Source organism: Flavobacterium branchiicola (assembly GCF_018383905.1).
Classification (GTDB): Bacteria; Bacteroidota; Bacteroidia; order Flavobacteriales; family Flavobacteriaceae; genus Flavobacterium; species Flavobacterium branchiicola.
This window is the reverse complement of sequence record NZ_JAGYWA010000004.1, coordinates 346,029-403,699: the sequence shown is the minus strand read 5'-3', so window position 1 is coordinate 403,699 and position 57,671 is coordinate 346,029. Positions and strand designations below refer to the sequence as shown.

Sequence of the window (57,671 nt, the reverse complement as noted above, 5' to 3'; positions counted from 1 at the left end):
TCCTTCATTGCTATTTCGGTTTTCGGTAAAGCCAAATATTTCATCGTCATTTTTAAACTATCTACCTGAGTAGCGTCTAATGCTGTTTTTGACTGTAATAACGAAATGTAAAAATTCTCTAAATCTTTCTCATTCCACAATTCAAGCATTTTTAATTTGCTTCCTTGACCGATGTTTTCCAGTTTACCAAATTCAAACGGAGTTCCGCAGAAAGGACAACCGTTGTATTTCTCCAATGGAAAAGTATGATCTGGAATTATATGTCCGCATTGTAAAGTCGTTCCATTTTTAGTTTGGAAAACATTTCCGAAAAACGTGATAATATGATCCAAAACAGATTCATTTGTTGGCACATTCCATTCTTTCACCAATGGAGTCCAGTTTTTATCAGTTCCTAAAACTTCTCTCAGCACTTCTAAAACTTCGATTTTATAATTTGGGTTGACATTATTTAAAGCATGCAATAAAGATTCAGAAAATGTATATCCCAATTTTGAAACATTGGCTGCAAAAACCGATGTTATTCCTGATAAATTCTTGTTATCACTCGCAACCATTTCTGATGGAATGAAAATCGCATTCTGACGTAAACTGATTTTTAATAATGCTGCTGTTTTCATTTTTTTTAATTTTTAAAATTTAGATAATGGTGCTTCTGAGTTCTACCTAAAAGAGTGTTTGAAGTAAGAAGCACTTGACCTGAAATTCGAGTGTAATGAATTAACTAAGCTAAAATGGAGCGGGCTACCGCGAAAGAAGTAAGTTAATCTTGACCCTCGTTTTTTATTAATGATGATTTTAAAACTATGTTCGGATTCGAACCGAAAGTATCCGTTGTCTGAAGTAAGTTTTAATTGACCATTAATAGTGAAGCAGATGGGATTCGAACCCACGACCCGGACATTAGAAGTGTACGAAGTAAGTTTGGATTGACCTTTTAAGGATAATTTCAAAACTACCTGCTCTAACCGCTGAGCTACTGCTTCAAATATTGAATAAAAAGGTAATGGTGTAAGTAGTACGTGGAAAGTGTTTCGAAGTAACTTAAACTTGACCTGTTTTTTTCAATTTTTTATTTATATGAACGTTGTTTTTATTTGTTGAACAAAGATTTCTAAACTAGTGCGCAATTATTCTGCGTAGTGAAAATTTTGTTTTATTTTTTAGAAATACTGTTTATTTTATTTCCTGAACAAAGATTTCAAAACTACTACGCAATTATTTTGCGCAGTAAAAAAGAAATTATAAATTTGAGTAAAAAACAAGATGAATCTTCATAAAATCTACACTGATTTACTTCTAAATATTGGTTTTAATGAGACGGAAACTCAGAAACACTGGATCGTTTTAGAAAAAGCATATTCCAAGAAATCAAGACATTATCACAATCTTACTCACTTAAAAGAAATGATTGCCAGTTTTGAAATGTATTTTGATCGTATTCAGAATCCGAACGAAATATTATTTTCTATTTTTTATCATGATATTGTGTATTCGGCTTCAAAAAAAGATAATGAATTGAAAAGTGCTGAGTTTGCTTTGTCGATTCTACCCGAAAATCATACGATAAATAGTCAATTGGTTTTTGATGCCATTTGCGCAACACAGCTTCATGCTCAAAATAAAATTGAAGATATTAATTGGTTGATTGATTTTGATTTGAAAATTCTCGCCAAAAACTGGGACGATTATAAAATCTATTTTGAACAAATACGAAAAGAATATCGCATTTATCCTGATTTTCTTTATAAACCCGGACGCGCTAAAGCGTTGAAACATTTTCTGGAATATGAATTTATTTTCCAAACGAATGAATTCAGAGGTTTATATGAAGATCTGGCAAGACGAAATATTGAGAAAGAGATTTCTTTACTAACGTAATTTCGTTGTTAAACCCGACAGGTTTTTAAAACCTGTCGGGTTTAATCGACAACGTACATATGTAGAGACGCACTGCAGTGCGTCTACGCAACGAATATCCACAATGTCTTAGACGCACTGCAGTGCGCCTCTACAAAAATTGGAACGGAAAATAAATCATTAAATAAAACATAAAAAGATCTTCTTATAACAACATAGACGCGTGAGGGATTGAGGCGGTATCCTTTTATGAAAGTCCCGATAGCTATCGGGACTTTCATAAAAGATATAGCCGAAAGCCCGACCCGGAGGGACACGCCAAAAAAACCACACACAACATGTCACAAAACAAAAACGCCTTAATACGATATAAAGTAATCGACAAATGTCTGCAGAATAAATACAGACAATGGACGCTGGAAGATTTAATAGAATGCTGTTCTGAAGCTTTATCTGAATATGAAGGCCGCGATATTCCCATTAGTAAAAGAACCATTCAAATGGATATTCAATTAATGCGAAGTGAAAAATTGGGTTATAATGCACCAATCGTAGTTTACGACAAAAAATATTATAAATATGAAGACGAAGATTTCACGATAACCGATATTCCGCTGACGGAAACCGATATGAATGTTTTGACCGAAACGGTTTCGATGTTGAAACAGTTTAAGGATTTCTCTTTATTTAATGATGTATCGGATATTCTGCAACGACTGGAAGATAAAATCTATGCCGAGAAGTCGCACACCAAACCGGTTATTTATTTGGATAAAAATGAAAATCTAAAAGGTCTGCATTATTTGGATGAAATCTATCAGGCGATTATTAAAAAGATGGTTCTGATTATTACTTACAAATCTTTTAAATCGCAGGAAGAAACGAAATTTCATTTTCATCCTTTTATATTGAAGGAATTTAATAATCGCTGGTTTTTAATTGGAAAAAAGAAAGCTACGCAACCCATTACCAATTTGGCCCTCGATAGAATTGTTTCTATAGATTACGATTTTAATCTTCCTTATATAGAAGAAGATTTTGACGCAGATTCTTATTATAAGAATGTAATTGGTGTTACGGTAAACTCAGGTTTAAAGCCTAGACGACTTGAGCTTTGGGTAGATGCCACAAATGCACCTTATGTTATTACGAAACCTTTGCATTCGTCGCAACGACTTATTAAAGAAAATGAGGACGGAAGTATTGTAATTAATTTGTTCCTGATTCCTAATTACGAAATGGAAAGACTTTTATTAGGCTTTGGCTCCGGACTTGAAGTTTTAAAACCTGAATATCTTAGAAACAGGATGCAAAAAATCATAAAAGGCGCTTTAGACAAGTACGAATCTGATAATAATACTGCATTAAATCTATAATTTTTTACAAAAAGAAGAATTAAAACTATTTTTAAAACGATAAAACAATTTTTAAAGCATTAAAAATGTTAAAATTTCAAAAAAGAATAGTATATTTCAGTTAAAATTTAATTCTAAACCCCTATAAATCAAAGACATTTTTTAATTAACCAAAAATTTATTCAAAATTAATATGCATGCATAGTATTTTTTGATTATATTTGAAATCGATATAGTTACCTATGAAAGATAAAACGATAGATTATATTTTGAGAGCGACATGGCAGGCTGTTTCAAGAATGTATAACGAAGAAGCTGCAAAATACGATGCTACAATGGCAACGGGATTTGCTCTTTTAAGTATGGACAAGGAAGAAGGAACTCCATCAACCGCTTTAGGGCCACGAATGGGAATGGAAGCCACCAGCCTTACCAGAACATTAAAATCTATGGAAGACAAAGGTTTGATTGTTCGCAAAAAAAATCCAAGTGACGGCCGTGGTGTTTTAATCTACCTGACCGATTTTGGAAAAGAAAAAAGAGATTTATCTAAAAATACTGTCCTGAAGTTTAATGAATCAGTTCGAAAACATGTTTCAGACGAAAAGCTGAATCATTTTATCGAAGTTGCTGAAATCATTAATGAATTGATTCACGACAAAAACATATTTAATCAAACAGAAAATGAATAATCTTTTTTAAGAAAATTCAAATTCTTCTACAAACAAATAGTAACAAATTATGAAACGCACAATTAAAAAAGTTGCTGTAATTGGATCCGGAATTATGGGTTCAGGTATAGCTTGTCATTTTGCCAACATTGGTGTTGAAGTTTTACTGCTTGACATCGTGCCTCGCGAGTTGACAGAAGCTGAAGCTAAAAAAGGATTAACGCTTGAAAGTAAAGCCGTTCGCAACCGTGTGGTAAACGAGCATTTGGCGAATTCATTAAAATCGAAACCCTCTCCTATTTACAGTCAGAAATTTGCAAACAGAATTACGACTGGAAATACGACAGACGATATGGCAAAAATTGCTACTGTTGACTGGATTATTGAGGTTGTAGTTGAACGATTGGATATTAAGAAATTAGTATTTGAACAAATCGAGAAATTCCGTAAACCGGGAACTTTGGTTACTTCAAACACTTCTGGTATTCCAATTCACTTTATGAGCGAAGGAAGAAGCGAAGATTTTCAACAGCACTTCTGCGGAACGCACTTTTTTAACCCTGCGCGTTACTTAAAATTATTTGAAATTATTCCGGGCCCAAAAACTTCAACTGAAGTATTGGATTTCTTAAACGAATACGGTTCTAAATTCTTAGGAAAAACTTCGGTTGTTGCTAAAGATACTCCGGCGTTTATTGGAAACAGAATTGGTATTTACGGAATTCAGAGTTTATTTCATTTAGTTAAAGAAATGGGATTAACGATTGAAGAAGTTGATAAATTGACAGGTCCGGTAATTGGTCGTCCAAAATCGGCTACTTTCCGTACGGTTGACGTTGTTGGTTTAGATACTTTGGTACACGTTGCCAACGGTATTTACGAAAACTGCCCAACTGACGAACAACACGAATTGTTCAAACTTCCAGATTTCATCAACAAAATGATGGAAAATAATTGGTTAGGAAGCAAAACTGGACAAGGTTTTTATAAAAAAGTAGATAAAGATATTCTTTCTTTAGACTTAGATACACTTGAATACCGCGCTGCAAAAAAAGCAAATTTTGCCACTTTAGAATTAACTAAAACGATCGACAAACCTATTAATCGTTTTAAAGTTTTAGTAAAAGGAACTGACAAAGCGGGAGAATTCTACCGTAAGAGTTTCGCAGGAATGTTTGCTTATGTATCAAACAGAATTCCTGAAATCTCAGACGAATTATACAAAATTGACGACGCTATGAAAGCTGGTTTTGGATGGGAAAATGGTCCATTCGAAATCTGGGATGCTATTGGTGTTGCCAAAGGAATCGAAATCATGAAAGCAGAAGGTTTAGAGCCTGCTGCATGGGTGAACGAAATGTTGGCTTCTGGAAGCGACAGTTTTTATACTGTAAAAGAAGGTGCTACTTTCTTCTACAATATTCCAACAAAATCACAAGTAAAAGTTCCTGGACAAGATTCATTTATTATTCTAAACAACATTCGCGAAAGCAAAAAAGTTTGGAGCAACAGTGGAGCCATTATTGAAGATTTAGGAGACGGAATCTTAAATTTAGAATTCCAGTCTAAAATGAATACAATTGGTGGCGATGTTCTACAAGCGATCAATAAAGCAATCGACTTAGCTGAAAAAGAATATCAAGGTCTTGTTATTGGAAATCAAGCTGCGAATTTCTCTGTTGGGGCTAATATCGGAATGATTTTCATGATGGCGGTTGAACAAGAATACGACGAATTGAACATGGCTATTAAATTGTTCCAAGATACAATGATGCGCGTTCGTTATTCTGGAATTCCAGTTGTAGTTGCGCCTCACGGAATGACTTTTGGTGGTGGATGCGAAATGAGTTTACATGCTGATAAAGTTGTAGCTGCTGCAGAAACATACATGGGATTAGTTGAATTTGGTGTTGGTGTACTTCCTGGTGGTGGTGGATCTAAAGAAATGGCTTTGAGAGCTTCAGATTTATTCCGTAAAAATGATGTGGAATTAAATGTTCTTCAAGAGTATTTCTTAACTATCGCTATGGCAAAAGTATCTACTTCTGGTTATGAAGCTTTTGACACTGGACTTCTTCAACATGGAAAAGATATTATCGTTGTAAACAAAGATCGTCAGATCGCTGAAGCTAAAAAACATGCATTGTTAATGGCAGAAGCTGGTTATACACAACCTATCAGAAGAACTGATGTTAAGGTTTTAGGAAAACAAGCTTTAGGAATGTTCTTAGTTGGAACTGACCAAATGGAAGCTGGAAAATATATCTCGGAGCACGACAAGAAAATCGCTAACAAACTGGCTTATGTAATGGCTGGTGGTGATTTATCTGAAGCAACTTTAGTTTCTGAACAATACTTATTAGATATTGAAAGAGAAGCTTTCTTGAGTTTATGTACAGAGCGTAAGACTTTGGAGAGAATTCAATACATGTTGACTAAAGGAAAACCGTTGAGAAACTAGAAAATAGAACAAAGAGAATAGAATATAGATTTTAAGGCTTAGTAAAGTCTATTTTCTATACTCTATCTTCTATACTCTTAAAAAATAGAATAAAGAGAAAAGAATATAGATTTCGAGACAAAGTAATAGTCTATTTTCTATGATCTATTTTCTATAATCTTAAAAAAACAAAACAAATGAAAACAGCATATATAGTAAAAGCTTATCGTACTGCGGTAGGAAAAGCACCAAAAGGGGTTTTTAGATTTAAAAGACCTGATGAATTAGCTGCAGAAACCATTCAGTTTATGATGGATGAACTGCCTGATTTTGACAAAAAACGTATTGACGACGTAATGGTTGGAAATGCAATGCCAGAAGCAGAACAAGGTCTTAACGTTGGTCGTTTGATCTCTTTGATGGGATTAAAAGTAGAAGACGTTCCTGGAGTTACGGTAAACCGTTATTGCGCATCTGGATTAGAAACTATCGGTATGGCTACAGCTAAAATCCAATCAGGGATGGCAGATTGTATCATCGCTGGTGGAGCAGAAAGTATGAGTTATATTCCGATGGGAGGTTACAAACCAACGCCTGATTATAAAGTTGCGGCTGCAGGTCACGAAGATTATTACTGGGGAATGGGTTTAACTGCCGAAGCGGTTGCTAAACAATACAACGTTTCTAGAGAAGATCAGGATGAGTTTGCTTACAATTCTCATATGAAAGCTTTGAAAGCTCAGGCAGAAGGAAAATTTGACAAACAAATTGTTCCAATTACTGTTGAGCAAACTTTCATCAACGAAAATGGTAAAAAAGAAACTAAATCTTATGTTGTAAATAAAGACGAAGGCCCAAGAGCTGGAACTTCTAAAGAAGCTTTAGCTGGTTTAAGACCTGTTTTTGCTGCAGATGGAAGTGTAACGGCTGGTAACTCTTCTCAAATGAGTGACGGTGCTGCTTTCGTTTTAATTATGAGCGAAGAAATGGTAAAAGAATTAAACCTTGAGCCAATTGCACGTTTGGTAAACTTTGCTTCTTCTGGTGTTGAGCCAAGAATCATGGGTATCGGGCCTGTAAAAGCAATTCCGAAAGCACTAAAACAAGCGGGAATGACATTAAACGATATCGAATTAATCGAGCTAAACGAAGCTTTTGCTTCTCAAGCTTTAGCAGTAACTCGCGAATTAAATATCAATCCGGATATTATAAACGTAAACGGTGGAGCAATTTCATTAGGACATCCTCTTGGTTGTACTGGTGCGAAACTTTCAGTTCAGTTATTTGATGAGATGAAACGTCGTGGTAATAAGTACGGAATTGTTTCTATGTGTGTAGGTACTGGGCAAGGAAGTGCTGGGATTTACGAGGTTCTTTAAAAAGAGAATAGAATATAGAATAAAGAGAATAGATGTTTTCTTTGAGAGTAATGAGATATACTTTTTGGAATGATAAAAAGCATAAATAAAAAATAAATAAAAATAGTAATATTCTTACTTTTTACTTTATTTTCTTACCTTGACTCAAAAAAACATGAGACATAATTATAAGAACTTAAAGATTTGGAAGATCGGAATTGCGATTGCTAATGAAATTTCAGACATATTAATAGAATTTCCCAAACATGAACGATACGATTTGAGTTCTCAAATAAGCAGATGTTCGGTTTCGATGCCTAGTAATATTGCTGAAGGATCTTCAAGAACTGATAAGTCTTTCAGTCACTTTTTAGACATTTCTCTTGGCTCTTCATTTGAACTAATTACACAATTATTGATTGCTAAACATAGAAAATATATAAACGAGATACAATTTAACCAATTAGAAATTAAAATAGAAGAATTCCAAAGAATGACAATGGGTTTTCAAAATGGACTAAAGTAAAAGTCTATTTTCTATACTCTATATTCTATTTTCTTTCATAAAAAACAAAAACAAAATGGCAGATACAATCGAAAAAAACGTGACTCGTGGTGGTCAGTTTTTGGTAAAAGAAACAAAATGTGAAGACATCTTTACTCCAGAAGATTTCTCAGAAGAGCAGTTAATGATGCGTGACTCTGTAAAAGAGTTCGTTGACAAAGAATTATGGGCGCATAAAGATCGTTTTGAAAAGAAAGATTACGCTTATACAGAATCTTCTATGCGTAAAGCAGGTGAACTAGGACTTTTAGGAGTTGCAGTTCCTGAAGAATACGGCGGATTAGGAATGGGATTCGTTTCTACAATGTTAGTTTGTGACTACATTTCTGGAGCAACTGGATCTTTCTCTACAGCTTTTGGTGCACATACAGGAATTGGAACTATGCCAATTACACTTTATGGATCTGAAGAACAAAAGAAAAAATACGTTCCGAAATTAGCTTCTGGAGAATGGTTTGGTGCTTACTGTTTAACTGAGCCAGGCGCAGGATCTGATGCTAACTCAGGAAAAACAAAAGCGGTTTTATCTGAAGACGGAAAAACTTACTCTATTACAGGTCAGAAAATGTGGATTTCGAATGCAGGTTTCTGTAGCGTTTTCATCGTTTTTGCTCGTATTGGAGATGATAAAAATATTACTGGTTTCATCGTAGAAAACGATCCTTCAAATGGAATTTCTATGAATGAAGAAGAGCATAAACTAGGAATCCGTGCTTCTTCTACTCGTCAGGTTTTCTTCAACGAAACAAAAGTTCCGGTTGAAAACATGTTATCTGAAAGAGGAAACGGTTTCAAAATTGCAATGAATGCTTTAAATGTTGGTCGTATTAAATTGGCTGCTGCTTGTCTTGATGCTCAAAGAAGAGTTACTTCAGGAGCTGTAAAATATGCTAACGAAAGAATTCAGTTCAATACATCTATTTCATCTTTTGGAGCTATTCGTTCTAAATTGGCTGAAATGGCAACTAATGCATACGCAGGAGAAAGTGCTTCTTACCGTGCTGCAAAAGATATCGAAGACAGAATCGCTGCTCGTGAAGCTGAAGGTACAACGCATCAGGAAGCTGAATTGAAAGGTGTTGAAGAATACGCTATCGAGTGTTCTATCTTGAAAGTAGCAGTTTCTGAAGACGTTCAATCTTGTTCTGATGAAGGAATCCAAATTTTTGGTGGAATGGGATTCTCTGAAGATACTCCGATGGAAAGTGCCTGGAGAGATGCTCGTATCGCTCGTATTTACGAAGGTACAAACGAAATCAACAGAATGCTTTCTGTAGGTATGTTGATCAAAAAAGCAATGAAAGGTCACGTTGATTTACTTGGTCCTGCAATGAAAGTTCAGGAAGAATTAATGGGTATTCCATCTTTTGATACTCCGGATTTCTCTGAATTATTTGCAGAAGAAAAAGGAATCGTTGCTAACCTTAAGAAAGTTTTCTTAATGGTTGCTGGTAGCGCTGTACAAAAATACGGTCCGGATTTAGATTCTCACCAACAATTATTGATGGCTGCGTCTGATATCTTAATCGAAATCTACATGGCAGAAAGTACAATCTTGAGAACTGAAAAATTAGCAAAATCTCAAGGTGAAGATAAAGTACAAGAGCAAATTGCAATGGCAAAATTATACTTGTACAAAGCTGTAGATATCGTAAACTCAAGAGGAAAAGAAGGAATCGCTTCTTTCTCTGAAGGAGATGAGCAACGTATGATGTTAATGGGACTTAAACGTTTCACAAAATACACTAACATGCCAAACGTTGTGGCACTAAGAGAAAAAATCGCAGAAAAATTAGTTGCAGAAAATACATACTGCTTCTAATATCAAAATAGTTTTTAGCTTTTAATTTGTTTAAGCCCGCGCAAGTCCGAAACTGCGCGGGCTTATTTTTTTATACTCTTGTATGAAAGACACAGGACAACAAAACGCAAGTTTTTTGCAATGATTTGCAAATTTTTCGTTAAAATTTACTTTTTGAGATGCAAAGAATAGTTAAGTATCGGTTGTATTACTTTATATTTAACATTCAAAAAACTCAAAAAACTAAAACAATGAAACAAATCAGTCTGATTGCCTTATTTTTATTGTGCTTTTGTACCGCAAATACATTCGCTCAGAAAAATAAAAAAATGGATATTATCGCTTATTATACAGGGGATGATAAATTAATTAACGAATACGAAGTCAATAAATTAAATCAAATCATTTTTAGTTTTTGTCACCTAAAAGACGGAAAATTAACTGTTGATTCAGATAAAGATTCTAATACTATTAAGCATTTGGTTTCGCTTAAAGCGAAAAATCCGCAACTTAAAATCATTTTATCTCTTGGCGGATGGGGCGGTTGCGAACCTTGTTCTGAAGCTTTTTCTACAGTTGAAGGACGTTTAAAATTTGCAAAATCTGTAAAAGAATTAAGTGATTCTTATAAAGTTGACGGTTTAGATCTCGATTGGGAATACCCTTCTATTGAAGGTCTCCCTGGTCATTTATATCAGGCAGCAGACAAACAAAATTTTACTGAACTTCTTAAAATTTTACGCTCAACATTAGGAAAAAAATACGAACTAAGTTTTGCTGCAGGAGGTTTTCAAAAATGTCTGGACGAATCTATAGACTGGAAAGCTGTTGCACCTTATGTAAATCGTATTAATATTATGAGTTATGATTTGGTAAACGGATATTCTAAAGTGACGGGGCATCATACTCCATTGTACAGCACAAATCCGAAAGAAGAATCTACAGATAGAGCGGTTGAGTTTTTATTAAAACTTGGAGTTCCTGCTGAAAAACTGGTTATTGGTGGAGCTTTTTATACCAGAACCTGGAAAAACGTTGAGAATATTAATAATGGTTTATATCAGGCTGGTGAACATATCCCTGGTGTTGATTTTAAAAACTTCGATACAACGTATACAGAAGCTAACGGATGGAAATATTTCTGGGATGATAAAGCAATAGCACCTTATTGGTACAATGCTGCAACAAAAACTTTTGCAACATCAGACGATTTAAAATCTATTAAAGCTAAAGCAGAATATGCTAAAGCTAAAAAACTAGGCGGAATTATGTTCTGGGAACTTACTCTGGATAAAACCCGAGACGGAATGGTGAATGCTATTTATGAAGTTAAGACAGCAAAATAGATTTACATCAAAAATAAAAAAAGGCAGTTATCTAAAAAATAACTGCCTTTTTTTATTTTGAAGAATAATTATTGAACCTTCGTTTTGTCTAATTCTCCAATAAACGGAATCGCTTCTAAAATCTCTCCTTTTATAATGGTTTGAAGATAAACTTCAAGCTGGATAAATTTTGCCGCATTTATTGATCCTACTGCCTTTTTTGCCTGATTATATGTTTTCTCATATAACTTTTCGTAAGCAATATGGTTTTTTAAAGTTGCTTTGGCCAATTCATCGGCTTTTGCATCTGTTAAGGTTGAATAATTTGCAGCATAATCGTTAAGCAGCTGAAACTTAGTTCGTCCTAATGCTTTGCGCTCTGTTTCGTAATTATCATAAACCTTTGTAAAAGCTGTTGCTTGCGCATCAGACAAATTCATGTACTGCGTTACCAACTCACTTTTTGATTTTCCGTAAACACTTTGCAAAACCTCCACATCTTCTTTAAAAGGAGATTGAGCATTAACTGAAAATGAGGCAAACGCCATAATAAGAATAAGACTTAATTTTTTCATAGTTTTGATTTTTAGATTTGTTTCTAGATAATTACACATTCTCAAATATACTGATTTTAAGTATTTTAAATTAAATTCACGGCTTTAAAAAAACGAGTACTGATATACTGCAGACAAAGCATAATAATTCAAACCGTTGTTTGTATAAGCTCCCACGTGATATTGAAATTTTACCGATTGGCCTTTTCCTACAGGAGTCGAAAAAGTCCCTCCTACCCGCCAATTATCAATCTCGCTTGCCTGAGAAACACCGTCTACAATTGTGTTACCACCAAAAAACCAATTGGTATTAAAACCAACCCACATATGATTTTTAAAATAATAACTCGCGTGCGCCTGTAAACTACAAGTCGGTTTTTGTTCCATCTTTTTCCCTAAAAAATCATTATTATCGGTATAGAACCAAACACCGCCGTAGGCTTCTGCATAAACATGAGCAAACTTTTTCGAAATACCAATTTCAGGTTTTATTCCCCAGCGATTGGTACCAATATTAACTTGTTTATCGCCATAATATCTTCCGGTAGGAACCGAAGTTACAAGACTCACCCCTAGAATTGTTTTTTGCTCAAAACTCCTGAAATTCATCTTATCAAGTGCTGGAGATCCCAATAAGTTGATTCCAAAACGGACTTTCATATCGGCAAAACCAGTTCGCGAACCTGTAAGCATTGCACCGTTTACCATTGCGGAACCGTCCATAAAAGAAAAAGGGAGTGAAACCTGAATACGCGCCAATTTGTTGGCTAAGCCAAAAGTTCGAACATAACTTGCTGCCAAATTATGACTTTGAAGTTTAAAGTCAGAAATTGGTAATGACGGATCTGTGAGAACATTTCCATCCATAAAGACATAGCCAATTGCAGCAACATTAAGCTTTTTTGGCACATTTGCATAAACCCTTGGTTCTAAATCCTGACTGTAAGCGAGATTTTTAAATAAAAAAAGAAGCGAAACATAAAGATAAATTTTTGGCAAAACTAGAAATGTCTTTTTTGGCATACATAAATGGATTGGCGATACAATAAAAAAACTACAACTCTTATTTTTTAACTTCTTCTGCTTTTGGCGCTTCAATTTCACCATCGTATGAAATCGGAGCCCTGTTATTACTATTAACCGACAGAGATGCTCCTCCATCAAAAAAAATAGTAAATAATAAATCATATACATCGTCTTTACCTCTTACCGAGGCTTTCAAAATGTAGTTTTTCTTCTTTTTCTCCACCGTTATATTTTCAGGTACGCCTTCAAATTTAATTCCGCCATCACCGCCATAAGCCACATTATAAGCGCGTCCGAAAAAAGGAAGATCACAAGTTGTTTTTTCAGTATTAAACTTCAAGAAATACGTATTGTAATCCAGATGAAGAAGCCGTCCTGCTTGCGGCGTTGCCTTTTGCGCTTCAAACACGAAATTTTTGCCATCAATTAAGGCTTCAATTTCTTTTTGCTTTTGCTGCTGTTGTTCCGCTTTAAGCTCTTTTTTAGTCTTCTCTTGTCCTATTGCCGGAAAATTCAAAAACCAAAATAACACTAATAAAATAGTTAGTTTAGTTGACATAACTTATAAATTTAATAGAGTTAAATAACGTATTTCTATTTTTTGGTAAACCGCATCGTAGCAATATCGCCCGAAATAAAATTTAAGGTTTTTCCATCATCTGTGACATCATATGAAGTTACTCGTTTCAGTGTATTCATAAAAACCTGTTCTCCTTTCCCATCCATGCACATCATTTTGGTAACGGCCATTGGCTGGGTAAAATCTATTTTGTTTCCTGTTACACTCAGTTTTCCATTAAATGAATTACAACCATTATTTCCGGAAACATGATTTTCTTTTACATTAAAATTAATGGCCGGTTTCTTATTTGGATAAAAAGCATCAAAATCAACTGTGGGTTCGGCGATATAATTTAGTTCCCAATTTCCTTCCAGTTTTGACAGTGAATCATCTTTTTTGCATTTGCAGGAAATTAATATACTACTAAAGAAAACAAGTATTAAAAAATTCTTCATCATAATATTAAGTATTAAAAATTAATGAATTAGAAAACTGTATTTGGGAAAATTTTCGTTAAAAACGTATACGAATTTAAACAATATTTTTGTCTTCTCAACTGAAAATCAGATTAAATTGCGAGTAATAGTTTTAGATTTATTTAACTTTTAACACCTCTTATATCGGCTTTTTTATGTTAAATTTACTTAATCTTTAATTTAAAAGCCTCACTTATGAAAAAAGCAATTGTTTCTTTCGCTATAATTACAGCCTTAATTATTGGCTGTAAGACCAATACAAAATCAAATGATGCCAAAACTTTGACCGTAAATTTAGAGCCAAAAAGCAACAGTACTGTTAGCGGAACGGCTACATTTACTGAGAAAAACGGAAAAGTAACATTTGTTGCAAAAGTAGCTGGTCTGCAACCCGGAGTTCATGCCATTCACATTCATGAAAAATCTGATTGTTCTGCAGCAGACGGAAGTTCTGCCGGAGGACACTGGAATCCGACGTTTAAAAAACACGGGAAATGGGGTTCTGCAGAATATCACAAAGGTGATATCGGAAACTTTACTGCTGATGCAAAAGGTAACGGAACTATCACATTAACCACTGATGAATGGTGCGTTGGTTGTGGAGACGAAACCAAAGATGTTCTTGGAAAAGGTCTGATTGTGCATCAGGGTACAGATGATTTTGTTACTCAGCCAACAGGAAACGCAGGCGGAAGAGTAGCTTGTGCAGGAATCATCAAATAAAAAATCATATAATAACCACTATTTTCACAAAATCTAGTGGTTATTTTATTTTAAGTCAATTCTTAACAAGAAAAAAAAGTAGCTTTGTAGCCTCAAATTAAAGTTAATGATTAATGCATCAGCACCAGGCTGGATAGATAAGTTTTTTAGCGAGCAGAAGTATTCAGAAGCAATTCCTTTTGAAACTGCAGATTCGTTCTACTATAAAGTGAGAGAAACCGGGTTCATTTACGGTCATATCATTGCTATTGATTCCCAAATTCCTATTTCGATAAAAGGCTGGTTTAAAACCGAAATTTCTAAAGTTGCCTTATTAAATACCTTATACCATGTTTTTTGTTTAGAAAAAAGAAGTTCTGAACCGAATAACTTTATTTCAGAAGTTCTAAAATTCTATAAAGAAATGAATCCTGAAGGATTTAGTTTGTTTAAAATTTTACTTCCAAAAGACACTCCTTCACTTTCATTAGAAAACATCATTGACCAAAGAGTTCAGACTAATGACAGCATCATTAGTAAAAACTTCTCACATTTAGTGACTAATGCTTTATTATTTATTGATGTTTTAGCATTCAGACAATATTTAGAACATGGTCATATTCCTGAAAAATATTTAAAAAGAATTGAAGAAACGGTACTTGGTATTGTGGGTCTGGCATTAAAAACCAAAACCATAAAATCACAACACGATGATTTATTAATTAAATTGTTTGAAGCTTCCATACGTTATTCTAAATTCTCTAAAGTTACGGTTGAAACTCTGGAAACCTTACAATTGGAGCACTTTAGCAATAAACTGGAGCAATACTATTTGATCGATATGGCCGGAATGGCTTTATGGAGTGATGGCGTTGTAGAAAATGAAGAAGCTTACTTTTTATATTCATTGGGCTCTATGATGCATGTTTCAGATGAATTTGTAAGTCATAGTATTGCAACGACAAATGAATTTATTACTACTCATAAAAAGAAAATCCCGTATTTCAATTATTCCAATCCGGTGAAACATTTTTATGATCAAATGACCCACACGGTTGTAAAATTGATTATAAGAAACAAAAACAGACTGGTAAAAGAAATTGTTCAGAGTAAAGAATTGATGGTTCTTTTGGCTTATTCTACCACAAGAGATCTGGATGCCAAAGAAAAGAAAAAAGTAAAAAAACAGCTTTTGGATATTTGCAAAACAATTCCGTCACTGACTATATTTTTACTTCCGGGCGGCAGTTTATTATTGCCTATTTTAATAAAGTTTATCCCAACAATGTTACCATCTGCTTTTAATGAAAATCTGGATGAAAACGAATAAAAAAAAAACGCCTTTTTTGAAGGCGATTTTTTTTATTTCTATTATAGATCTAACTGATAAACGGTATCTAATTCATCATTCGAACTAATTGTTACATTTAGATCGGTTACAAATCCTGAATTTAATCCGTAAACCCATCCGTGAAGCATTAGGTCCTGTCCGTTTTTCCATGCTCCCTGAACGATTGAAGTTTTAGCTAAATTATAAACTTGTTCTTTAGCATTAATTTCAACAAAAGCATTAAAACGTTCTGTTTCGTCCTCAATTGAATTAAGGTATTTATCATGCAAACGATATTCATCTTTAATATGACGAATCCAGTTATCGATAATTCCAACAGATTGATTACCCATTGCTGCTTTTACACCACCACAACCGTAATGTCCGCAAACAATAATATGCTTTATTTTTAAAACATTTACTGCATAATCCAAAACACTTAGCATATTCATATCAGAATGTACTACCATGTTTGCAATGTTACGGTGAACAAAAACTTCACCTGGTTTTGCACCAACAATTTCGTTTGCAGGAACACGGCTGTCAGAACATCCAATCCATAATAATGGAGGTTGTTGTCCCTTTGCCAGATCAGAAAAATAATTAGGGTCTTTTGCTAATGAAGTCTCCACCCACTTTTTATTGTTCTCTAATAACTGCTCATAAAATTTTCTCATTTTTTTATTTTTTTAATGGAATCTCTATACGTTTAGACATATCAAAAGATTAGTGTAAAGTTACCTAAATTTTGACAGTCTAGACGCAATAGAAATCGTATAATTTATTTAAATTGTTTTAAAACTCTTCTTTTAAAGTTTCTTTTTTCACCAAAGCTCTTTTGGCAACATCATAATAATGCTCGATAGTAACGTGATTATTGTTCTCTGGAGTATTCTCTAAATCGTACGCTTCTTTAAAACCTTTAAGCTTTACTTTGATATTATCATCAATGGCACGCGTTTCTTTAAACTCACGAATTAAATCTAAAACATCATGAGCAATATACTCAGTATCGTGAGCATTGATAATTACTTTTGAGTTTTCAGGAATTTCGCTTAAAGTTTGCTTTATAGCAGCTTTGTTCAAAAATGAAACTTCCTGAGCCAGATCAATGTGAATGATGTCTCCATCTTCATATTCTTCTTTTTTAAAGTTGTAAGCTCGTTTTAGATTTCCTCTTAAAACAAAAATAATACTTATAATGATGCCCAACGCAACACCTTTTAGCAAATCTGTTGCAACAACAAAGACCAAGGTTGCAATAAAAGGAATAAATTGATATTTACCCTTTTCCCAGAAATGCATAAAGGTTGCTGGTTTGGCTAATTTATAACCTACTAAAATTAAAACGGTTGCTAATGTTGCCAATGGAATCTTGTTCAGAATAGCCGGAACAGATAAAACACTGATTAACAAAAGAACACCGTGAATAATTGCTGACATTTTAGATTTTGCACCAGCATTATTATTTGCTGATGATCTTACCACAACAGATGTCATTGGTAAACCTCCTAAAAGTGAACTTATTATATTACCAACACCTTGCGCTCTAAGCTCCACATTGGTATCAGTATAACGTTTTTGTACGTCCATTCTATCTGAAGCTTCAATACATAAAAGCGTTTCGATAGAAGCAACGATAGCAATTGTAACGGCAACAACCCAAACCTGTGGGTTTGTCACTGCCGAGAAATTTGGTGTTACAATAATTGCCTTGAATTCGTCAAAAGATTTTGGAACCGGTAAGGAAACCAAATGCTCTTTTGCAATTGCCAGAGAACTTCCTGTCGAAACAAAAAACTCATTCAACAACACTCCCACAATAACAGCTACAAGAGCTCCCGGCACAAGTTTTAATTTCTTTAAAAAAGAAACTTTATCCCATGAAATCAATATAACTAATGAAACCAATGAAACAACAACGGCACCAAGCTGGATATGATTTAATAAATCAAACAAGAATGAAAAAGAGTTACTGCCATCGTTTTGAATAAATGCCTGATCTCCTTCAAAATCGGCATCATAACCAAAAGCGTGTGGTATTTGTTTCAGAATGATAATAATTCCGATACCTGCAAGCATTCCCTCAATAACATTTGTTGGAAAATAATTTGAGATACTTCCGGCTTTTAAAAACCCTAATGCTAATTGAATTAATCCTGCAATAAATACTGACAGTAAAAACACATCAAAGGCTCCAAAATCGGTAATAGCTGTTAATATAATTGCTGTTAATCCGGCAGCTGGTCCGGAAACACTAATATGCGATTGGCTCAGGTACCCAACTATTATACCGCCTACTACACCCGCTATAATTCCAGAAAATAAAGGCGCTCCAGAAGCCATTGCAATACCTAAACACAATGGAAGAGCCACCAAGAAAACCACTAAACCTGAAGCAAAATCAGATTTAAGGTTGGCAAAAAGATTGATTTTTTTTGTCATAATACAATACTAAAAAAATTATTCATTAAAGATTAACCGCACTTCTTCAAATGCAGTTCAGGTTCAAAATAATCGGAAGTATTATACCAAGTTTGGAGGTGGAGCAAATATGCTCGGAGAAATATTGTCTAGTTTTACAATATTTTCAGACACTATAGTCTTTTTTTCAATATAAACCGGCATTACTACTTCATGTTGAAGTATTGCTGGATAAACAGCAGCCTTAAGTTCTTTATGTGAGTGCTCCTCTTCAGAAAAACTGAAAAATATAGACGTATCACTGTTTTTCTTAATCAACGTTACAATTGTAGGCGTCGATAAGAAAGCAATGAATATGAATAATAATATGCGAGCAACTAATTTCATTGCAACAAAAATAAGTTTTAACAAATAAAATCAAAGCGTGAAGCAAAAATTTTTATAGAAATTTAACATAAATAAAAAAGCAGAATAATCTAAAGAGAATATTCTGCTTTTAATTCATTTATTTACAACACATTAAAGCTCTTCTTCAAGCCATGCATTCATCATCCAAATTGTTTTTTCCTGCTCTGCAATGAAGTCGCTCATCATAGAATTTGTTCCTTCATCATTGATTTCGGCAGATTGATTTAATATTTCTCTCTCAATTTTCAACAAATCTGACAATGAATTCACAATTAAATGCACTGCTTTTTCGTCATTTGAAATATTTTTCCCAACAGCTAATTTGTTGTTTTTAATATAATCTTCAAATGTATGTAATGGAGTTCCTCCTATAGTTAAAACTCTCTCAGCTATCATATCGATTTTTAATTGAGCATCTGTGTATAATTCTTCGAATTTTACATGTAAATCAAAGAAGCGTTTTCCACGGATGTTCCAGTGAATTCCTCTCAAATTTTGATAATAAACTTGAAAATTAGACAATAAAACATTTAACTCTTTTACTAATAACTCTGACTCTTTTACAGGTAATCCTAAAATATTCGTTTTCATAATCTTCTTTTTTTATAACTAAGTTTACTACAAATTTAAGGGAACTTCTTCAAAAAAATTATAAAAAAAAATTATATTTTCTTATTTTTGCATCAAAAATTACTATCAAAATGACTATAACTCAACTACAATATGTATTAGCAGTTGCCGAACATAAGAATTTTACCCTTGCTGCCGAAAAATGCTTTGTGACGCAGCCAACATTAAGCATGCAAATTCAGAAAATTGAAGAAGAGCTTAATATTTTAATTTTCGACCGAAGTAAAAAACCTATTCAGCTTACCGATATTGGTCAAAAAATTGTAAATCAGGCTAAGAATATTGTAAACGAAGCGGATAGAATTAAAGATATCGTAGAACAGCAAAAAGGTTTTATTGGAGGTGAATTTCGTTTGGGTATTATCCCGACCATTATGCCAACGCTTTTACCAATGTTCCTGAATAATTTCATTAAAAAATATCCAAAAGTTAAGCTTTTAATTGAAGAGCTTAATACAGATGAAATTATTGTAAAACTAAAAAATGGTCATCTTGATGCTGCCATTGCTGCAACGCCACTTGAAGATGAAAAAATCAAAGAAATTGTCCTTTATTTCGAACCTTTTGTAGCTTATATTCCGGAGCACCACGCAAGTTTTCAGAAAGAAGAAATTGAAGTGACGGATCTAAACTTAAATGAAATTTTACTTTTACAGGACGGACATTGTTTTAGAGATGGAATTTTAAATTTATGCAAAAACGTTTCTGATATCGATCAAAATAATTTTCAGATTCAAAGTGGAAGCTTTGAAACCTTAATTAAATTAGCCGATGAAGGTCTTGGTACAACACTACTTCCGTATTTGCACACCTTGGATCTAAAGGAATCCGATAAGCTAAAACTGCGTAACTTTAAGGAACCAAAACCCGCTCGCGAGGTAAGTTTAATTTACCCTAAAAGCGAATTAAAAATGCAAATCATTGATGCATTAAGATCTACAATCTCCGGAGTAGTAAAAGGAGCCATTGTTTTTCAAAATGTTCAAATCATTAGTCCACTACAAAAGAAATAAAATAAAAAAAGGAGCCAATTGGCTCCTTTTTTCTATACTTTAATCAGTAGTAGACTTTGTTTTAATTCTGGTTTCTCAATTATAAAATTTAACAACCATTCTTGCAATTGTTCCATTTCATAAGGTAACAGTGTTTTGATAGCTTTTTCTAATTCTTTGCAGAAAAGTATCGGATCGAAACTAACTCTCTCAAGTATTGATTTCGTGTAATCAAACATCATTTTTGACATAATAAAATAAGATTTTCGGGGGTTATCTATATTTTCAAACTCGCACCAAAATTAAACAAATATGCTATATAAAGATTATTTTTAACTTATTTTTTTAAAAAATTTATAAACGAATACGTTTTCTTAGTAAACATATATCAATTTAGAATCTTTCTAAATAGCTAAGTTATAACTTTTTAAAAGCACGAAACATTTCTCGTTTTCCCGGAGGACCTGCTAATTTTTCGACTGTAAACCCAACCGAAATCATACTTCTTTTAACAACTCCGCGCGCTGCATATGTTACCAGAACACCATTAGGCTTTAAACTATTGTACATTTTCTGAAAAATCTCAGTACTCCACAATTCTGGTTGCACGCGATATCCAAAGGCATCAAAGTAAATCAAATCAAAAATTTCAAAATCGTCGATTTCATCAAAAAATTGTTTTCTTTTGGTTAACGAGAAACGGCTGCTAAGTTCGGTTTTCTCATTCCATTCACATTTATGCATTTTTTCAAAAATGTTATCAAATTCCAATGCTTCTAATTCGGCAACATAATTCATCGCCAAAACCTCTTCCGCATTTACCGGATAGGCTTCTACTCCAACATAATCTATTGGTTGTTGTTTTTGCTCTGATTCTAAAAAAGTGATAAAAGCATTTAAACCTGTTCCAAAACCAATTTCAAGAATAGTCACAGGATTATTTTCGAATAGTGATAAACCATTCATTATAAATACATGCTTAGCTTCCTGAATTGCGCCATGTTTGGAGTGATAACTTTCATTCCACTCTTCCAAATGAATTGTGGTTGAACCATCTAGCGTTTTAATTATTTCTCTTTTCACAATTTCGAATTTTACAATGACTTTTTACCTTTTTCCGATTCATTTTCTCAGTCAAATTTACTCAAAACAAATGCGTAAAGCCTTAAAAAACGACACTTTTTTCATAAATTCTTTATAAAACTTCGCCAAAATTTTAGGTTTATTATAAGATAAACAAATCTCAATCAAAAGCAGGAATTAATGCAGTTTTACCAAGTAAATTATATATTTTTCCGTAATTTTGCATTAAACAAAACCTATTCTTCACCAGATCATTGCTTTACAATTTCATCTGAGAGAATACAAATTAGATAAAAACTTTACATAATTATGAGTACAACTCAAACAAGCAAAATTGAAATCAGAAAAGCTGATTCGTCTAAGATAAGCTCTGTAGACTTTGAAAACTTAAGTTTTGGTGCTGTATTTACAGACCATTTATTTGAATGTGATTATAAAAACGGACAATGGCAGACTCCGGTCATTAAGCCTTATGCTCCTATTTTAATGGATCCATCTTCTAAAGTCTTTCATTATGGACAAGCTATTTTTGAAGGAATGAAAGCTTACAAAGATGAAAATAATGATGTTTGGTTGTTTAGACCTGATGAAAACTATGAGCGTTTCAATAAATCTGCGGTTCGTATGGCTATGCCGGAAGTTCCTCAGGATGTTTTCATGGAAGGTTTAAATGAATTATTAAAAATTGACAAAGACTGGATTCAGAGAGGAAACGGAGCGAGTATGTACATTCGTCCTTTTATGATTGCTACAGGCCCTGGGGTTATTGCAAATCCTTCTGATGAATATAAATTTATGATCTTACTTTCTCCTGCAAAATCATATTATGGTGGTGAGGTTAAAGTAATTATTGCTGAACATTATAGTAGAGCTGCAAACGGAGGAATTGGTGCTGCAAAAGCTGCAGGGAACTATGCTGCGCAATTTTACCCAACAAATCTAGCTAACAAAGATGGTTTCCAACAAGTTATCTGGACAGATGATGCAACGCACACAAAACTAGAAGAAGCGGGAACAATGAACGTTTTCTTTAGAATTAACGATACTTTAATGACTGCTCCAACAAGCGAAAGAATTTTAGATGGTATTACCAGAAAAAGTTTGATCGAAATGGCTAAAAAAGAAGGTCTTAATGTAGAGGTTCGTCCGGTATTAGTTTCAGAATTAGTTGAAGCTGCTAAAAACGGATCATTAAAAGAAATCTTTGGAGCTGGAACTGCAGCAGTAATCAGTGTAATTAAAGGATTCTCTTATCAGGATGTTTATTACGAAATGACTCCAATCGAGAATTCTTATGCTTCTCTTTTAAAAGAAAAACTTACTAGTCTTCAAAATAAACTTTCTGAAGATACTTTTGGATGGACTGTTAAGGTTCAATAATTCCAAAACCATATTAAAACGAAAACCCGATAGATTTAAAATTTATCGGGTTTTTTATTTAATATGATTGAACACAATCTTGTCATTTCGACGAAGGAGAAATCACACTAGAAACTCCTCAAGCAAAATCGCCAATCTTTGCCGAATCCCGCGTGTGATTTCTCCTTCGTCGAAATGACAAAAATAACACAAAGCTTTGCGAACTTTATGTTTTCATAAGAACTACAAAAAAACTTAGCGCTCTTTGCGGTAAATATTTTATAAAAGTTTAGAAAAATCTGGTTTAAAATAATTTGGCCCTTTCATTACTTTTCCGTCTTCGCGGTAAATTGGCTGGCCGTCTTCTCCAAGCTTGCTCATATTACTTCGTTGAATTTCATCAAAAACAGCTTCGATTTTATCCTGCAAACCGTGCTCAATAATAGTTCCGCACAAAATGTACATCATATCTCCCAATGCATCAGCAATTTCAACTAAATCATTATTCAGAACTGCTTCGAGATATTCTTCATTTTCTTCTTTCATTAAATTATAACGAAGCATTTTTTTTGTTGCACCCAAATCAGCAATTGGACTTTGGCTGTGACCTATTCTAAAAGCAGTATGAAATTCAGTAACTGCATCAAGTTGTTTCTTCATGATTTTTTATTGATTAAATGAAGTGGCAAATTAGCAACTATTCATATACAATTCTCTAAATTTGTCAAAAATTATTTAAAGTATGTTTAGTCAGGGACAATTAATATTTGCAGTCTGTTTTTTTATCGCCTTTGTAATCGTTATGATATTTGCATATCGAAAAGATTTGGCACTTCATAAAATATTTTACAAAGGAAATTATAAGGTGTTAATTGGTTTTTTACTTTTTATAGTAATTTTATTTCTGATAAAAATCTTTCTTAAACACTAATTCTAATAGATTATTTTTAAGAAGTAAACAATTAATACATTTCACAAACGTTTTAATTTACTTAGAATACAATTAAATACAATACCTTTATTTTTTGGCGTTAATAATAGTGCCAGTGATAAAATTTATAACTTTACGACACCAAATAATCTACTCCAATGAAGATTCTAAAATATTTATTTCTTTTAGCATTATTAAGCCTAGTTGCTCTTACCGTTTTTGTCGCTACCCAAAAGGGAGTTTTTTCTGTAGAAAGAAGTAAGGTAATCAATTCGCCAAAAGCTACTGTATATAATTATGTAAATGATTTTAGAAATTACGAAGATTTTGAATCGTGGGCGCTTGAAGATTCTTCTATTCAAATGACTTATCCAAATAAAACAAGCGGAAACGGAGCTTCTTTTTACTGGACAGGAACTGAAGGTGCAGGAAGTGCTATTACTCTTAAAGCAAAAGAAGGAGAAAGTATTGACCAAAAAATAAAATATGATGGGACAGAAGCTGATGTTAACTGGACTTTTAAAGATACATTGGGCGGAAAAACTAAAGTAACCTGGAAAGCTAAAGGAACCATGAGCTTTTTATTTAAAATTTACACAGCCTTAAATGGAGGTTCTGATAACGTTATTGGAACAGTTTATGAAAAAACACTTGTAAACATTGACAAAAATCTGAATTACGAGATGAAAACATTTACAGTAAAAGTAGATGGAGTTGTCCAAAAAAATGAAACTGCTTATATCAAACAAACGTTTACAAGCGAAATTCAAAAAGTAAACAAAAACGCAAGAATTGTAATTCCGAAACTTATTCAGTTTAGCGAGACAAATGGCTTGAGTATTACCGGAAAGCCATTTATAATTTACCATACTTACGATACTACAAGCGGATTAGCAAAAATTTCAATCTGTTTACCTATCAACAAAGAAATCTCAATAAGCTCAGGAAGTGATATTCTGGCTGGAAAATTAAATGGATTTGATGCTGTTAAAACAACTTTAACAGGCGACTATTCTCATACTAGTGAAGCTATTACAAAAACTAAAGCTTACATCAATAACGAAAAAATTATTCCAGATTTAAACTGGTCGCATCTTGAGGTTTTAGCTGTAAGTAAATTAGATGTAAAAAGTCCGTCGAAATTAGTAACCGAAGTTTATTTCCCAATTAAACCAAAAGTAGTTCCTGCAACTACTGCTCCTGTTGCAACACCAGTTTATGGATCTGAACCGGAAACAGAAACTGAAACCGGAACAGAAGCAGCTGCACCAAAACCTGCAATCACAAAACCCGTGACTGCAAAGTCTGCAACTCCAAAGCCTGCAGCACCAAAACCTGCGGCTCCAACTACTACAAAAGAAGAAGAATCAGAATTTTAATATCGAAAATTAAACCTTTTGTATAAAATTCATTCTAACACTTTTTAAAGCTTGATAAATTAAAAAGTTTGAGAGACGAAAAGGAATTTATACAACAATTATTAAACCCTCAAACGCAAAATACAGCGTTTAAAAAACTCATATCTGATTATCAGAGACCTTTGTATTCCCATATTCGAAACATTGTTTTGAATCATGACGATACAGATGATGTTTTGCAGAACACTTTTGTAAAAGTATTTCAGTATTTAAAAAACTTTAAAGGAGAAAGCAAGCTTTTTTCCTGGATGTATCGAATTGCAACAAATGAAGCTTTGACATTTTTGAGTCAAAAAGCCAAATTAAAAGGGATTTCATCAGAAGAACTTCAGAATAAAACAATCGATAATTTAAAATCTGATGTTTATTTTGATGGAGATGAAATTCAGATCAAACTTCAAAAAGCGATCGTAATGTTACCCGAAAAGCAACAACTCGTTTTTAAAATGAAATATTTTGAAGAATTAAAATACGAAGAAATCGCAGAAATATTAGGCACATCTGTTGGAGCATTAAAAGCATCTTATCATCACGCAGTAAAAAAAATTGAAATTTATGTTACATCAAATTAAACCTTTTGTAACAAAACCTGTCTTATAGATATTATGAAAGCATTTAAATTAGAAAACGAGCCAAAAATCAAATCCGGATTTAATTCTCCGGAGCATTATTTTGATGATTTTTCGGCAAAAGTTTTACAGCAGTTAGATAATGAAAAAGAAGTAAAAGTAATTCCGTTTTATAAACGTAAAAATGTACTTACTATGGCAGCCGCAGCTGTTGTTTTTATCGCCTTAATGATTCCGATAGTAAATAACTACAACGCAACATCAAAAGAACTTGATGAAGCTACCCTGGAAACGTATTTATCGTATCAGTCAAATCTGAACCAATATGATCTGATTCAGAATATGGACACAAAAGACATTCAAAAACTGAGCAAAAATGTTGCTATCGAAGATGAAACTCTGGAAGATATTCTGGCAACAAATCCAAATATTGAACACTTAATTTCTGAATAAAAAATAAAACTTAAAATATGAAAATCAAAAATATACTACCGATACTTCTATTTTTAGTAAGTTTTTCATTTTACGCTCAAAATGGAAAAACAGATGAAAAACGCGAAAAGATTAAAGCTTACAAAGTTTCTTTTTTAACGACGGAACTAGAATTAACTCCAACAGAAGCGGAGAAATTCTGGCCAATTTACAACGCTTATGATGACAAACAATTTGAACTGAAACATCAAAAGATGAAAACTTACATGAAACAGCTTGACGATGATAAGATCAATTCTATTTCAGAAAAAGAAGCGGCTGTTTTACTTGCTCAAATGGAAAGTACAGATAAAGAACTTTATCTTTTGCGTGATAAATACAATTCAAACCTCAAAAAAATACTTTCAGCTAAGAAAATATTGAAGCTAAAAAAATCAGAAGACGATTTTTATCGAAAATTATTAAAACAATACAGAGATAAATCCGGTAAAGATTAATTAAAAATACAACAGCGATAGGAACCCTATATAATAATACTTACTTTATTATTTAGGGTTCTTATTTTTTTTATATAAAAGTAATTCGGATCATTTTATTATATCCTGCGGCAATAGCAGTGTTTTTATTAAGAAATCGAATTGTAAAAAGTTTAGATTCATCAGACAACTGTTTCCATGTTGCACCGCTATCCTGAGAATACTGAATACCAGAGGCTCCAACACAAACCAATTCTTTACCATTACCTCCCGGAACATATTGTATGCAAGAAGCATAACCAAATCCTTGATTTTGCCCTACTAATTCCCATGTTTTACCTCCATCTTTGGTGATAATCTTATTATCTGAATTTAAAGTAGGATAATCATAATCTCCACCAGCTGCAAATCCGTTTTTAGCATCGTAAAAATCGGCTGTGAAAATTCCTGTCATTTCTTTTCCCTGAACAATAGGTGTTTCCACCACTTTCCATGTTTTTGCTTTATCTGGCGAATAAAAAACGCGTGCTTTTTTTCCTCCGGAAACTAACCATGTATCATTTCCTTTTATTACAATATTGGTATTACTAGCAGCAAAAGCAGCTTCTCCTGCGGTATTGGTAGGTAATTTGTCCGATAATAATTTAGTCCAGGTTTCTCCTCCGTCACGAGTAACAATTATAGAAAAAGTATCTTCGGTCGGGTCTCCAATAGCAATTCCTTCTTTATCATTCCAGAATTGCATACTATCGTAAAAAACTTTAGAATGAACCTCTTTGTAAACTAATTTTACTTTTTGATCTTTTTTAGAAACCTGATACAATAAAGCCGGATTTCCTACACTTAATAAAAACACACTTTTGGAAGTCTGTGCAATGCTTCTAAACTCTAAATTTAAAGTATCACGATAAATATGATCTTCAAATTTTTCTCTTTTATTTAAATCAAAATAACCAAAGCGAGAATTATCTGCCCCATACCATACTCTATTATTATCTATTGCAATAGCACGAATACTAATTTTATCCTGAAATAAAACTTCTGTCTGCATAGAAACAAAACCACCATTCACAGCTTCTTCTTCTCTGTTTGTCAAAGATTTAAAAGATACAAATAAGACAAAAGCGCCACAAAACAAAATTATTTTTTTCATTGAATATAGATTTAGGTGATGCTAAAATACAATTATTTATAACAAATAAAATAGGTTTCGTTTTTTTATGATTAATAATTTTAAGGGCGGTTTTTTTTCAAATCCAAAATCAAACTTTTTTAACTAAAAACATAACAATTTAAAAACCAACGTCTTAAATCCAAAATAAAACCAGTATCATTTTTTGGCACAGTAATTGGATATTTGACAATAATAAATTTTTAATATTATTTGCCATGAAAGCGAAACTACTCATACTAGCATTGTTTACGATAGGATTAAGCTCTTGTTCTGTTCAGAGTCAAACAACCGTTTACGCAAAAAATTCAGATATCAGCGACAATTTAGATTTAAGAGCTGTTGCCTCAATGTTTGGTGAATCATCAAATCTTCAGGATTTTGAAAGAAGATTAAATGACCCTAAATACCAAATCTCAAACCTTGACTTAAATGGAGATAATCAAGTTGATTATCTTCGTGTAATCGAATCTGTAGAAGATAGAACACACGTTGTAATTATTCAGGCTGTTTTGGATCGTGACGTTTATCAGGATGTTGCAACACTTGACGTTGAAAGAGATAATTACAACAAAGTAAGTGTGCAAATTGTTGGAAACACCTATTTATATGGAACAAATTACATTTACGAACCGGTTTATAACGTTGTTCCTGTAATTTATTCTTCATTCTGGGTTACCAACTACAGACCTTACTGCTCTACTTATTATTGGAATTATTACCCAACTTATTATGTGGCATGGAATCCGTATCCGATTTACAGATATAGAAATAACATAAATGTGTGTATAAATGTACACAATAGTTACAACTACGTTAACTACAGAAGAAGCTACAGAGCTCCTGTTATGTATGAATCAAGACGTACTTATGGTTACGAAAGAATCAGACCTAATTATGGCTTTGAACAAAGACACGCTAATGTAAGCAACAGGTATGATTTAGATCAAAGAAGAACTGCAACCAGAGATTATAACAGATCTCAAAATACTTACAGCACAAACAGAACTAGTACAAACAGAGTTTCTCCGTCTGATAACAGAAATTACAATACAAGCAGATCTACAACAGACAGAACTTATAGCAATACAAATCGTTCTTCAACTGGAAACAAAGAAAATTACGGTTCTGTAAATACGCCATCAAGAACTGAAAATAATCAAAGAACTCCGTCAACAAATTATGACCGCAACAGTTCAACTGTTTCTACACCAAGAGCAAGTTCAGAAAACAGATCCTATTCCAACAGAATGAGTACACCAAGACCAGAAACATCACAAAGATCGGAGTCTTCCAGAAATTATTCTGAAAACAGAATGAGTACGCCAAGACAAGAAGCGCCACAAAGAGCCGAAACATCAAGAGGTTATTCTAACAACCGATCAAATGCCGGAGGGCAAAGTTCACAACATTCAGAATCTGCCAGAGTAAGTCAGGAAAGCAGAAGCAGTCAGCCACAAAGAGAAAGTGGTTCCGGATCACGAGGTGGCGGAAGACGAGGCTAATAAAACCCTAATACAGAATAAGAAACAAAAGCACAATTTACGGATTGTGCTTTTTTTTATCTTTTTAATGATAATTGTCGCTAATTTGTTTTAAAACAGTAAATTTGCAACCGTCTTTTATTAAAACATACATGAGCGCATCGCATAAAAACTTACATAGTAAGTTGTCTATAGGGGGTTTATTGATCACATTAGGAATTATTTACGGAGATATTGGTACTTCTCCTTTATATGTAATGAAAGCCATTCTTGGTGAACACATTATTAATGCTGACATTGTTTTAGGAGGAATTTCCTGTGTATTCTGGACTCTAACTTTACAAACTACAATAAAATATGTCCTTATAACCTTAAGCGCCGATAATCATGGTGAAGGAGGTATTTTTGCCTTATATGCATTAGTTAAAAAAACGAAGATTCAATGGCTCATTGTCCCCGCCATTATTGGAGGAAGCGCCTTACTAGCCGATGGAATTATAACACCTCCCATTTCGATTTCCTCTGCTGTAGAAGGAATCAGGGCATTTTATCCTACAATGGAAACTGAGACGATTGTTTATATCGTTATCTCCATTTTATTTGTCTTATTTACTATTCAACAGTTTGGAACCAAACTAGTTGGAAAGTTTTTTGCACCAATGATGCTAATTTGGTTTGCCATGTTAGGAACTTTAGGAGCAATTCAGGTATTTCATTATCCTGAAGTAATAAAAGCTATAAATCCATATTATGCTTACCATTTATTATCAATTCATCCAGATGGTTTTTTTGTTCTTGGTTTTGTATTTTTATGTACAACCGGAGCAGAGGCTTTGTACTCAGACATGGGACACTGTGGTAGAAAAAACATCAGAATCAGTTGGATATTTGTAAAAGCAACATTAGTATTAAACTATTTCGGACAGGCTGCTTACTTAACACATCACGAAGGAAGTACGTTACAACAATTAGGGGGAGAAAATGGAAATCCATTTTACTTGATTATGCCTCACTGGTTTCTTCCATTCGGAATTGTCGTAGCAACTTTAGCTGCAGTAATTGCTTCACAAGCTCTCATTAGTGGATCATTTACATTGATTAACGAAGCTATGCGTTTGAATTTCTGGCCTAAAGTAAAAATCAAATATCCTACCGAAGTAAAAGGACAATTATACATTCCTTCTATCAACTGGTTATTGTTTTTTGGTTGTGTTGGAATCGTTCTGCATTTTCAAAAATCAGGAAATATGGAACATGCATATGGTTTAGCTATCATCCTATGTATGATTATGACAACCATTTTGCTGAACTATTACTTAATCATGAAACGTGTAAAACTGTACTTTATGGTACCGTTAATCACTATTTATTTGTTGATTGAATTCAGTTTCTTATTCGCTAACATCACAAAATTTGCAGAAGGTGGTTATGTAACTTTAATAATTGCTACTGTACTTATTTCGATAATGACGATTTGGTATCTGGCTAAGAAAATCAACAAAAACTACACTAAAGTGGTTAAAATTGATGATTACAAAAAAGTATTAATGGAGTTGAGCGAAGACTTAACAATCCCAAAATATGCTACTCACTTAGTTTATATGACTAATGCAAGTCGTGTTGATGAACTGGAAGAAAAAGTTATTTATTCGATTTTACAAAAACGACCAAAAAGAGCTGATATTTACTGGTTTGTACACGTTAACATTCTTACTGAGCCTTATAAAACACAATATAAAGTTACCGAAATTGCTAAAGACGATATTTACAGAATCGATTTTAATTTAGGATTTAGAGAACCTACTAAAATCAATTTAATGTTTAGAGAAGTAATTCGTGATATGGTAAAACGTGGTGAAGTAGATATTACAAGCCGTTACGAATCATTGAATAAAAACAATATTATTGGTGACTTTAAATTTGTATTGTCAGAGAAATTCCTTTCGAATGACAATGATCTAAGATGGCATGAGAATATTATCATGAATTCTTATTTCTTCATCAAAAAACTGAGTTTATCTGAAGAAAGAGCTTTTGGATTAGACAGCAGCTCGGTGAAAATAGAGAAATTCCCAATGGTACTTCATGCTCCGGAGAATATCGGATTAACAAGAATTACAAAATAAAAACTGCTTGCAGGAATATCATAAAAAAACACTCTTTTAAAACTTTTATCAGAGTGTTTTTATTTTTAAAAGAAAGCTAAATAAGAATCAGAAATTAAAAATTTAACTTTCAATCAATTAATAGTACCTTTGCAACTCAAATTATAGAAATGAGATTACACAGAAATTTAGTTTATACTACCATCGACTCTTTGAATGCTATCTTCAACGAAGGAGAATATGCAGACAAAGTGGTAGCACGAGCCTTAAAAAAAGACAAACGTTGGGGAAGTTCTGACAGGAAGTTTGTTGCTGAAACAATATACGAAATTGTTCGTTGGAAACGTCTATACGCAGAAATCGCAGAGGTTAAAGAACCTTACGACAGAGATAATTTATGGAGAATGTTTGCGGTGTGGGCTGTTTTAAGGGGATATCCGATTCCGGATTGGAGACAATTAGAAGGCACACCAGAAAGAAAAATAAAAGGTCGTTTTGACGAACTTTCAAAAGTGAGAGCACTTAAAGAATCTATTCCGGACTGGATGGATGAATTGGGTGTAAAAGAACTTGGCGAAAAAGTTTGGGCAAAAGAAATTACCGCTCAAAACCAACCTGCAAAAGTTATTTTAAGAACTAATACACTTAAAGGAACTAAAGAAAATCTGAGAAACACTTTGATGGATTTAAATATTGAAACAGAATATTTAAAAGATCAGCCAGAAGCTTTAGTTTTAAAAGAAAGAGCAAATGTATTTTTAACAGATGCTTTTAAACAAGGTCTTTTTGAAGTTCAGGATGCAAACTCACAATTAGTTGCCGGTTTCTTAGATGTTAAACCAGGAATGCGTGTTGTTGATACTTGCGCAGGTGCAGGTGGAAAAACATTACACATTGCTTCTTTAATGGAAAATAAAGGACAATTGATTGCAATGGATTTATACGAAAGCAAACTAAAGCAATTAAAATTAAGAGCAAAAAGAAATGGCGCTTTTAATATTGAATACCGTATTATTGACACTACAAAAGTGATCAAGAAACTACATGAAAAAGCAGACCGTGTTTTAATTGACGCACCTTGTAGTGGTTTAGGTGTTTTAAAAAGAAATCCAGATTCTAAATGGAAATTACAACCTGAATTTATCGATAACATTCGTAAAGTTCAGAGTGAAGTTTTAGAAAGCTATTCTAAAATTGTAAAACCAGGCGGAAAATTAGTTTATGCTACTTGTTCTATTTTACCATCTGAAAATCAGGAGCAAATTGAAAAATTCTTAAAAACAGAAATCGGAAAGCAATTTACATTCCTTCAGGATCGTAAAATTTTAGCTTCAGAATCTGGTTTTGACGGATTTTATATGGCGCTTTTAGAACGTAAAGCCTAAAAATTTAAATTCCAATATTTAAATTCCAAATTCCAATTCTTGGAATTACTTAATATTAAAAATCCCAAATTTCAATCTGAGTTATTGAAACTTGGGATTTTTATTTTTACCAGTTCAACTTTGTCAAAGTTCTAAACACAAACTATTGGAATTTGGAATTTTCAATATTGAAATTTTAGAATTTTATTCCTGTAAAGTTGGCTTTCTTAACAATTTTCCGTTTTCATTTTCTTTGAATTTCGGAACAAAAACAATTTCTTTCGGTTTCTCAAACTTTCCTAAAACATCAAAAAAATCAGAAGCAAAATCTTGTTTATCCCCTTCGATAACCAAAATTAATTTTTCACCTAAAACTGCATCAGGAACTCCGGTTACAAAAAATCTATTCGTGATTTTACCAATTAGTTTCGCTTCTATCTGTTCGGGAATCAGCTTCACTCCTCCACTATTTATTACATTATCAATTCTTCCTAAAAAAACGAATTGATTATCATTTACTAAATCTATCAAATCATTGGTAACAATTGGCTCCTCAGAAATCGACGAGACATGAATTACCAGACAACCACGATCATCTTTCTGAATTTTTACATTTGGCAAAATCGAAAAAGCTTTGGTTCCAACTTTTTTAGCAGCAATATGCGTTATGGTTTCAGTCATTCCGTAGGTTTCGTAGATGTCTGTTTTTAATGGTAACAATTTCTCTTCTAAAACGCTGTCTATTTTTGCTCCGCCAATAATTAACTTCTTTATATTTCTCAGCTTTCCAATAGAATTCTGAACCTGTAGCGGAACCATCGCAACAAAATCATATTGTTTATTATTATACGCTAATGGCTCTGTGCTAGGAACAACAACATCCAATTCTAATCCTAAAATCAAACTGCGAACAAGCATCATTTTACCGGCAATAAATTGGGTAGGCAAACAAAGTAATGCTTTATTTCCAGGTTCTAAACCAAAGAAATCCCCAGTAGCCAATGCCGATTGAATCATTGCCTGTTTTTCTAATCTTACTACTTTAGGAAGTCCAGTAGTTCCGGAAGTAGTCATTTCGATATAATCTTTATGATCAAACCAATCCAGAAAAAATTCTCCTATAGCTCTTTCGTAGGCATCACCTTCTTTTATAAAACTGTATCCTACACGACATAAGTCTTTTGCATTTAAATGATAACCGTTTAATTTGAAATAGTTGTGTACTTTTTTATGTGTTAACTCCAACATGGTATTTATTTCTTTTTAAGATTCCAAAACATTAATTTCTCCCGTTAATCTTTCTTTCCAGTTTGTCCAATTGTATTTTTTACTAAAGATAAAAAGTAAAATAGGATAAACTATTACAACTGGCAATATTACATCAAAACCTGCTGAAGGTTCAGACATATCCTTAAAAATAGAATGCGTCTGAAAAACCGACCAATCTGACGTTACAAGTAATGCACCAATCAAATTATTAGCTGCATGAAAACCAAGCGCTAACTCCATTCCTTCATCCATAAGCGTAATCACTCCTAAAAACAAGCCTGTTCCTATGTAGTAAACCATTACGATATATCCCATTTTTTCGACTTCGGGGTTAAATATATGCAAGCTTCCAAAAATAATCGAAGTCATTAGTAGTGGAAACCATCTGTTTCTGGCCAAATTAGCAAAGCCCTGCATTAAATATCCTCTAAATACATATTCTTCTGTAGTAGTTTGTATGGGAATCAATATAGAACCTACAAGCAACAAAACTAAAAAGGGAACCAGCTTAAAATTCCAAACAAAACTTTCTGGTGATTTTAAATAAACTGCTACAAAACTCAATACAGAAAAAAAAGACCACAACGTAAATGAAAACAAAATACGTTTCCAATCTACTTTTTTTCTGGAAGTAGTAACAGACAAAAATGTCTGATGATGAAGATATTTTACCACAAAATAAACTCCAACCAAAGCAAAGGCAAATGAAATCATTACCAAAAACAACGTGAGATTGGGTTCGAAGATTTTCATTACAGCTTCATTATCTGTCGGAACTTCTTTTTTATCTATAAAACTGGAATATAAAACTGCCGCTGAAAAAGGAATTTGGCCAATAAAAGAAGCGATAATAATTAAGACCGACCCTAGAAGATATAACCAAAATTTATTCTGAGCCTTAATCCCTTGTTCTAAAAACATAAATTTTAAATTTTAAATGAGAATGCAATTTAATAACTAAATCTTATTTTTGGTCTCGCTAAAATACCAATTTTTTATTTTATCAATCGTAGAACATCTAAAATATAACAAAATGATACAAATTTATCATAATCCACGTTGTGGCAAATCGAGAAGCTGCCTTGCTTTTATTGATCAGACAAAACAAGAATACGAAATCATTCCTTATCTAACAGATACTCCAAGTTTCAGCGAACTGAAAGAATTACTGGAGAAACTAAATCTGGACCCAATTCAATTAGTGCGTGTTAAAGAAGCCATCTGGACAGAAAATTACAAAGGCAAAAATCTGAGCAATGACGAAATTATTCGGGCAATGGCAGATCATCCCATTTTAATTGAACGCCCGATAGTTATTAAAGACGGAAAAGCCATTATTGGAAGAGATTTAGATCTTGTTGCCTCCTTTTTAGACTGATTATAAAAAGGCAAATTAACATTTTTTTATGATTCGGCTCTTTAAACCAAAAGCTACATTTGTCGTCTAAAGATTAAAAGAAACCAAAAATCACAATGAAAAAATTGAAATTTGCTGTACTGCTTGTGTTATTTTTTACAAGTTTTTACAACTATGCACAACAGGCTCCTCCTGGTAAAAACAAGGTAAAAGTAACCGGAAAAGTTTTCGAAAAAGTAAGCAAACAACCTCTGGAATATGCTACAATATCGATTATGGCTCCAAATGACACTAAAGTTATAGCAGGCGGAATTACCAATCCAAAAGGTGAATTTGAAGTAGCAGTTGCACCAGGAACATACGATATAAAAGTTGAGTTTATTTCTTTTAAAGCAACCGAAATAAAAGGAAAAAACATCTCAGGAGATACAAATCTTGGTGTTGTAAATCTTTCAGAAGATGCTGCACAATTAAACGAAGTAGTTGTTCGTGCAGAAAAATCAACAGTAGAAATTAAACTCGACAAAAAGGTTTACAATGTTGGCCAGGATATGATGGTAAAAGGAGGAACTGTAAGTGATGTTCTTGATAATGTTCCTTCAGTTTCTGTTGATACCGAAGGAAATGTAAGTTTAAGAGGAAGTGACAACATTAGAATTTTAATAGACGGACGTCCTTCAACAGCAATAAATATTGCCGAAGCATTACGTCAGCTTCCTGCCGATGCAATCGACAAAGTTGAAGTAATCACCAATCCATCTGCTCGTTATGATGCTGAAGGAGGCTCAGGATTAATCAATATCATTCTTAAAAAAGGTAAAAATCAGGGTTTCAACGGGACTTTTATTGCCTCGACAGGAATTCCTGAAGCTTACGGCTTAAGTGCTAACTTAAATTATAAAACAGAAAAATTAAACTACTTTACAACTATGGGATACAACCATAGAACCAATGAAGGTGCAGGTTTAACAAATACTGAATATGTAAACGCCGACGGAACACCTAAAGGATATCTAGACGAAGATCGTGATACCAAAAGAACTTCTGACGGTTTTAACGGAAGAGCAGGAATCGAATGGACTGTGGCACCAAATACCTTTTGGACAAATGCCATCAATTATCAAAAAAACTCAGGCGATACACGTGACTTAATTAATTACTATAATTATGATGCTGCTCATGCTTTTACCGGAACCTCTTTCCGTTTAAACAATGGTGATACAGGAAGTCAAAACGTAGAATACAGTTCTAATCTAATCAAGAACTTCAACGACAAAGGACATAAACTTACTGCCGATTTATCGATCTCAAAAAATGATGATGACAGTAACAGCACCATTACAGCTTCACCAAACTACAATACTACATTGAATGACCAGGTTCAAAAACAAGTATTATTACAAGCCGACTATGTTTTACCATTAGGAAAAGGAAGTCAATTTGAGGCCGGATATAAAGGTAGTTTTGGAGATTTAAATAATGAGTATTTTGTAACAGATGAGAATGGAGAAAAAGACCCAAACTTATCAAATACTTTAGAATACAAAGAAAACATCAATGCAATTTACACACAGTACGGTCTTAAAGTAAACAAGTTTTCTTATTTATTCGGTTTACGTTGGGAAGACACAAACATTCATGTAAATTTATTGGAAACGAATGATTTCAATACTAAAAAATACAACAACCTGTTTCCGAGCGCATTTATCAGCTACGAAATTTCAGATCAAAGTAATTTTACAGCAAGTTACAGCAAACGTTTAACAAGACCGAGAGGACGTTTTATGAATCCTGCAGTTAACTATTCAAGTAACATCAATATTTTTCAGGGAAATCCGGACTTAGATCCATCCTTAACCGATAAATATGATATTGGATACATCAAACGTTGGGACAAAGTAACTTTCAGTTCATCTGCATATTTTGAGGACACAAAAGATGTTTTCAGCTTTGTGCGAACTCCAAACGGAGAAGTAGTAAATGGAATTCCCGTAATTCTAAACCGACCAATTAACTTAGGAAAAGAGCAAAAATTTGGTTTTGAATTCACATTCAATTATACCCCTTTCAAAATTTGGAGAATAAACAGTAACTTCAATCTTTACAATGTAAAAACAACAGGAGAAAATACTTATATTGATTTTAATGATAATACAGTTGTACAAAATCTCGACAATCAAGCCAACACTTGGTTCGCCAGAATCAACTCAAAATTAACTTTACCATACAAAATAGACTGGCAATTAAATGCCACTTATAATGGCGAACAAAAAACGGCTCAGGGAAAAAACTTAGGTCAGTTTGGCATGAATACAGCTTTCAGTAAAGATGTCATGAAAGACAAAGGAACAATTGCTTTCAACATTAGCGATATTTTCAACTCAAGAATCATGAGATCGTATACTTATCTTCAAAATGCTACAACACTTGAAAGTCAGACATCTTATAGTGAAATGCAATTTCGTAAACGCCAATTCAACTTATCATTCACTTACCGTTTCAACAAACCAAAAAGTGAAAGAGAAAAAGGCGGACAACCTAAAGAAGGTGATGGCGGCGGAGATTATCCGGGATAAATTTTGTTAAATTCCAATATCAGAAATTCCAAATTCCAACCTTGTTGATGGAAATTCCAATATCTAAAAATCCAAATTCCAATTTTAAAAATAGAATTTGGATTTTTTACTTGAATGCAAACAACAGAACTTTCGATTAATTACAACAAACCCTACAGGTTTTTAAAACCTGTAGGGTTTATAATTCTTTTAAAATTCACAATCTTGAATTTGGAATTTTAAAAATTGAAAATTATTCCTGCATAAAAAAAAGGACTCGTAAAAACGGGTCCTTTTTTTATGACATCAATCTAAAATTAAATAGATTGTTCTTCTTGTCTTTTTTTAGCTCTCTTTTCTTTGAACATTTCCCAGCTTGCTCCCGTAACCCAATAAGATACGAAACCAACTAAGAAAAACATTAACCAAAATCCTATAGTAAGAATGGTTAAGAAAAGTAAAAAGCCTAAGTACTGTGAAAATTCAAACATGTTTTCCGGAATTTTTGAATGTTACGACAAATGTAGGTTATATATTGTTTCTCAGCAATAAAATCTAAATCAATTTTCAGGAAATAACATTTATCCGTATATTTATACTCATTTTAAATAAGCTTTTTTTTTGAATGCGAGACCTTTTAAATAAAGACTTCATAGAAAATCATAATAATTTTTAGAAGCCAATTCCTGCTGTCCGCTATATCTTTTATGCTGAACCCCAGCATAAAAGGATGCCGCTTCCATCAGGGCTAGAGAACTCGTTTTCAAAAGATAAGACCAATACATTTTTCAAATAACATTTTATAAACAACAAAATGAAATATCGTATAGAAAAAGACACCATGGGCGAAGTTCAGGTCCCTGCCGATAAATATTGGGGTGCACAAACAGAACGTTCCAGAAATAATTTTAAAATCGGACCATCGGCATCTATGCCAAAAGAAATTATAGAAGGTTTTGCTTACTTAAAAAAAGCAGCCGCTTATGCCAATTATGATTTAGGTGTTTTGCCAATCGAAAAAAGAGACGCCATTGCAGCAGTTTGTGATGAAATTCTCGAAGGAAAATTAGACGATCAGTTTCCGTTGGTAATCTGGCAGACTGGTTCAGGAACGCAAAGTAACATGAATGTCAATGAAGTAATTGCTAATCGTGCACAGGTTCTGAAAGGTTTTGAAATTGGCGAAGGCGAACAATTCATTAAAGCCAATGATGACGTTAATAAATCACAATCATCAAACGATACTTTCCCGACCGGAATGCATATTGCAGCCTACAAAATGGTAGTAGAAACCACAATTCCCGGAGTAGAAAAATTACATGCAACTCTTGTCAAAAAAGCAACAGAATTCAAAGATGTTGTCAAAATTGGCCGTACGCACCTTATGGACGCAACGCCATTAACTTTAGGACAAGAAATTTCAGGTTACGCCGCACAATTAGCATTCGGAGTAAAAGCTATAAAAAATACTTTGGCGCACTTATCTGAAATTGCCCTTGGAGGAACTGCAGTAGGAACCGGATTAAACACACCAAAAGGTTACGATGTAAAGGTAGCAGAGTATATTGCAAAATTCACCAATCATCCTTTTGTAACCGCAGAGAATAAATTTGAAGCATTGGCAGCACACGATGCCATTGTAGAAACTCATGGTGCATTAAAACAATTAGCTGTTTCTTTAAATAAAATTGCAAATGATATTAGAATGCTGGCTTCTGGTCCGCGTTCCGGAATTGGAGAAATTCACATTCCCGAAAATGAACCTGGATCTTCCATCATGCCCGGAAAAGTAAATCCAACACAATGTGAAGCCTTAACCATGGTTTGCGCACAAGTAATAGGAAACGATATGGCAATTGCTGTTGGCGGAATGCAGGGACATTATGAACTAAATGTTTTCAAACCTGTTATGGCTGCAAACTTTTTACAGTCTGCACATTTATTAGGCGATGCTTGTGTCTCTTTTGATGAACATTGCGCTCAGGGAATCGAACCAAATTACAAACGAATCAAAGAATTAGTAGATAATTCTCTAATGCTCGTAACCGCTTTAAACACCAAAATAGGGTATTACAAAGCCGCAGAAATTGCTCAAACTGCTCACAAAAACGGAACAACTTTAAAAGAAGAAGCAGTACGTTTAGGTTACGTAACTGCCGAAGATTTTGATGCCTCGGTAAAACCGGAGGAGATGGTATAGATTAGGTTTTTGTTTCAGGTTTCAGGTTTCAGGTTTCATGTTTCATGTTGAAAATACTTCACGGATAAAAACTACTAACTAAAAAAGGAGAAAATTAAATTTTCTCCTTTTTTATAACCTGAAACTTGAAACCTGAAACAAATTTTATTTCCCGTCTACATAGTCCTGTAAATAACTAAAACGCTCTGTTAGTTTTCCTTTTTCGGTGATTTTAGCACGTTTTAAAATTCCATCTTTATCTCCGTTGAAGAAAGCCGGAATGACAAATTCCATAAATTGTTCGCCAAAACCTTCGCTTGCATCTTTTGGAATTTCGCAAGGTAAATTATCAACTGCCATTACAGCAACCGCAGCTGGATGAAATACATCTACTTCTTTATCTTCAAGAGGGAAATAGCCATAAATAGGTTCAGCAATCGTCGAAGAACGAATTGTACAGGCAATTGGCCCATTTACATCGCACGAAATATCTGCCACCACTTTCAATCTGCAATCACTTGCATTTAGCATTTCACGAGTCAAAATCATTGGCGCATTATTCGCATGAAAATGCCCGGCAAAATAGATATCCGAAACTTTGGTAAATCTTTCAAAATCTGAAACATATTCTTCAGGATGTGACACAAAATCTTTAAAGTCCAAAACTTGTCCGTCCTTACGTTTATTGTATTCTAAAACATCTAGCTGAACATAAACAGCCTGCGTATATTTTTTACTTAGATAATTATCAACGGTGATTTCTTTAATCTTTATGGCATCCAGAATTTCTTTTGCTCCGCTCCCTACTTTTCCGGTTCCGGTAACAACAAATTTTAGAGCTGGCATTGTTATACGTTTTAAGTGCATAATCAAAGCTTCTTTTCCTGAAAGTGTTTCAGCCTTTGGAAGTTTAAATAATTCAAATTTCAAACCAAAAGCACGAATTCCGTTGTAAACGCCAACCATTCCGGCATATTTCCCGAAACCAATTAATCGATGATCGTGCTCATTAACAATAGTTTCATGATCATACAAATCAATATTCTTTTCCAGAATTGCTTGCAATAGCTTTCTGTTATGTGGTTGCTTTTTAATGGTATGTGAAAAAAAGAAATACGCTTTATTTGGAATCAGATTTTCAACCGGAACTTCTTTTACTCCAAATAAAACATCAGCATCAGAAACATCATCAGTAATCGTGATCCCCATGTTTTTATAATCATCATCAGAAAATATTCTGATATCAGAGCTTTCTACTTCAACAGTAGCATTGTGATATTGTTGTTTTAATTTTGCAAGCTCATCCGGAGCAAATACCACACGACGATCTGGCGGGTTTTTTCTTTCTTTTATTATTCCAAATTTCATTTATACGGTCTTTTTATTTTTAACAATATAACTTTTTTATTAGTATTTGTTTCAAATATAACAAATTTAGTTAAAGTTTTATTTTTTATTTATTATTTAGAATGCTTCAAAACCATTATAGACTGAAAAACAAACTACTATAGGATAGAATAGTTAAAACTATGTTAAAGAGGTGTTTTTAAGTATCTAAAATGCGAAAACATCAAAATTGAATTCGATATATTTGTTTTTAAAGAACGATGCAAATGATTTTCCTTAAAAAAACAAAGATACCACAAATACTTTTCTCAATACTAGTTTTGAGCTCTTGTGGTAAAGACAAAAAAACAGACACAGCCACCACTCCCGCAGTTGAAGATACATTACCTAAAATGAAGCCTTTAGGTCCCGAAAAGAAAATATCGCAGGCTTATAAAAATTCAGTAACAGGCAGAATTAACCATTTTTACAACAAAAACTGGCCAAATAATACTATGAATGGCAGTTTTTTGGTTGCCAGAAACGGACAAATAATTTTTGAAAGATATAATGGTTATGCCAATAAAAATGAAGGCACTCAAATAACAGCCGACACACCTGTACAAATTGCTTCTGTAAGTAAAGTTCTGACGGCTACGGCAGTTTTAAAATTGGTAAATGCCGGTAAAATTGATTTAGATCAAAAAGTAAATACTATTTTAAAGACTTTTCCATACGAAGAATGTACAATTAGAATGCTTTTAAGCCATCGTACCGGAATGCGTAATTATGCTTATTTTACAGATCATGATAAATCGGTTTGGGACAGACATAATCAGCTTACTAATCAGGATATATTAAATATTCTGGCAACAAAAGATATTGGCCTAGAGTCTAAAACCGGAACACGTTTTAGCTATTGTAATACCAATTATGCCATGTTAGCTTTAATTGTCGAAAAAATAACAGGTTTAAAATTTAAAGAGGCCATGTCTCAAATGATTTTTAAACCTTTGGGTATGACACATACTTATGTTTTTGATGATGACAAAGACAGAAAAAAAATAGTTCCTTCTTATAAAGGAAATGGTGCAGAAATTGGTTTTGATTATTTAGATAATGTTTATGGAGACAAAAATGTTTTTTCTACAGCACGTGATCTTTTAAAATTTGACAGAGCAAGACAATCACCAGATTTCTTAAAACCTGCCTTATTAAAACAAGTTTATACTGGTTATAGTAATGAGCGTAAAGGAACTAAAAATTATGGTTTAGGAATTAGAATGATTAACTGGGAAACCGGGCAAAATTTTTATTTTCATAATGGCTGGTGGCACGGAAATACCTCATCTTATATTACTTTAAAGAAAGAGGGCGTTACGATTATTGCGCTATCTAATAAAATGACCAGAAATACTTATGCAGTTCGTAAACTGGCACCAATATTTGGAGATTACCCTTTTAATTTTAAAGATGAAGAATGATATTTTAGTCATAAAGTCGAAAGTCGTAAAGTTGTAAAGTGGTAAAGCTTTTGCAAAATTAACTTTGCGCCTTTAGATTGTACCAAATGGTGAAAATACAAAAGTATTGAACTTTAAGACTTTTGACTTACGACTTTTGACTAATAGGAATTTTTCTGAAATTTTTAATAGAAAGTAATTTCAAATAGTATAAATTTGCAAACTTATTTTTGGGGTCGACTGGTTTTGACAGCAAGTCGAATTGAACAGTAAGCACGTCGAGCATTGAGACCTTGCTCGTAAATATAAGATCTTAAACTTTTACACGGCGAAAATAATTACGCTTTAGCTGCATAATCCGAATCATAGTAAGATTGCGCCACGTCTCTACAAGGTAGAGAAGCTGGATTCTCCTGGAAAGCCTTGGTTTGTGGCGTTCCGTCAAGGGGAACCGTAAAAATAAACCTAGATATCCATGAGCTTCGGGTGGGTTTCGAAAATTAAGAAGATAAGTGTTCGGTGGCTGTTTCTGGCCTAGCTTAACAACGAAAATCTAATCAGGAAATAAACGTGTAGAAAGCTCTTTAGTTGCTTGTTTGGACCCGGGTTCGATTCCCGGCGACTCCACAAAAAGGAAGGTGTCGAACACCTTCCTTTTTTATTTAATCCTCAAAAAAGATTCTTTTTCAAACTTTAAAACGACATTATTCTTATTTTTTTAACAAAAATTACTATTTAGCATATTAAGAATAATAAAAATTAAAAAACTAGTTGACGAGAATCGAACACCTTAAAGCATTAAAAAACAACAACTTAAAAAAGTGTTCGACAGATTTGATTTTCTTTATAAATTTGAAGCTTAATCTTTCGATCCTTCCTCTCGTTTTTCTTCAAGCTCTTTTAATGTACGTGCCACAATTACCTTTACAAACCATCTCACTAAAGCTTCTTTTCTTTCTTCTTCTTTTCTTTCTTCTTCTATTCTTTTTTCTTCTACTTTTTTTAATGACTTACTACTTCTTGATTTCATAATAATATTCCATTAAGTATTTAAAGAAATTACTTAATCAAATTTCCGATTTCATTTTAAATTAATGATTAAGAAATGATGATTTAAATAGGAACGGTTATTCTTATTTTTCATTTTATCATATTTTGTGAAAGTTTTATGAAAGCTATTAAACATCTACAAAAAAAAACTAAAAAGTAACCGATCTACGGTAAACCGTAAATTAGAATAAAAACTAAAACTTATTTTTACAAACAAGACTAATCTATATAAACATACTTAGGTTAACAACCTCGAAATTTATAGATTTACATTTTCTATAATAAATTACAAGAATAACAAAATAATTAATGAATCAATCTGTACACAATAAATTAGTTTCCTTCATTTGGTCAATAGCAGACGATTGTTTGCGAGATGTTTACGTTCGAGGTAAATATCGTGATGTAATTTTACCTATGGTTGTTTTACGCCGATTAGATGCCTTATTAGAACCAACTAAAGATGCTGTAATGGAAGAATTATTCTTTCAACGTGACGAAGCAGGTTTTACAGAATGGGATGAAAATGGGTTGCGCGCTGCTGCCGGATATGTATTTTATAACACAAGTGAGTGGACTTTACAACGTTTACATGATACGGCGACCAATAGCCAGCAATTGTTACAAGCAAATTTTGAAGATTACTTAAATGGTTTTAGCAATAATGTTAAGGAAATCATTGAAAAATTCAAACTAAAAAGTCAAATTAGGCATATGGCAAGCAAAGATGTTTTGCTTGATGTATTAGAAAAATTTACTTCTCCAGACATTAATTTAACTCCTTTTGAGAAAAACGACAGTAATGGACGTAAACTTCCTGCGCTATCAAACTTAGGAATGGGTTATGTATTTGAAGAGCTAATAAGAAAGTTCAATGAGGAAAACAATGAAGAAGCGGGAGAACACTTTACTCCACGTGAAGTAATTGACCTAATGACACATATTATTTTTGACCCAATCAAAAATAATTTACCTCCAGTAATGACTATTTATGATCCCGCTTGCGGAAGCGGTGGAATGCTAACAGAATCTCAAAACTTCATTAAAGATGAAGATGGAGAAATTCGGGCAAATGGTGATGTCTATTTATATGGAAAAGAAATAAATGATGAAACTTATGCGATCTGCAAGTCAGATATGATGATTAAAGGTAATAATCCTGAGAATATTCGCGTTGGTTCAACTTTATCTACAGATGAATTTGCAGGAACTACTTTCGATTTTATGTTATCAAATCCTCCTTATGGAAAATCTTGGGCTAGTGAACAAAAGTACATTAAGGACGGAAAAGATGTAATCGATTCCCGTTTTAAGATAAAATTGAAAAACTACTGGGGAATTGAAGAAGAAGCTGATGCTATTCCGCGTTCATCCGATGGACAATTATTGTTTTTAATGGAAATGGTTAGCAAAATGAAACCGCTATCGCATAGTAAAACAGGAACTCGCATTGCTTCTGTTCATAATGGAAGCAGTTTATTTACCGGAGATGCCGGTGGAGGTGAAAGTAACATCCGTCGTCACATTATAGAAAATGATTGGCTCGAAGCAATTGTACAATTACCTAACAACTTATTTTACAATACAGGAATTACCACTTATATCTGGATTTTAAGCAACAACAAAAAGGCTAACCGTAAAGGAAAAGTACAACTTATTGATGCCGGACAATTATACCGAAAACTCCGAAAGAATTTAGGAAATAAAAATTGTGAGTTTGCTCCAGAGCACATTACAGAAATTGTAAAGACCTATACCAATATAGAAGCTATTGAACGCAAAACAGATAATGGAATTGCCTCAAAAGTATTCGACAATAGTGATTTTGGGTATAACAAAGTGACTATTGAAAGACCGAAACGTTTAAAAGCTCAGTTTACTAAAGAAAAAATTGAAGAACTACGATACGATAAGTCGCTAAAAGAAGCGATGGTTTATGCTTATGAAACTTATGGCGAGGAAGTTTATACTGATATTGCAAAATATAAAAAAGAGCTTATACATTGGGCAGAAAAGCAGGAACTTAATTTAAATAGCAAACAAGAAACGGCTCTAACAACTAAAGCTTTGTGGGAAAAACAAAAGTTTTTACTAGACAATGGCTTACAATTACTACAACAAATAGGAACGAAAGAATTCACTGATTTCAATATATTTCGCACACAAGTAGATGACGTTATTAAAACTGAAAAATTAAAATTGTCTACTTCAGAGAAAAATGCAATTCTTAATGCGGTAAGCTGGTATGATACTGATGCTGAAAAAGTCGTAAAAGGAATTGTAAAACTTACTGGAGACAAACTAAAAAAGATTTTAGAACACTTGGATTGTACAGAAAGTGAATTGCCTATTTATGGTTATTATACAACTGATAAAAAAGGAGAATACATCATTTATGAAACTGAAAGCGACTTACGTGACACTGAAAATATTCCGCTAAAAGAAGCCATTTATTCTTATTTCTTGCGTGAAGTAAAACCTCATGTTGAAGAAGCTTGGATTAACCTTGATGCTACAAAAATTGGCTATGAAATAAGTTTTAATAAATATTTTTATCAACACAAACCTTTACGTGATATTGTAGAAGTTACCAAAGACATTGTTGATCTAGAAAAACTCAGCGATGGATTAATTGCCGAAATTTTAAACTTGTAAATAATGAAAAAATACGACAAGTATAAAAATAGCGGTGTTGAATGGTTAGGAGAAATTCCTGAGCAATGGGATTTTATCCGAATGAAACATTTATTTAAAGACCATTCCGAAAAAAATAAGCCAAATGAAGAATTATTATCTGTTACTCAAAACAAAGGTGTTGTCCCAAGAACTTGGGTTGAAAATAGAATGGTGATGCCTTCAGGTGCATTAGAATCTTTTAAATTCATTGAAAAAGGTGACTTTGCAATAAGTTTAAGATCTTTTGAAGGTGGATTAGAATATTGTCATCACGATGGTATTATAAGTCCTGCATATACAGTTTTAAAAACCAAAAGAAAAATTAACGAAAAATATTACAAGTATTTATTTAAGTCATTTTCATTCATCTCTGAATTACAAACAAGTGTGGTTGGGATTAGAGAAGGAAAGAACATTAGTTTTCCTGAATTATCATATTCGTTTTTACCTGTTCCAAAAGTCGAGGAACAAACCTCGATAGCCAATTTCCTTGATGATAAAACTGCCAAAATTGATCAAGCAATTACTCTTAAACAAAAACAAATAGAACTGCTCAAAGAACGTAGACAAATTCTTATTCATAAAGCAGTTACTAGAGGCTTAAATAATGATGTAAAGTTGAAAGACAGCAGTGTGGAATGGATTGGGGAGATTCCGGAGCATTGGAAAGTTAAGAGGTTTAGAAACACTTTCAAACTTGGCAAAGGATTAACTATAACAAAGGAAAATTTAACTGACGAAGGGATATTCTGTGTTAATTATGGAGAAATACATTCAAAATTTGGTTTTGAAGTAAATCCAGAAATCCATAAACTGAAATATGTTCATACAGATTACTTAATAAATAATTCAAGTTCATTAATAAATGAAGGTGATTTTGTATTTGCAGACACATCCGAAGATTTACAAGGATCTGGAAATTTCACATATTTAAATAGTAAAGAACAAGTATTTGCAGGCTATCATACAGTAATTGCAAGACCAAGTGATAATATAATTTCTAGATTCATTGCTTATGAATTTGACTCACTTGTTTTTAGAAGTCAGATACAAGCAAAGGTAAAGGGTGTAAAAGTTTATAGTATAACTCAATCTATTTTAAAAGAATTATCAATTCTAGTTCCACCAAAAAACGAACAATTAGAAATAGTAAATTATTTAGATAATTCTACAAAAAAAATTGACACAGCTATTTCCTTAAAACAGCAAGAGATCGAGAAATTAAAGGAGTACAAAATGAGTTTGATAGATGGGGTTGTAACAGGGAAAGTAAAAGTTTATTAAGAAAAAAAGAAAAAATATGTTACTAGATATAAGTATTGATTCATTTCTACCACCTTATCAAAGAAGTTTTAATTTAAAAAAATATTCATTAGGAGTAAATCAGTATTTTCCTGACTGTTTTTATAAAAATTCTAGGATTATTGAGGAAGATTTTTCTTTAGACATAATTGACCTATCATATTCTACAGCCAGAACTTTGTGTTCTTATCATTTAACAGATAAAGAATTATATTTTGATGTATTAGCATCAATGTTAAGTCATTTAAATTTTATTGATTCAACAACATCAAACTTTTTACTTAGTGAGTCAAGATATAAACGTTTAAGAGATTTTTCAAAAAATACACGAATTGGTGAAATGGCTCAAGGCGTTAACGCTCTTTTTGTAGCGAAAAGACTCGATTTTCCTTATATAATTGATTTTGATTTAGCTAAAGAAAAAACAATCAATACTCTAGGAATTCAATCATCTGGAAAAACTCCAGATTTTGTAGTTTTAAATAGAACAGGAGATAAAATTGGTTTATTTGAGTCTAAAGGAACAATGACAGGAACAGAATCAGGGAAATATGGTTTTCTTAGTGATGCTATGGAACAAATAGATGCTGTCGAGCGCCCATGTTTTGATTACGCTTTGCCCGTCTGCACAAAGTTTGAAAACAATAATGACCATAGTCCTTTACCGCTTCCTACAGATATAAAATCTTCTATCAATTATGCCCTGATTGAAAAAAAATGCGCTGAAAGAAAAGATACTGCACTTTTGATAAAATTACATTATGCCTCGTGGTTTTATTTGGTTGGAGATTTTGATAGAGTTACATCTATTTTAAATGAAGGAATTATCACTCCAATTCAAGATGAAAATGATCCAATTTATGAATTAGATACCGAAACAGATAAAAATAATCCAATTTATTGGGTAGAACGACCTATGCGTTTATTGTTGTTTGCAGAAGAGTATGGAAGTGCATTTAGACTTTTCATTACATCAAGATATTTTCGTAGAGGCGAATTTAAAATTGGGATATATAAAAAAGTTATAGAAAGTCTTATCAAAACTAATGACACAAATACCATTTTACAACTTCCAGATGGAGAAATTGAATATTTAAAAAAATATCCAGATGGAACGTTGTTATACATAAAACCTAATAAATAAATTTATAAACTTAATTTATAAATTTAGTTAAAGAATTAAAAATGGAAATAAAAGTTGTTAGTTGTACGCTCCAAGAATTACTGAATTCAAATATTAATGCAATTCCAAGCACAGATATAAAAGGTCAATTGCATATTCCGGAATATCAACGCCCTTATATTTGGAAAGAAAAACAAATTAATCAATTATTAGATAGCATTATAGAACATAATTCTTCTGAAATACATGAAAAACCTATGTACTATTTAGGTAGTATTATTTTGCATCAAGATGGAAATTTTTTAAAAATTATTGATGGTCAACAGAGAATCACTACTTCTTTACTTTTGCAAAAAATAAAACACCCCAATGCAAAAACAGGTATAACCTATTCATCAGGAATCAGTATAGAAAATATAAACTATAATTTATCCTATTTAAAAAGTATAAATGATAAAGATATATTTGACTATCGGGATTTTGATGTTTTTGACTATATAGATTTTAATATAATTAATGTTACTCTCATTGTAACACCTACAGAAGATTTAGCCTATACTTTTTTTGAAACGCAAAACACAGGTGGTGTTCGTTTAGATGGAAGTGACATTTTAAAAGCACATCATTTAAGGGCTATTAATTGTAAAAAAACAATTAATTATCAAGCACGAAGATGGGAAACAATTGACAGTAACAAGGTAGAATATGTAGTACAACTGTTAACTAAAATGCGTTTTTGGGACAATAGAAAATGGAAACAATTCCCATTTTACAGAGACAATAGAGGAATAAAAAATGCAATTATTGATGAGTATACCCTAAAAACGAACAATACATTCGATATATCCTATTATTATAGTGCTGTTAAAAATGAAGATGGCAGATTACTTCAAATGCATGAGAGCTCTTATAAGCAACTAAAACAGCCATTGGCAAATGGTAACAACACTCTCGATTATATAAATGATTATATTCATTTGCAAGAGATACTATTTGGTAAAATAAATGATCATAGAATAGACGATGCTTTTTATGAATTTAGAAATAAAGTAATACATGGTTATGATGGTACCTTATTTTTAAAAGAGCTATTTGAAATGGCTACAATCGCTTATGTAAGTAGATTTGGTTTTCATAGATTATTTGAGGCTTCCTTATGGTTATACCGAATGATATATTCATTGCGAGTTTCACACGCTAGAAATGTGAGAGAAGATAGTGTATTTAAATTTGTGTATGACAACCAATTTATTGACAATATATTGGAAGTGTTTACACCTGACGAATTGTTTCTATATCTAAAAAAATTTACTTACACATTAAATAATGAAAACTTAGAAGATGCAACTTCTAAAGGAAAACACATCAAAACGTTAAAAAGATATTTTACTGATTTTGAAACCATAGAATATTTTAAAGACAAACCGAAAAATTTTGATAAAAAATTAATGGAAGTAATAGCATTAATGATAAATAAGAAAAAAAATGGATACTAAATTTAAAACAGAAATAGTTAGTTTAGAATCCCTTGAAAATTATAATTTTTCAATACCTACTTACCAAAGGCCATATGTATGGGGTGATGAGCAGTTAAAAAAAATATTAGATGATTTTTATTCTACTTTTCTACAATCAAAAGATGCTATATATTACGTGAGTAACTTTTTAACTAAAGAAGAAGAATATCATGCAGAATTAATAGATGGTCAGCAACGATTTACTACACTTTGGTTAATATCTTTTGTAATAAATAGCATTAGTCCTCACTCTCATATCGCAAAATTCTTAAAAAAGGATAAGCAATTACGATTAGGATTTGAAATAAGAAAAGAAGTGAGCGAATTTCTAGAGTCCTTACTTTTGGATGAATCTGTTTCTAAGAAAATTTACGACAGTAAATTAATAATTGAATATCCATATTTAAAAAATATTGCTACAGCATTGGTTTTTATTAATGGATATATGAAACAGATCCCTGAAAATAAAATAGAATCATTTGGCAATTATATCTATACGAATGTAAAATTGATCAAGAATACAACTTCAAAAAATACCGATTTAAACAAATTGTTTTCTACTATTAATAGTGCTGGTGTTCAATTAGAGCAAACAGATATTGTAAAAGCAAATCTATTAAGTCTTATTGATCATAAAGTTAAATTTGGGAAAATTTGGGAAACATGTGAAAACATGAATAATTTTTTTGAAAGAAATGCCAGAACTTCATTTCCATCTTCCGATTGGAGTAAGATATACTTTGAAAAACTAGTTGAATTTGATGATTCTATTTTTAAATATGAAAATGATTTTGAGAATCCTGATTCAAATACAACTATATTTTCAATTGATAATTTAGATTTAAACTCAATTCCGCAATACCAGTCTCCAAAGAAAATTGTCTTAAGTGAAGAAAAAAGAAATTCAGATGAAATTTATTGTAGATCTATCATAAATTTTGGTCAATTACTTTTACATACTTATCGAATTCATTTAAGAAAAGAAGGAATTGAAGATTTTGACGGAACATTTCATGTGTCAAGGATAATTGAAATATTCAAAAAACTTGAAGATCGAAATAATCCTGATGAAATAAAACGTTTTATTCTTTTGCTTTGGGAAGTAAGATATCTATTTGACAAATACATAGTAAAATGGATAACTGATGTTGACACAAAAACGGAATCATTAGAATTAGTTAACATCAATAGAAATCAAGAAAGTTATTATAGTAGGTCGAAATATGAAAAATCTTCAAGCCTGATGTTGCAAAGTGTTTTGTATTTTACAGGAGACTATTTAAGGCAATACTGGCTTACAACTTATTTGGGCTATCTTTTAAAAAATCATGCTAATTTATCTCCAACAGAAAGAACACATTTAGATTATTTAGAAAGTATTGATAATGTTTTTTCAACTACAAAAAGCACTACGGATAAGGAATTGTCTTGGGAGTTACTTGAAAACAAATCAATTAATCGACAAGATTTTAATATAAAATCATATTTAGAATCAAGTTTAGGAACAAAGTTTAAACATTATTGGTTCCAGAAATTAGAATATATACTCTGGAAAAATTGGGAGTTTGATAAAACTGAAAAATTTAATAATTTTAGAATTATGTCTAAAAATTCTGTAGAACACATTTATCCTCAAGACCCTGAAAACAAAGTTCAACATCCAAAAATTGATGATGCTATTTTACATTCATTTGGAAATTTGGTTCTTTTAAGTGTAGCGCAAAATTCAGAATACAGTAATAAATCTGTAAATGTAAAACGTTCTATGTTTAATGAAAAGGGAGATTCTTTTGACACGTTGAAATCTTTTTATATTTTTAAAAGTTTTGATTTAGATTGGAGTACGACTGAAATTGGAATACATGAAGAAAAAATGATTCAAAAAATAATAAAACATTACAACAATGCCTAGCCAAACAAACGAACAAGCATTAGAATCAGCCATAGAAAAAAAACTTACAGGTTCTTGTTTAGAAGATTTAAAGCAAGAAGGAAATATTCAAGACCGAACAGAATTGTATCGTTCCGGTAATGGCTATTATATTGGGTATGCTTCAGATTTCAATACAAAATACGCTATTGATGAAGTTCGTTTTTGGCATTTTTTAGAAACGACACAACCAGAAGAACTTGCAAAACTTCAAAAACAAAATGACTGGAAACTAAAAATTCTGGAGCGTTTTGATCGTTTGGTAAAAAAATATGGCATCTTACGTTTGCTTCGTAAAGGGTTAGAGGTTGATGATGCTCATTTTACATTATTATATGTCTTGCCTTTAGCCAGCAGTAGCGCATCTGCTAAAGCTAATTTCGAAAATAATGAATTTAGTGTGTCTCGACAAATTAGGTATTCTTTACTTAATCAGAGGGAAGAAATCGATATGGTGATATTTGTAAATGGTATTCCTTTGGCTACAATGGAACTCAAAAATCATTGGACAGGTCAAAATGCTAAAGTTCATGGGCAAAACCAATACAAAACCAAAAGAGACATAACACAACCATTATTAAACTTTGGTCGCTGTATTGTACACTTCGCAGTTGATACAGATGAAGTTTATATGACAACAAAACTAGATGGTGCGAACACTTTCTTTCTACCTTTCAATTTAGGGCATAACTACGGAAAAGGAAATCCTCCAAATCCATTTGGACATAAAACATCATATTTATGGGATGAAGTTTTGACGCGCGAAAGTTTAGCCAATATTATTCAGCACTTTGTTCGTTTTGATGGCAAAGAAAATGATCCTCTTAATAAAAAGAGTTTATTTTTTCCTCGTTACCATCAAATGAATGTGGTACGCAAATTAATCGCAGATGCCAGTAAATATGGAGTTGGACAAACATACTTAATTCAACACTCGGCAGGTTCAGGAAAATCAAACTCTATTACTTGGGCAGCTTATCAACTAATAGAAACGTATCCGGAAAGTGAAACTACACCAGGAAGCAAAGGTTTAACAAACCCACTTTTTGATTCTGTAATTCTAGTTACAGATAGAAGATTGCTAGATAAACAATTACGCGAAAATATCAAGGAATTCTCGGAAGTAAAAAATATTGTTGCTCCAGCTTATTCTTCTAAAGAATTAAAAGAAAATTTAGAAAGCGGTAAAAGAATTATAATTACTACTATTCAAAAATTTCCCTTTATTGTAGATGGAATTGCAGATTTAAGCGATAAACGTTTTGCTGTAATTATTGATGAAGCTCACAGTAGCCAAAGTGGTTCTGCAGCAGATAATATGAATCGTGCTATGGGAAGTAATAATGAAGAAGAAAGTGAAGATCCTCAAGATAAGATTATCGAAATAATGCGTTCACGTAAGATGAGTAAAAACGCTTCTTATTTAGCCTTTACAGCTACTCCTAAATCAAATACTCTTGAAAAGTTTGGAGTACAACAAGAAGATGGAAAATTTAAGCCATTTCATTTATATTCAATGAAACAGGCAATCGAAGAAGGATTCATTTTGGATGTTCTAGCTAATTATACCACATACAAAAGTTACTACGAGATTGAAAAATCAATAGAGGATAATCCATTATTTGATACCAAAAAAGCTCAAAAAAAATTACGGGCATTTGTAGAGCAGGATAAGCAAACCATTGCTATCAAAGCCGATATTATTGTTGATCATTTTATCAGTAAAATTGTTAATACCAAAAGACTCAAAGGGAAAGCTAAAGCAATGGTAGTCACACAAAGTATCATATCATCAATAAAATACTTCTTCGCTATTCAAAAAATACTAAAAGAAAAAGGAAATCCTTTTAAAGTGGTAATTGCCTTTTCAGGCAAAAAAACAATTGACGGAATAGAATATACAGAAGAAAGTATTAATGGTTTTGCGGAAAAAGATACAAAAGACAGGTTTGATAGCGATGAATACAAAATTTTGGTTGTTGCCAACAAATATTTAACTGGATTTGACCAACCTAAATTAACCGCAATGTACGTTGATAAAAAACTACAAGGTGTTTTGGCTGTTCAGGCATTATCAAGATTGAATCGTTCAGCTAATAAATTAGGAAAGAAAACAGAGGATTTATTTGTTCTTGATTTTTTCAATTCTTCAGAAGATATGAAGGATGCTTTTGATCCATTCTATACGGCAACATCGTTAAACAAAGCCACAGATGTAAATGTGTTGCACGAAATTAAAGCTGTTTTAGATAATGTTGGAGTTTATGAATGGAGCGAAGTAGAAGATTTTGTAGATAAATATTTTAAAAAGGTAGACGCGCAATTTTTAAGTCCAATAATTGATTTAGCAGCTGATCGCTTCAATTTACAATTGGAATTAGAAGACAGTGAAAAAGCTGATTTTAAAATCAAAGCAAAACAGTTTGTCAAAATATATGGTCAAATGGCTTCTATTTTGCCTTACGAAGTTGTGAATTGGGAAAAGCTATTTTGGTTTTTAAAATTTTTAATACCTAAGTTGATAATTGTCGATACGAGCATAGATGCTTTAGATGAACTTCTAAACTCCGTTGATTTATCAACTTATGGTCTAGAACGTGTCAAATTAAATACAATAATAAGTTTGGATGATTCTGAAACGGAACTTGATCCACAAAATCCGAACCCAAGAGGTGCGCACGGGAGCGATAAGGATGAGAATCCACTGGATTTAATCATTAATAGTTTCAATGAAAAGTGGTTTCAAGGTTGGGAAGCAACACCTGAAGATCAAAGAGTCAAATTTGTCAGTTTAGCTAAAAATATTCAAGCACATCCAGATTTCGTAGAAAAATATTCTGAAAATGCAGATATTCAAAATAGGGAAATAGCCTTCAAAAAAATATTTGATGATGTGATGGCACAACAACGTAAGATGGAGCTTAATCTATACAAGAAAGTAACTCAAGATGATGCTTTTAGAATAGCTATGCAGGATACTTTGAAGAGAATTCTTAGCATTTAAAAGGTATTCTTAATACGAGATACTGAATATTTTGTCTAATGAAATGAAGTAAAATAATTTTATCATTCATTAATAGGCATAAATTAAGAAGAATTAGCTAACGTTTACATTTATTGCAAACCAAAAAAATAGCTTTCTAAAGGAGTTCGACTATCGAACACCTTAATCTCTAATTTTCTATCATCTTGAACTAAATAGTAACATCAATTCTAGCAAAACTAACTAAAAGAATAAAAGGCAACACGGCTTAAAAAATCTAAAAAAAACCTTAACAAAACCCTTTAAAGATAAAGGATTACACCTTTTTTTCAACCTTATCTATAAACATTAAAATAGGAATTAAGTGTTCGATTGTAATCCCGTCAAGCCCACAAAAAAAGGAAGGTGTAGAACACCTTCCTTTTTTTATTTAATCCTCTCGATAGATTCTTTTTCAAACTCTAAAATGGCATTATTCCTATTTTTTTTTCTCGCTCCTTTAAAATAAGCACAACAATTATTTTTTAATTTTTATAAGATTGATTATTCAAATTACAATCATAATTTGTAACAGATTAGCTAGAAATAGACTTCTAAGAATTATTTTTCTTTTAAGTGAAAAATGCAGTAGCCTTCCATTTTGCCACAAAAAAACAAGACATTTTTTATGAAAAAAGGTCAATTAATTGTTTATTGGAATCCGAAAATACACTTCGAAAGTGGTCTACAAAAATAAAATTAACACCCATTTAGTCCACAAATATTAAAGAAGCTATAAATGAAATAAAAATTCACCATCCTTGTAATCACTTACAGAAAATGGTGAATATAAATTTTACTGCTACTCTGCTACTCTGCTACTCTACTCCTCCCCCTAAAGCACGATATAAATTAATTGCAGCATTTAGTTTTTCAAGTTTAATTGTTACAACATCCAAATCATTTTGAAGTGCACCGTTTTGAGCTGCAATTACTTCCAGATAATTTGCCATTCCGCTTTTGTAAAGCAAGGAAGCATCAGAAGTTGCTTTTTCTAAAGACTGCGCTTTCTCTTCGGCTAAAATAATGCGCTCGTCTGCATATTTCAATCTTGACATGGCGTCGTTAACTTCTCCAACCGCTGTAATAAAAGATTGCTTGAACTGAACAACCGCTTTTTCTTGTTCTATAACTGCTACTTCATAAGCTGTTCGTAATTCTTTTTTTCTGAAAATCGGTTGTGCTAAATTGGCTGCAATTGCTTTGGTAACAGAACCCGGAAAATTAAACCAATTCTCAAATTCAAATGAATTTACTCCAATTGACGGGCTCAAACTTAAAGTTGGATACATGGTTGCTTTTGCTAATCCCGTTTTTGCGTTTGCAGACATAACTGCATATTCGCTTGCTTTTACATCTGGCCTTCTGCTTAAAAGCGAAGCAGGAATTCCGGTTGGAAATAAAACCGAAACATTCGCAGCATCAATATTTCCGGCTCTTTCAATTTTATCCGGATATTCTCCACATAGAATCTGTAACGCATTTTCCTGAACCGCAATATTCGCTTTTGCTAAAGGAACCAACAATTCGGCCGTTTTCTTTTGGGCTTCGGTCTGATTTACTGCCAAAGAACTTACTGATCCCGAATTGTATTGCAATTGCATCATACTTAAAGTATTATTACTCAATTCGATATTTTTCTCAGCAATTTTAAGCTGCTCGTCTAAACCTAAAAGATTGTAATACGATTGTGCTACCTGAACAATAATTCGGGTTTTTAATGCCGAAAGATTTTCTTTCTGACTAAAATATGCTGCTTTTGCATCTCTTTTCTGCATGGCGGCTTTTCCCCAAATATCAACTTCCCAAGATAAACGAAGATTTGCATTGTAATCATCCATATAATCTTTACCAATAAACTGAGCACTCAACGATCCGTTTAAAGAGTTTTTAGATTGATAAGAACGGCTCGCCCCGGCATCGAAATCCAGTGTGGGTAATAACGATAGTTTGGCTTGTTTATAGCTGAGATCGAGCTGTTCCATACTCTTCATGGCAATGATTACTTCATTGTTTTTGACAAGTGCTTTT

Annotated in this window: 50 protein-coding genes, 1 tRNA gene and 1 other RNA gene (2 of these 52 cut by a window edge); 31 read left to right on the top strand and 21 right to left on the bottom strand. The window is 32.7% G+C overall.

Annotated features, from left to right (window positions below):
• Both KHA98_RS11765 and KHA98_RS11760 read right to left on the bottom strand, forming a co-directional pair.
• Positions 1-620, bottom strand: partial view of a hypothetical protein gene (locus tag KHA98_RS11765; RefSeq protein WP_213258125.1) — the beginning only. The gene continues 1,621 nt to the left of window position 1, outside the view; 620 of the gene's 2,241 nt are visible here — the first part of the coding sequence; it begins with the start codon at positions 618-620; its stop codon lies beyond the left edge, outside the window.
• A 248-nt stretch (positions 621-868) separates the two neighbouring features.
• Positions 869-986, bottom strand: a tRNA-OTHER gene (locus KHA98_RS11760).
• A 280-nt stretch (positions 987-1,266) separates the two neighbouring features.
• Here KHA98_RS11760 and KHA98_RS11755 point away from each other — a divergent pair.
• The 8 genes from KHA98_RS11755 to KHA98_RS11720 all read left to right on the top strand — a co-directional run bounded on the left by KHA98_RS11755 (position 1,267) and on the right by KHA98_RS11720 (position 11,396).
• The gene (locus KHA98_RS11755; protein ID WP_213258124.1) at positions 1,267-1,881 is read left to right on the top strand and encodes an HD domain-containing protein; all 615 of its coding nucleotides are present in this window, start codon (positions 1,267-1,269) and stop codon (positions 1,879-1,881) included.
• Positions 1,882-2,198: 317 nt separating this feature from the next.
• Positions 2,199-3,236: a helix-turn-helix transcriptional regulator gene (locus tag KHA98_RS11750; RefSeq protein ID WP_213258123.1), complete on the top strand. Its 1,038-nt coding sequence runs from the start codon at positions 2,199-2,201 to the stop codon at positions 3,234-3,236.
• 221 nt (positions 3,237-3,457) lie between these two features.
• Positions 3,458-3,907: a MarR family winged helix-turn-helix transcriptional regulator gene (locus tag KHA98_RS11745; protein ID WP_213258122.1), complete on the top strand. Its 450-nt coding sequence runs from the start codon at positions 3,458-3,460 to the stop codon at positions 3,905-3,907.
• Between the two features lie 49 nt (positions 3,908-3,956).
• Positions 3,957-6,347 carry a 3-hydroxyacyl-CoA dehydrogenase/enoyl-CoA hydratase family protein gene (locus KHA98_RS11740; protein ID WP_213258121.1) on the top strand — a complete coding sequence of 797 codons (2,391 nt, stop codon included), beginning with the start codon at positions 3,957-3,959 and terminating at the stop codon, positions 6,345-6,347.
• Positions 6,348-6,523: 176 nt separating this feature from the next.
• Positions 6,524-7,705 (top strand): thiolase family protein, encoded by a 1,182-nt coding sequence (locus KHA98_RS11735; RefSeq protein ID WP_213258120.1) that lies wholly within the window; start codon positions 6,524-6,526, stop codon positions 7,703-7,705.
• A 154-nt stretch (positions 7,706-7,859) separates the two neighbouring features.
• The gene (locus tag KHA98_RS11730) at positions 7,860-8,210 is read left to right on the top strand and encodes a four helix bundle protein (protein ID WP_207295241.1); all 351 of its coding nucleotides are present in this window, start codon (positions 7,860-7,862) and stop codon (positions 8,208-8,210) included.
• A gap of 55 nt (positions 8,211-8,265) precedes the next feature.
• Positions 8,266-10,071, top strand: coding sequence for an acyl-CoA dehydrogenase family protein (locus KHA98_RS11725; protein WP_213258119.1), 1,806 nt, complete (start codon positions 8,266-8,268; stop codon positions 10,069-10,071).
• A gap of 230 nt (positions 10,072-10,301) precedes the next feature.
• On the top strand, positions 10,302-11,396 hold the full coding sequence (locus tag KHA98_RS11720) for a glycoside hydrolase family 18 protein (RefSeq protein WP_213258118.1): 1,095 nt from the start codon (positions 10,302-10,304) through the stop codon (positions 11,394-11,396).
• 68 nt (positions 11,397-11,464) lie between these two features.
• Here the strand turns inward: KHA98_RS11720 and KHA98_RS11715 are convergent, their stop codons facing one another.
• From KHA98_RS11715 to KHA98_RS11700, 4 genes are all read right to left on the bottom strand, one after another.
• A complete protein-coding gene (locus KHA98_RS11715; protein ID WP_213258117.1) occupies positions 11,465-11,950 on the bottom strand; it encodes a hypothetical protein in 486 nt (161 codons plus the stop codon).
• An 84-nt stretch (positions 11,951-12,034) separates the two neighbouring features.
• Positions 12,035-12,952 carry a transporter gene (locus tag KHA98_RS11710; protein ID WP_213258116.1) on the bottom strand — a complete coding sequence of 306 codons (918 nt, stop codon included), beginning with the start codon at positions 12,950-12,952 and terminating at the stop codon, positions 12,035-12,037.
• 40 nt (positions 12,953-12,992) lie between these two features.
• Positions 12,993-13,514: a DUF4251 domain-containing protein gene (locus KHA98_RS11705; RefSeq protein WP_213258115.1), complete on the bottom strand. Its 522-nt coding sequence runs from the start codon at positions 13,512-13,514 to the stop codon at positions 12,993-12,995.
• Between the two features lie 35 nt (positions 13,515-13,549).
• Complete coding sequence (locus tag KHA98_RS11700) at positions 13,550-13,975, bottom strand: META domain-containing protein (protein ID WP_213258114.1); 426 nt, start codon at positions 13,973-13,975, stop codon at positions 13,550-13,552.
• Positions 13,976-14,188: 213 nt separating this feature from the next.
• Between KHA98_RS11700 and KHA98_RS11695 the strand changes: the two genes are divergently transcribed.
• Entirely contained in the window at positions 14,189-14,716 is a 528-nt protein-coding gene (locus tag KHA98_RS11695) for a superoxide dismutase family protein (protein ID WP_213258113.1), read from the top strand.
• Positions 14,717-14,822: 106 nt separating this feature from the next.
• Positions 14,823-16,025 carry an LETM1-related biofilm-associated protein gene (locus KHA98_RS11690; RefSeq protein ID WP_213258112.1) on the top strand — a complete coding sequence of 401 codons (1,203 nt, stop codon included), beginning with the start codon at positions 14,823-14,825 and terminating at the stop codon, positions 16,023-16,025.
• Positions 16,026-16,066: 41 nt separating this feature from the next.
• Here KHA98_RS11690 and can read toward each other — a convergent pair whose 3' ends face one another.
• The 4 genes from can to KHA98_RS11670 all read right to left on the bottom strand — a co-directional run bounded on the left by can (position 16,067) and on the right by KHA98_RS11670 (position 19,448).
• Complete coding sequence (can, locus tag KHA98_RS11685; protein WP_213258111.1) at positions 16,067-16,702, bottom strand: carbonate dehydratase; 636 nt, start codon at positions 16,700-16,702, stop codon at positions 16,067-16,069.
• Between the two features lie 118 nt (positions 16,703-16,820).
• Positions 16,821-18,470, bottom strand: coding sequence for a SulP family inorganic anion transporter (locus tag KHA98_RS11680; RefSeq protein ID WP_213258110.1), 1,650 nt, complete (start codon positions 18,468-18,470; stop codon positions 16,821-16,823).
• Positions 18,471-18,551: 81 nt separating this feature from the next.
• Positions 18,552-18,836, bottom strand: a complete 285-nt coding sequence (locus KHA98_RS11675; RefSeq protein ID WP_213258109.1) for a hypothetical protein — start codon at positions 18,834-18,836, stop codon at positions 18,552-18,554.
• A 132-nt stretch (positions 18,837-18,968) separates the two neighbouring features.
• Positions 18,969-19,448, bottom strand: a complete 480-nt coding sequence (locus KHA98_RS11670; RefSeq protein ID WP_213258108.1) for a Dps family protein — start codon at positions 19,446-19,448, stop codon at positions 18,969-18,971.
• Positions 19,449-19,558: 110 nt separating this feature from the next.
• Here KHA98_RS11670 and KHA98_RS11665 point away from each other — a divergent pair, with 110 nt between their 5' ends.
• The gene (locus KHA98_RS11665; protein WP_213258107.1) at positions 19,559-20,500 is read left to right on the top strand and encodes a LysR substrate-binding domain-containing protein; all 942 of its coding nucleotides are present in this window, start codon (positions 19,559-19,561) and stop codon (positions 20,498-20,500) included.
• A 32-nt stretch (positions 20,501-20,532) separates the two neighbouring features.
• On the opposite strand, the gene KHA98_RS22915 is transcribed toward KHA98_RS11665, so the two are convergent.
• Both KHA98_RS22915 and mnmD read right to left on the bottom strand, forming a co-directional pair.
• Positions 20,533-20,730 (bottom strand): hypothetical protein, encoded by a 198-nt coding sequence (locus KHA98_RS22915; RefSeq protein ID WP_017496117.1) that lies wholly within the window; start codon positions 20,728-20,730, stop codon positions 20,533-20,535.
• A 166-nt stretch (positions 20,731-20,896) separates the two neighbouring features.
• Positions 20,897-21,562 (bottom strand): tRNA (5-methylaminomethyl-2-thiouridine)(34)-methyltransferase MnmD, encoded by a 666-nt coding sequence (mnmD, locus tag KHA98_RS11660; RefSeq protein ID WP_213258106.1) that lies wholly within the window; start codon positions 21,560-21,562, stop codon positions 20,897-20,899.
• 309 nt (positions 21,563-21,871) lie between these two features.
• Between mnmD and KHA98_RS11655 the strand changes: the two genes are divergently transcribed.
• Positions 21,872-22,942, top strand: a complete 1,071-nt coding sequence (locus KHA98_RS11655) for a branched-chain amino acid aminotransferase (RefSeq protein ID WP_213258105.1) — start codon at positions 21,872-21,874, stop codon at positions 22,940-22,942.
• A 258-nt stretch (positions 22,943-23,200) separates the two neighbouring features.
• Here KHA98_RS11655 and KHA98_RS11650 read toward each other — a convergent pair whose 3' ends face one another.
• The gene (locus tag KHA98_RS11650) at positions 23,201-23,581 is read right to left on the bottom strand and encodes a pyrophosphohydrolase domain-containing protein (RefSeq protein ID WP_213258104.1); all 381 of its coding nucleotides are present in this window, start codon (positions 23,579-23,581) and stop codon (positions 23,201-23,203) included.
• 82 nt (positions 23,582-23,663) lie between these two features.
• On the opposite strand from KHA98_RS11650, the gene KHA98_RS22910 reads away from it, so the two are divergent.
• The 5 genes from KHA98_RS22910 to KHA98_RS11630 all read left to right on the top strand — a co-directional run bounded on the left by KHA98_RS22910 (position 23,664) and on the right by KHA98_RS11630 (position 26,768).
• The gene (locus tag KHA98_RS22910) at positions 23,664-23,852 is read left to right on the top strand and encodes a hypothetical protein (protein WP_246522302.1); all 189 of its coding nucleotides are present in this window, start codon (positions 23,664-23,666) and stop codon (positions 23,850-23,852) included.
• A gap of 158 nt (positions 23,853-24,010) precedes the next feature.
• Positions 24,011-25,231, top strand: a complete 1,221-nt coding sequence (locus KHA98_RS11645) for an SRPBCC family protein (RefSeq protein ID WP_213258103.1) — start codon at positions 24,011-24,013, stop codon at positions 25,229-25,231.
• 68 nt (positions 25,232-25,299) lie between these two features.
• Positions 25,300-25,842 carry an RNA polymerase sigma factor gene (locus KHA98_RS11640; protein ID WP_213258102.1) on the top strand — a complete coding sequence of 181 codons (543 nt, stop codon included), beginning with the start codon at positions 25,300-25,302 and terminating at the stop codon, positions 25,840-25,842.
• 33 nt (positions 25,843-25,875) lie between these two features.
• The gene (locus KHA98_RS11635) at positions 25,876-26,292 is read left to right on the top strand and encodes a hypothetical protein (RefSeq protein WP_213258101.1); all 417 of its coding nucleotides are present in this window, start codon (positions 25,876-25,878) and stop codon (positions 26,290-26,292) included.
• Between the two features lie 17 nt (positions 26,293-26,309).
• Positions 26,310-26,768, top strand: coding sequence for a sensor of ECF-type sigma factor (locus KHA98_RS11630; protein WP_213258100.1), 459 nt, complete (start codon positions 26,310-26,312; stop codon positions 26,766-26,768).
• 70 nt (positions 26,769-26,838) lie between these two features.
• Here the strand turns inward: KHA98_RS11630 and KHA98_RS11625 are convergent, their stop codons facing one another.
• The gene (locus KHA98_RS11625) at positions 26,839-27,900 is read right to left on the bottom strand and encodes a WD40/YVTN/BNR-like repeat-containing protein (RefSeq protein WP_213258099.1); all 1,062 of its coding nucleotides are present in this window, start codon (positions 27,898-27,900) and stop codon (positions 26,839-26,841) included.
• A 236-nt stretch (positions 27,901-28,136) separates the two neighbouring features.
• Between KHA98_RS11625 and KHA98_RS11620 the strand changes: the two genes are divergently transcribed.
• The 3 genes from KHA98_RS11620 (at position 28,137) to KHA98_RS11610 (ending at position 32,892) form a co-directional block, all read left to right on the top strand.
• Positions 28,137-29,423, top strand: a complete 1,287-nt coding sequence (locus KHA98_RS11620) for a hypothetical protein (RefSeq protein ID WP_213258098.1) — start codon at positions 28,137-28,139, stop codon at positions 29,421-29,423.
• Positions 29,424-29,554: 131 nt separating this feature from the next.
• On the top strand, positions 29,555-31,528 hold the full coding sequence (locus KHA98_RS11615; RefSeq protein ID WP_213258097.1) for a KUP/HAK/KT family potassium transporter: 1,974 nt from the start codon (positions 29,555-29,557) through the stop codon (positions 31,526-31,528).
• A 149-nt stretch (positions 31,529-31,677) separates the two neighbouring features.
• Positions 31,678-32,892, top strand: a complete 1,215-nt coding sequence (locus KHA98_RS11610; RefSeq protein ID WP_213258096.1) for an RsmB/NOP family class I SAM-dependent RNA methyltransferase — start codon at positions 31,678-31,680, stop codon at positions 32,890-32,892.
• Between the two features lie 183 nt (positions 32,893-33,075).
• Here the strand turns inward: KHA98_RS11610 and KHA98_RS11605 are convergent, their stop codons facing one another.
• Positions 33,076-34,119: an AMP-binding protein gene (locus KHA98_RS11605; RefSeq protein ID WP_213258095.1), complete on the bottom strand. Its 1,044-nt coding sequence runs from the start codon at positions 34,117-34,119 to the stop codon at positions 33,076-33,078.
• 15 nt (positions 34,120-34,134) lie between these two features.
• Positions 34,135-35,061, bottom strand: a complete 927-nt coding sequence (locus tag KHA98_RS11600) for a CPBP family intramembrane glutamic endopeptidase (protein WP_213258094.1) — start codon at positions 35,059-35,061, stop codon at positions 34,135-34,137.
• A 112-nt stretch (positions 35,062-35,173) separates the two neighbouring features.
• On the opposite strand from KHA98_RS11600, the gene arsC reads away from it, so the two are divergent.
• On the top strand, positions 35,174-35,518 hold the full coding sequence (arsC, locus tag KHA98_RS11595; protein WP_213258093.1) for an arsenate reductase (glutaredoxin): 345 nt from the start codon (positions 35,174-35,176) through the stop codon (positions 35,516-35,518).
• Between the two features lie 95 nt (positions 35,519-35,613).
• A complete protein-coding gene (locus KHA98_RS11590; RefSeq protein ID WP_213258092.1) occupies positions 35,614-38,073 on the top strand; it encodes an outer membrane beta-barrel family protein in 2,460 nt (819 codons plus the stop codon).
• A gap of 296 nt (positions 38,074-38,369) precedes the next feature.
• On the opposite strand, the gene KHA98_RS11585 is transcribed toward KHA98_RS11590, so the two are convergent.
• Together KHA98_RS11585 and KHA98_RS23015 are read right to left on the bottom strand one after the other, a co-directional pair.
• On the bottom strand, positions 38,370-38,543 hold the full coding sequence (locus KHA98_RS11585; RefSeq protein WP_026984685.1) for a hypothetical protein: 174 nt from the start codon (positions 38,541-38,543) through the stop codon (positions 38,370-38,372).
• Positions 38,544-38,702: 159 nt separating this feature from the next.
• Positions 38,703-38,837 (bottom strand): hypothetical protein, encoded by a 135-nt coding sequence (locus KHA98_RS23015; protein ID WP_262898991.1) that lies wholly within the window; start codon positions 38,835-38,837, stop codon positions 38,703-38,705.
• Positions 38,838-38,866: 29 nt separating this feature from the next.
• On the opposite strand from KHA98_RS23015, the gene fumC reads away from it, so the two are divergent.
• On the top strand, positions 38,867-40,252 hold the full coding sequence (fumC, locus tag KHA98_RS11580) for a class II fumarate hydratase (RefSeq protein ID WP_213258091.1): 1,386 nt from the start codon (positions 38,867-38,869) through the stop codon (positions 40,250-40,252).
• 144 nt (positions 40,253-40,396) lie between these two features.
• Here the strand turns inward: fumC and KHA98_RS11575 are convergent, their stop codons facing one another.
• The gene (locus tag KHA98_RS11575) at positions 40,397-41,599 is read right to left on the bottom strand and encodes an NAD(P)-dependent oxidoreductase (RefSeq protein WP_213258090.1); all 1,203 of its coding nucleotides are present in this window, start codon (positions 41,597-41,599) and stop codon (positions 40,397-40,399) included.
• A gap of 239 nt (positions 41,600-41,838) precedes the next feature.
• On the opposite strand from KHA98_RS11575, the gene KHA98_RS11570 reads away from it, so the two are divergent.
• Positions 41,839-43,041 carry a serine hydrolase domain-containing protein gene (locus tag KHA98_RS11570; protein WP_213258089.1) on the top strand — a complete coding sequence of 401 codons (1,203 nt, stop codon included), beginning with the start codon at positions 41,839-41,841 and terminating at the stop codon, positions 43,039-43,041.
• Positions 43,042-43,252: 211 nt separating this feature from the next.
• Positions 43,253-43,650, top strand: a transfer-messenger RNA (tmRNA) gene (gene ssrA / locus KHA98_RS11565).
• Positions 43,651-43,879: 229 nt separating this feature from the next.
• On the opposite strand, the gene KHA98_RS11560 is transcribed toward ssrA, so the two are convergent.
• A complete protein-coding gene (locus KHA98_RS11560; protein WP_213258088.1) occupies positions 43,880-44,050 on the bottom strand; it encodes a hypothetical protein in 171 nt (56 codons plus the stop codon).
• Between the two features lie 329 nt (positions 44,051-44,379).
• On the opposite strand from KHA98_RS11560, the gene KHA98_RS11555 reads away from it, so the two are divergent.
• From KHA98_RS11555 to KHA98_RS11530, 6 genes are read left to right on the top strand one after another with little or no spacing between them, the layout of a single operon-like run.
• Entirely contained in the window at positions 44,380-46,725 is a 2,346-nt protein-coding gene (locus KHA98_RS11555) for a type I restriction-modification system subunit M (RefSeq protein WP_213258087.1), read from the top strand.
• A 3-nt stretch (positions 46,726-46,728) separates the two neighbouring features.
• The gene (locus KHA98_RS11550; RefSeq protein WP_213258086.1) at positions 46,729-48,030 is read left to right on the top strand and encodes a restriction endonuclease subunit S; all 1,302 of its coding nucleotides are present in this window, start codon (positions 46,729-46,731) and stop codon (positions 48,028-48,030) included.
• A gap of 16 nt (positions 48,031-48,046) precedes the next feature.
• A complete protein-coding gene (locus KHA98_RS11545; protein ID WP_213258085.1) occupies positions 48,047-49,192 on the top strand; it encodes a hypothetical protein in 1,146 nt (381 codons plus the stop codon).
• Between the two features lie 41 nt (positions 49,193-49,233).
• Positions 49,234-50,667 carry a DUF262 domain-containing protein gene (locus KHA98_RS11540; protein WP_213258084.1) on the top strand — a complete coding sequence of 478 codons (1,434 nt, stop codon included), beginning with the start codon at positions 49,234-49,236 and terminating at the stop codon, positions 50,665-50,667.
• Complete coding sequence (locus KHA98_RS11535; RefSeq protein WP_213258083.1) at positions 50,657-52,600, top strand: DUF262 domain-containing protein; 1,944 nt, start codon at positions 50,657-50,659, stop codon at positions 52,598-52,600. The genes KHA98_RS11540 and KHA98_RS11535 overlap by 11 nt, the downstream gene beginning before the upstream one ends.
• Positions 52,593-55,622: a type I restriction endonuclease subunit R gene (locus KHA98_RS11530; RefSeq protein ID WP_213258082.1), complete on the top strand. Its 3,030-nt coding sequence runs from the start codon at positions 52,593-52,595 to the stop codon at positions 55,620-55,622. The genes KHA98_RS11535 and KHA98_RS11530 overlap by 8 nt, the downstream gene beginning before the upstream one ends.
• Positions 55,623-56,458: 836 nt before the next feature.
• On the opposite strand, the gene KHA98_RS11525 is transcribed toward KHA98_RS11530, so the two are convergent.
• Positions 56,459-57,671 carry the 3' portion of an efflux transporter outer membrane subunit gene (locus KHA98_RS11525; RefSeq protein WP_213258081.1) on the bottom strand. The gene runs 197 nt beyond the window's last position, so 1,213 of the gene's 1,410 nt are visible here — the last part of the coding sequence; its start codon lies off the right edge, out of view; its stop codon occupies positions 56,459-56,461.

Excerpts from the sequence above, each read along its gene's own strand:
- KHA98_RS11755 (WP_213258124.1), top strand. The coding sequence starts at position 1,267 with ATGAATCTTCATAAAATCTACACTGATTTACTTCTAAATATTGGTTTT.
- KHA98_RS11750 (WP_213258123.1), top strand. The coding sequence starts at position 2,199 with ATGTCACAAAACAAAAACGCCTTAATACGATATAAAGTAATCGACAAA.
- KHA98_RS11745 (WP_213258122.1), top strand. The coding sequence starts at position 3,458 with ATGAAAGATAAAACGATAGATTATATTTTGAGAGCGACATGGCAGGCT.
- KHA98_RS11740 (WP_213258121.1), top strand. The coding sequence starts at position 3,957 with ATGAAACGCACAATTAAAAAAGTTGCTGTAATTGGATCCGGAATTATG.
- KHA98_RS11735 (WP_213258120.1), top strand. The coding sequence starts at position 6,524 with ATGAAAACAGCATATATAGTAAAAGCTTATCGTACTGCGGTAGGAAAA.
- KHA98_RS11730 (WP_207295241.1), top strand. The coding sequence starts at position 7,860 with ATGAGACATAATTATAAGAACTTAAAGATTTGGAAGATCGGAATTGCG.
- KHA98_RS11725 (WP_213258119.1), top strand. The coding sequence starts at position 8,266 with ATGGCAGATACAATCGAAAAAAACGTGACTCGTGGTGGTCAGTTTTTG.
- KHA98_RS11720 (WP_213258118.1), top strand. The coding sequence starts at position 10,302 with ATGAAACAAATCAGTCTGATTGCCTTATTTTTATTGTGCTTTTGTACC.
- KHA98_RS11715 (WP_213258117.1), bottom strand. The coding sequence starts at position 11,950 with ATGAAAAAATTAAGTCTTATTCTTATTATGGCGTTTGCCTCATTTTCA.
- KHA98_RS11710 (WP_213258116.1), bottom strand. The coding sequence starts at position 12,952 with ATGCCAAAAAAGACATTTCTAGTTTTGCCAAAAATTTATCTTTATGTT.
- KHA98_RS11705 (WP_213258115.1), bottom strand. The coding sequence starts at position 13,514 with ATGTCAACTAAACTAACTATTTTATTAGTGTTATTTTGGTTTTTGAAT.
- KHA98_RS11700 (WP_213258114.1), bottom strand. The coding sequence starts at position 13,975 with ATGATGAAGAATTTTTTAATACTTGTTTTCTTTAGTAGTATATTAATT.
- KHA98_RS11695 (WP_213258113.1), top strand. The coding sequence starts at position 14,189 with ATGAAAAAAGCAATTGTTTCTTTCGCTATAATTACAGCCTTAATTATT.
- KHA98_RS11690 (WP_213258112.1), top strand. The coding sequence starts at position 14,823 with ATGATTAATGCATCAGCACCAGGCTGGATAGATAAGTTTTTTAGCGAG.
- can (WP_213258111.1), bottom strand. The coding sequence starts at position 16,702 with ATGAGAAAATTTTATGAGCAGTTATTAGAGAACAATAAAAAGTGGGTG.
- KHA98_RS11680 (WP_213258110.1), bottom strand. The coding sequence starts at position 18,470 with ATGACAAAAAAAATCAATCTTTTTGCCAACCTTAAATCTGATTTTGCT.
- KHA98_RS11675 (WP_213258109.1), bottom strand. The coding sequence starts at position 18,836 with ATGAAATTAGTTGCTCGCATATTATTATTCATATTCATTGCTTTCTTA.
- KHA98_RS11670 (WP_213258108.1), bottom strand. The coding sequence starts at position 19,448 with ATGAAAACGAATATTTTAGGATTACCTGTAAAAGAGTCAGAGTTATTA.
- KHA98_RS11665 (WP_213258107.1), top strand. The coding sequence starts at position 19,559 with ATGACTATAACTCAACTACAATATGTATTAGCAGTTGCCGAACATAAG.
- KHA98_RS22915 (WP_017496117.1), bottom strand. The coding sequence starts at position 20,730 with ATGTCAAAAATGATGTTTGATTACACGAAATCAATACTTGAGAGAGTT.
- KHA98_RS11655 (WP_213258105.1), top strand. The coding sequence starts at position 21,872 with ATGAGTACAACTCAAACAAGCAAAATTGAAATCAGAAAAGCTGATTCG.
- KHA98_RS11650 (WP_213258104.1), bottom strand. The coding sequence starts at position 23,581 with ATGAAGAAACAACTTGATGCAGTTACTGAATTTCATACTGCTTTTAGA.
- KHA98_RS22910 (WP_246522302.1), top strand. The coding sequence starts at position 23,664 with ATGTTTAGTCAGGGACAATTAATATTTGCAGTCTGTTTTTTTATCGCC.
- KHA98_RS11645 (WP_213258103.1), top strand. The coding sequence starts at position 24,011 with ATGAAGATTCTAAAATATTTATTTCTTTTAGCATTATTAAGCCTAGTT.
- KHA98_RS11635 (WP_213258101.1), top strand. The coding sequence starts at position 25,876 with ATGAAAGCATTTAAATTAGAAAACGAGCCAAAAATCAAATCCGGATTT.
- KHA98_RS11630 (WP_213258100.1), top strand. The coding sequence starts at position 26,310 with ATGAAAATCAAAAATATACTACCGATACTTCTATTTTTAGTAAGTTTT.
- KHA98_RS11625 (WP_213258099.1), bottom strand. The coding sequence starts at position 27,900 with ATGAAAAAAATAATTTTGTTTTGTGGCGCTTTTGTCTTATTTGTATCT.
- KHA98_RS11620 (WP_213258098.1), top strand. The coding sequence starts at position 28,137 with ATGAAAGCGAAACTACTCATACTAGCATTGTTTACGATAGGATTAAGC.
- KHA98_RS11615 (WP_213258097.1), top strand. The coding sequence starts at position 29,555 with ATGAGCGCATCGCATAAAAACTTACATAGTAAGTTGTCTATAGGGGGT.
- KHA98_RS11610 (WP_213258096.1), top strand. The coding sequence starts at position 31,678 with ATGAGATTACACAGAAATTTAGTTTATACTACCATCGACTCTTTGAAT.
- KHA98_RS11605 (WP_213258095.1), bottom strand. The coding sequence starts at position 34,119 with ATGTTGGAGTTAACACATAAAAAAGTACACAACTATTTCAAATTAAAC.
- KHA98_RS11600 (WP_213258094.1), bottom strand. The coding sequence starts at position 35,061 with ATGTTTTTAGAACAAGGGATTAAGGCTCAGAATAAATTTTGGTTATAT.
- arsC (WP_213258093.1), top strand. The coding sequence starts at position 35,174 with ATGATACAAATTTATCATAATCCACGTTGTGGCAAATCGAGAAGCTGC.
- KHA98_RS11590 (WP_213258092.1), top strand. The coding sequence starts at position 35,614 with ATGAAAAAATTGAAATTTGCTGTACTGCTTGTGTTATTTTTTACAAGT.
- KHA98_RS11585 (WP_026984685.1), bottom strand. The coding sequence starts at position 38,543 with ATGTTTGAATTTTCACAGTACTTAGGCTTTTTACTTTTCTTAACCATT.
- KHA98_RS23015 (WP_262898991.1), bottom strand. The coding sequence starts at position 38,837 with ATGTATTGGTCTTATCTTTTGAAAACGAGTTCTCTAGCCCTGATGGAA.
- fumC (WP_213258091.1), top strand. The coding sequence starts at position 38,867 with ATGAAATATCGTATAGAAAAAGACACCATGGGCGAAGTTCAGGTCCCT.
- KHA98_RS11575 (WP_213258090.1), bottom strand. The coding sequence starts at position 41,599 with ATGAAATTTGGAATAATAAAAGAAAGAAAAAACCCGCCAGATCGTCGT.
- KHA98_RS11570 (WP_213258089.1), top strand. The coding sequence starts at position 41,839 with ATGCAAATGATTTTCCTTAAAAAAACAAAGATACCACAAATACTTTTC.
- KHA98_RS11560 (WP_213258088.1), bottom strand. The coding sequence starts at position 44,050 with ATGAAATCAAGAAGTAGTAAGTCATTAAAAAAAGTAGAAGAAAAAAGA.
- KHA98_RS11555 (WP_213258087.1), top strand. The coding sequence starts at position 44,380 with ATGAATCAATCTGTACACAATAAATTAGTTTCCTTCATTTGGTCAATA.
- KHA98_RS11550 (WP_213258086.1), top strand. The coding sequence starts at position 46,729 with ATGAAAAAATACGACAAGTATAAAAATAGCGGTGTTGAATGGTTAGGA.
- KHA98_RS11545 (WP_213258085.1), top strand. The coding sequence starts at position 48,047 with ATGTTACTAGATATAAGTATTGATTCATTTCTACCACCTTATCAAAGA.
- KHA98_RS11540 (WP_213258084.1), top strand. The coding sequence starts at position 49,234 with ATGGAAATAAAAGTTGTTAGTTGTACGCTCCAAGAATTACTGAATTCA.
- KHA98_RS11535 (WP_213258083.1), top strand. The coding sequence starts at position 50,657 with ATGGATACTAAATTTAAAACAGAAATAGTTAGTTTAGAATCCCTTGAA.
- KHA98_RS11530 (WP_213258082.1), top strand. The coding sequence starts at position 52,593 with ATGCCTAGCCAAACAAACGAACAAGCATTAGAATCAGCCATAGAAAAA.